53 protein-coding genes (2 of these 53 cut by a window edge) are annotated in these 56,628 nt (G+C 58.1%); 36 read left to right on the forward strand and 17 right to left on the reverse strand.

Annotated elements, in window-relative coordinates:
* The 5 genes from JXR15_RS16105 to trxC all read left to right on the forward strand — a co-directional run.
* Positions 1 to 741: the 3' portion of an ABC transporter permease gene (locus tag JXR15_RS16105; RefSeq protein WP_422054219.1), read on the forward strand. It extends 132 nt beyond the left edge of the window; 741 of the gene's 873 nt are visible here — the last part of the coding sequence; its start codon lies off the left edge, out of view; its stop codon occupies positions 739 to 741.
* Entirely contained in the window at positions 741 to 1,586 is an 846-nt protein-coding gene (locus JXR15_RS16110; protein WP_422054220.1) for an ABC transporter permease, read from the forward strand. Before JXR15_RS16105 ends, JXR15_RS16110 begins: the two co-directional genes overlap by 1 nt.
* Positions 1,583 to 2,104 carry a DUF1993 family protein gene (locus JXR15_RS16115; RefSeq protein WP_422054221.1) on the forward strand — a complete coding sequence of 174 codons (522 nt, stop codon included), beginning with the start codon at positions 1,583 to 1,585 and terminating at the stop codon, positions 2,102 to 2,104. Before JXR15_RS16110 ends, JXR15_RS16115 begins: the two co-directional genes overlap by 4 nt.
* Before the next feature lie 40 nt (positions 2,105 to 2,144).
* On the forward strand, positions 2,145 to 3,134 hold the full coding sequence (locus JXR15_RS16120; RefSeq protein WP_422054222.1) for an ABC transporter substrate-binding protein: 990 nt from the start codon (positions 2,145 to 2,147) through the stop codon (positions 3,132 to 3,134).
* A 120-nt stretch (positions 3,135 to 3,254) separates the two neighbouring features.
* Positions 3,255 to 3,686 (forward strand): thioredoxin TrxC, encoded by a 432-nt coding sequence (trxC, locus tag JXR15_RS16125; protein ID WP_422054223.1) that lies wholly within the window; start codon positions 3,255 to 3,257, stop codon positions 3,684 to 3,686.
* Here the strand turns inward: trxC and JXR15_RS16130 are convergent.
* Positions 3,670 to 4,827, reverse strand: a complete 1,158-nt coding sequence (locus JXR15_RS16130) for an NAD(P)/FAD-dependent oxidoreductase (protein WP_422054224.1) — start codon at positions 4,825 to 4,827, stop codon at positions 3,670 to 3,672. The genes trxC and JXR15_RS16130 overlap by 17 nt on opposite strands.
* 87 nt (positions 4,828 to 4,914) lie before the next feature.
* On the opposite strand from JXR15_RS16130, the gene JXR15_RS16135 reads away from it, so the two are divergent.
* A complete protein-coding gene (locus tag JXR15_RS16135) occupies positions 4,915 to 5,322 on the forward strand; it encodes an acyl-CoA thioesterase (RefSeq protein ID WP_422054225.1) in 408 nt (135 codons plus the stop codon).
* Positions 5,323 to 5,467: 145 nt separating this feature from the next.
* Complete coding sequence (locus JXR15_RS16140; RefSeq protein WP_422054226.1) at positions 5,468 to 5,833, forward strand: BrnA antitoxin family protein; 366 nt, start codon at positions 5,468 to 5,470, stop codon at positions 5,831 to 5,833.
* A 64-nt stretch (positions 5,834 to 5,897) separates the two neighbouring features.
* Here JXR15_RS16140 and JXR15_RS16145 read toward each other — a convergent pair whose 3' ends face one another.
* On the reverse strand, positions 5,898 to 6,113 hold the full coding sequence (locus JXR15_RS16145; RefSeq protein WP_422054227.1) for a hypothetical protein: 216 nt from the start codon (positions 6,111 to 6,113) through the stop codon (positions 5,898 to 5,900).
* A 181-nt stretch (positions 6,114 to 6,294) separates the two neighbouring features.
* Here JXR15_RS16145 and JXR15_RS16150 point away from each other — a divergent pair, with 181 nt between their 5' ends.
* Positions 6,295 to 7,146 (forward strand): hypothetical protein, encoded by an 852-nt coding sequence (locus JXR15_RS16150; protein ID WP_422054228.1) that lies wholly within the window; start codon positions 6,295 to 6,297, stop codon positions 7,144 to 7,146.
* Between the two features lie 4 nt (positions 7,147 to 7,150).
* Positions 7,151 to 8,026: a glycosyltransferase family 2 protein gene (locus JXR15_RS16155; RefSeq protein WP_422054229.1), complete on the forward strand. Its 876-nt coding sequence runs from the start codon at positions 7,151 to 7,153 to the stop codon at positions 8,024 to 8,026.
* A 233-nt stretch (positions 8,027 to 8,259) separates the two neighbouring features.
* Here JXR15_RS16155 and ettA read toward each other — a convergent pair whose 3' ends face one another.
* Positions 8,260 to 9,915 (reverse strand): energy-dependent translational throttle protein EttA, encoded by a 1,656-nt coding sequence (gene ettA, locus JXR15_RS16160; RefSeq protein WP_422054230.1) that lies wholly within the window; start codon positions 9,913 to 9,915, stop codon positions 8,260 to 8,262.
* 430 nt (positions 9,916 to 10,345) lie between these two features.
* On the opposite strand from ettA, the gene JXR15_RS16165 reads away from it, so the two are divergent.
* Positions 10,346 to 10,558, forward strand: a complete 213-nt coding sequence (locus JXR15_RS16165; RefSeq protein WP_422054231.1) for a hypothetical protein — start codon at positions 10,346 to 10,348, stop codon at positions 10,556 to 10,558.
* A gap of 2 nt (positions 10,559 to 10,560) precedes the next feature.
* Positions 10,561 to 10,827, forward strand: coding sequence for a hypothetical protein (locus JXR15_RS16170; protein WP_422054232.1), 267 nt, complete (start codon positions 10,561 to 10,563; stop codon positions 10,825 to 10,827).
* A gap of 56 nt (positions 10,828 to 10,883) precedes the next feature.
* Here the strand turns inward: JXR15_RS16170 and JXR15_RS16175 are convergent, their stop codons facing one another.
* Positions 10,884 to 11,498 (reverse strand): hypothetical protein, encoded by a 615-nt coding sequence (locus tag JXR15_RS16175; RefSeq protein ID WP_422054295.1) that lies wholly within the window; start codon positions 11,496 to 11,498, stop codon positions 10,884 to 10,886.
* Between JXR15_RS16175 and JXR15_RS16180 the strand changes: the two genes are divergently transcribed.
* From JXR15_RS16180 to JXR15_RS16190, 3 genes are all read left to right on the forward strand, one after another.
* Entirely contained in the window at positions 11,426 to 12,031 is a 606-nt protein-coding gene (locus JXR15_RS16180) for a nicotinate-nucleotide adenylyltransferase (RefSeq protein ID WP_422054233.1), read from the forward strand. The genes JXR15_RS16175 and JXR15_RS16180 overlap by 73 nt on opposite strands.
* A gap of 316 nt (positions 12,032 to 12,347) precedes the next feature.
* The gene (locus JXR15_RS16185) at positions 12,348 to 14,078 is read left to right on the forward strand and encodes a methyl-accepting chemotaxis protein (protein WP_422054234.1); all 1,731 of its coding nucleotides are present in this window, start codon (positions 12,348 to 12,350) and stop codon (positions 14,076 to 14,078) included.
* A 157-nt stretch (positions 14,079 to 14,235) separates the two neighbouring features.
* The gene (locus JXR15_RS16190; RefSeq protein ID WP_422054235.1) at positions 14,236 to 14,361 is read left to right on the forward strand and encodes a hypothetical protein; all 126 of its coding nucleotides are present in this window, start codon (positions 14,236 to 14,238) and stop codon (positions 14,359 to 14,361) included.
* A 15-nt stretch (positions 14,362 to 14,376) separates the two neighbouring features.
* Here the strand turns inward: JXR15_RS16190 and JXR15_RS16195 are convergent, their stop codons facing one another.
* The gene (locus JXR15_RS16195; protein ID WP_422054236.1) at positions 14,377 to 15,165 is read right to left on the reverse strand and encodes a family 16 glycosylhydrolase; all 789 of its coding nucleotides are present in this window, start codon (positions 15,163 to 15,165) and stop codon (positions 14,377 to 14,379) included.
* A 152-nt stretch (positions 15,166 to 15,317) separates the two neighbouring features.
* Positions 15,318 to 15,851 carry an OmpA family protein gene (locus JXR15_RS16200; protein WP_422054237.1) on the reverse strand — a complete coding sequence of 178 codons (534 nt, stop codon included), beginning with the start codon at positions 15,849 to 15,851 and terminating at the stop codon, positions 15,318 to 15,320.
* Positions 15,852 to 16,007: 156 nt separating this feature from the next.
* On the opposite strand from JXR15_RS16200, the gene JXR15_RS16205 reads away from it, so the two are divergent.
* The 5 genes from JXR15_RS16205 to JXR15_RS16225 all read left to right on the forward strand — a co-directional run bounded on the left by JXR15_RS16205 (position 16,008) and on the right by JXR15_RS16225 (position 22,667).
* On the forward strand, positions 16,008 to 17,147 hold the full coding sequence (locus JXR15_RS16205; protein WP_422054238.1) for an acyltransferase family protein: 1,140 nt from the start codon (positions 16,008 to 16,010) through the stop codon (positions 17,145 to 17,147).
* A gap of 27 nt (positions 17,148 to 17,174) precedes the next feature.
* Positions 17,175 to 18,686, forward strand: coding sequence for a sugar phosphate nucleotidyltransferase (locus JXR15_RS16210; RefSeq protein WP_422054239.1), 1,512 nt, complete (start codon positions 17,175 to 17,177; stop codon positions 18,684 to 18,686).
* 203 nt (positions 18,687 to 18,889) lie between these two features.
* Entirely contained in the window at positions 18,890 to 19,480 is a 591-nt protein-coding gene (locus JXR15_RS16215; RefSeq protein ID WP_422054240.1) for a hypothetical protein, read from the forward strand.
* Between the two features lie 30 nt (positions 19,481 to 19,510).
* Positions 19,511 to 21,355 carry a glycosyltransferase gene (locus tag JXR15_RS16220; protein WP_422054241.1) on the forward strand — a complete coding sequence of 615 codons (1,845 nt, stop codon included), beginning with the start codon at positions 19,511 to 19,513 and terminating at the stop codon, positions 21,353 to 21,355.
* The gene (locus tag JXR15_RS16225) at positions 21,345 to 22,667 is read left to right on the forward strand and encodes a DUF3131 domain-containing protein (protein WP_422054242.1); all 1,323 of its coding nucleotides are present in this window, start codon (positions 21,345 to 21,347) and stop codon (positions 22,665 to 22,667) included. The genes JXR15_RS16220 and JXR15_RS16225 overlap by 11 nt, the downstream gene beginning before the upstream one ends.
* A gap of 103 nt (positions 22,668 to 22,770) precedes the next feature.
* Here the strand turns inward: JXR15_RS16225 and JXR15_RS16230 are convergent, their stop codons facing one another.
* Positions 22,771 to 23,943 (reverse strand): hypothetical protein, encoded by a 1,173-nt coding sequence (locus JXR15_RS16230; protein WP_422054243.1) that lies wholly within the window; start codon positions 23,941 to 23,943, stop codon positions 22,771 to 22,773.
* Positions 23,924 to 25,897 (reverse strand): ATP-binding cassette domain-containing protein, encoded by a 1,974-nt coding sequence (locus JXR15_RS16235; protein WP_422054244.1) that lies wholly within the window; start codon positions 25,895 to 25,897, stop codon positions 23,924 to 23,926. The genes JXR15_RS16230 and JXR15_RS16235 overlap by 20 nt, the downstream gene beginning before the upstream one ends.
* 184 nt (positions 25,898 to 26,081) lie before the next feature.
* Between JXR15_RS16235 and JXR15_RS16240 the strand changes: the two genes are divergently transcribed.
* The 5 genes from JXR15_RS16240 to modC all read left to right on the forward strand — a co-directional run bounded on the left by JXR15_RS16240 (position 26,082) and on the right by modC (position 32,097).
* A complete protein-coding gene (locus JXR15_RS16240; protein ID WP_422054245.1) occupies positions 26,082 to 27,770 on the forward strand; it encodes a DUF3131 domain-containing protein in 1,689 nt (562 codons plus the stop codon).
* A gap of 11 nt (positions 27,771 to 27,781) precedes the next feature.
* Positions 27,782 to 29,356: a hypothetical protein gene (locus JXR15_RS16245; RefSeq protein ID WP_422054246.1), complete on the forward strand. Its 1,575-nt coding sequence runs from the start codon at positions 27,782 to 27,784 to the stop codon at positions 29,354 to 29,356.
* 187 nt (positions 29,357 to 29,543) lie between these two features.
* Positions 29,544 to 30,323, forward strand: coding sequence for a molybdate ABC transporter substrate-binding protein (gene modA, locus JXR15_RS16250; RefSeq protein WP_422054247.1), 780 nt, complete (start codon positions 29,544 to 29,546; stop codon positions 30,321 to 30,323).
* Positions 30,320 to 31,015 (forward strand): molybdate ABC transporter permease subunit, encoded by a 696-nt coding sequence (gene modB, locus JXR15_RS16255; RefSeq protein ID WP_422054248.1) that lies wholly within the window; start codon positions 30,320 to 30,322, stop codon positions 31,013 to 31,015. Before modA ends, modB begins: the two co-directional genes overlap by 4 nt.
* The gene (gene modC / locus JXR15_RS16260) at positions 31,012 to 32,097 is read left to right on the forward strand and encodes a molybdenum ABC transporter ATP-binding protein (RefSeq protein WP_422054249.1); all 1,086 of its coding nucleotides are present in this window, start codon (positions 31,012 to 31,014) and stop codon (positions 32,095 to 32,097) included. The genes modB and modC overlap by 4 nt, the downstream gene beginning before the upstream one ends.
* Positions 32,098 to 32,241: 144 nt before the next feature.
* On the opposite strand, the gene JXR15_RS16265 is transcribed toward modC, so the two are convergent.
* The gene (locus JXR15_RS16265; protein ID WP_422054250.1) at positions 32,242 to 32,661 is read right to left on the reverse strand and encodes a DUF1489 family protein; all 420 of its coding nucleotides are present in this window, start codon (positions 32,659 to 32,661) and stop codon (positions 32,242 to 32,244) included.
* Positions 32,662 to 32,853: 192 nt separating this feature from the next.
* On the opposite strand from JXR15_RS16265, the gene JXR15_RS16270 reads away from it, so the two are divergent.
* Entirely contained in the window at positions 32,854 to 35,136 is a 2,283-nt protein-coding gene (locus JXR15_RS16270; RefSeq protein ID WP_422054251.1) for an adenosylcobalamin-dependent ribonucleoside-diphosphate reductase, read from the forward strand.
* A gap of 1,260 nt (positions 35,137 to 36,396) precedes the next feature.
* Here the strand turns inward: JXR15_RS16270 and JXR15_RS16275 are convergent.
* On the reverse strand, positions 36,397 to 37,062 hold the full coding sequence (locus JXR15_RS16275; protein WP_422054252.1) for a L,D-transpeptidase: 666 nt from the start codon (positions 37,060 to 37,062) through the stop codon (positions 36,397 to 36,399).
* 325 nt (positions 37,063 to 37,387) lie between these two features.
* Here JXR15_RS16275 and JXR15_RS16280 point away from each other — a divergent pair, with 325 nt between their 5' ends.
* The 5 genes from JXR15_RS16280 to JXR15_RS16300 all read left to right on the forward strand — a co-directional run bounded on the left by JXR15_RS16280 (position 37,388) and on the right by JXR15_RS16300 (position 41,515).
* Entirely contained in the window at positions 37,388 to 38,059 is a 672-nt protein-coding gene (locus tag JXR15_RS16280; RefSeq protein ID WP_422054253.1) for an FCD domain-containing protein, read from the forward strand.
* Positions 38,060 to 38,082: 23 nt separating this feature from the next.
* Positions 38,083 to 39,096 carry an ABC transporter substrate-binding protein gene (locus tag JXR15_RS16285; RefSeq protein WP_422054254.1) on the forward strand — a complete coding sequence of 338 codons (1,014 nt, stop codon included), beginning with the start codon at positions 38,083 to 38,085 and terminating at the stop codon, positions 39,094 to 39,096.
* Between the two features lie 58 nt (positions 39,097 to 39,154).
* Positions 39,155 to 39,922, forward strand: coding sequence for an ABC transporter ATP-binding protein (locus JXR15_RS16290; protein ID WP_422054255.1), 768 nt, complete (start codon positions 39,155 to 39,157; stop codon positions 39,920 to 39,922).
* Positions 39,915 to 40,712: an ABC transporter permease gene (locus tag JXR15_RS16295; RefSeq protein WP_422054256.1), complete on the forward strand. Its 798-nt coding sequence runs from the start codon at positions 39,915 to 39,917 to the stop codon at positions 40,710 to 40,712. Before JXR15_RS16290 ends, JXR15_RS16295 begins: the two co-directional genes overlap by 8 nt.
* Positions 40,713 to 40,825: 113 nt before the next feature.
* Entirely contained in the window at positions 40,826 to 41,515 is a 690-nt protein-coding gene (locus tag JXR15_RS16300; RefSeq protein ID WP_422054257.1) for a GntR family transcriptional regulator, read from the forward strand.
* 2 nt (positions 41,516 to 41,517) lie between these two features.
* On the opposite strand, the gene JXR15_RS16305 is transcribed toward JXR15_RS16300, so the two are convergent.
* Positions 41,518 to 42,882 (reverse strand): formimidoylglutamate deiminase, encoded by a 1,365-nt coding sequence (locus JXR15_RS16305; RefSeq protein ID WP_422054258.1) that lies wholly within the window; start codon positions 42,880 to 42,882, stop codon positions 41,518 to 41,520.
* A gap of 77 nt (positions 42,883 to 42,959) precedes the next feature.
* On the opposite strand from JXR15_RS16305, the gene hutI reads away from it, so the two are divergent.
* The 5 genes from hutI (at position 42,960) to JXR15_RS16330 (ending at position 48,754) form a co-directional block, all read left to right on the forward strand.
* On the forward strand, positions 42,960 to 44,153 hold the full coding sequence (hutI, locus tag JXR15_RS16310) for an imidazolonepropionase (RefSeq protein ID WP_422054259.1): 1,194 nt from the start codon (positions 42,960 to 42,962) through the stop codon (positions 44,151 to 44,153).
* A complete protein-coding gene (hutH, locus tag JXR15_RS16315; RefSeq protein WP_422054260.1) occupies positions 44,150 to 45,688 on the forward strand; it encodes a histidine ammonia-lyase in 1,539 nt (512 codons plus the stop codon). The genes hutI and hutH overlap by 4 nt, the downstream gene beginning before the upstream one ends.
* A complete protein-coding gene (hutG, locus tag JXR15_RS16320; RefSeq protein WP_422054293.1) occupies positions 45,685 to 46,488 on the forward strand; it encodes an N-formylglutamate deformylase in 804 nt (267 codons plus the stop codon). The genes hutH and hutG overlap by 4 nt, the downstream gene beginning before the upstream one ends.
* 11 nt (positions 46,489 to 46,499) lie before the next feature.
* Positions 46,500 to 48,173: a urocanate hydratase gene (hutU, locus tag JXR15_RS16325; RefSeq protein ID WP_422054261.1), complete on the forward strand. Its 1,674-nt coding sequence runs from the start codon at positions 46,500 to 46,502 to the stop codon at positions 48,171 to 48,173.
* Between the two features lie 161 nt (positions 48,174 to 48,334).
* Entirely contained in the window at positions 48,335 to 48,754 is a 420-nt protein-coding gene (locus JXR15_RS16330; protein ID WP_422054262.1) for a globin family protein, read from the forward strand.
* A 55-nt stretch (positions 48,755 to 48,809) separates the two neighbouring features.
* On the opposite strand, the gene adh is transcribed toward JXR15_RS16330, so the two are convergent.
* The 4 genes from adh to JXR15_RS16350 form a co-directional block, all read right to left on the reverse strand.
* A complete protein-coding gene (gene adh, locus JXR15_RS16335; protein WP_422054263.1) occupies positions 48,810 to 50,333 on the reverse strand; it encodes an aldehyde dehydrogenase in 1,524 nt (507 codons plus the stop codon).
* 128 nt (positions 50,334 to 50,461) lie between these two features.
* Positions 50,462 to 51,418 (reverse strand): GAF domain-containing protein, encoded by a 957-nt coding sequence (locus tag JXR15_RS16340; protein ID WP_422054264.1) that lies wholly within the window; start codon positions 51,416 to 51,418, stop codon positions 50,462 to 50,464.
* A 192-nt stretch (positions 51,419 to 51,610) separates the two neighbouring features.
* On the reverse strand, positions 51,611 to 53,125 hold the full coding sequence (locus JXR15_RS16345) for an aldehyde dehydrogenase (NADP(+)) (protein WP_422054265.1): 1,515 nt from the start codon (positions 53,123 to 53,125) through the stop codon (positions 51,611 to 51,613).
* A 91-nt stretch (positions 53,126 to 53,216) separates the two neighbouring features.
* On the reverse strand, positions 53,217 to 53,894 hold the full coding sequence (locus JXR15_RS16350) for a GntR family transcriptional regulator (RefSeq protein ID WP_422054266.1): 678 nt from the start codon (positions 53,892 to 53,894) through the stop codon (positions 53,217 to 53,219).
* A gap of 157 nt (positions 53,895 to 54,051) precedes the next feature.
* Here JXR15_RS16350 and JXR15_RS16355 point away from each other — a divergent pair, with 157 nt between their 5' ends.
* Positions 54,052 to 55,065 carry an Ldh family oxidoreductase gene (locus JXR15_RS16355; RefSeq protein WP_422054267.1) on the forward strand — a complete coding sequence of 338 codons (1,014 nt, stop codon included), beginning with the start codon at positions 54,052 to 54,054 and terminating at the stop codon, positions 55,063 to 55,065.
* Between the two features lie 17 nt (positions 55,066 to 55,082).
* On the opposite strand, the gene JXR15_RS16360 is transcribed toward JXR15_RS16355, so the two are convergent.
* Together JXR15_RS16360 and JXR15_RS16365 are read right to left on the reverse strand one after the other, a co-directional pair.
* Entirely contained in the window at positions 55,083 to 56,108 is a 1,026-nt protein-coding gene (locus JXR15_RS16360; protein ID WP_422054268.1) for a trans-3-hydroxy-L-proline dehydratase, read from the reverse strand.
* Between the two features lie 11 nt (positions 56,109 to 56,119).
* Positions 56,120 to 56,628 carry the 3' portion of a cis-3-hydroxy-L-proline dehydratase gene (locus tag JXR15_RS16365; protein WP_422054269.1) on the reverse strand. 595 nt of this gene lie beyond the right edge of the window, so the window shows 509 of its 1,104 coding nt (coding positions 596-1,104); its start codon lies beyond the right edge, outside the window; its stop codon occupies positions 56,120 to 56,122.

Raw genomic sequence — 56,628 nt, forward strand, 5'->3', positions numbered from 1 at the left:
GAGATGGTGGCGGACACGATGAGCCAGAAAAAACCCAAGCTTCCAGCCCCGCATCAGGTGGGCACGGAAATTTGGAAGACCACCGGCGAAATGGTCGCCAAAGGCCGTGCGTTTTCCAAGCGCAGTCTGATTTATCACAGCTGGATCACGCTCTCAGCAACGCTTCTGGGCTTTGCTATGGGCACGGCGCTGGGCGTCTCGCTGTCGGTGGGGATTGTGTACAACCGCACCATGGACATGAGCGTCATGCCCTGGGTGATTGCCAGCCAGACCATTCCGATCCTGGCGATTGCGCCGATGATCATTGTGGTTCTGAACGCCATTGGCATTTCCGGCCTACTGCCCAAAGCGGTGATTTCCATGTACCTCAGCTTCTTTCCGGTGGTTGTCGGCATGGTGAAAGGCCTGCGCAGCCCAGACCATATGATGGTCGATCAGATGAAAACTTGGAGCGCCAGCAAAGGGCAGGAGTTCTGGAAACTGCGCTTGCCAAGCTCGATGCCGTTCCTGTTTCCCTCGTTGAAGGTGGCCATGGCGGCCTCGCTGGTGGGGGCCATTGTCGGTGAATTGCCGACAGGGGCTGTGGCCGGATTGGGCGCACGGTTGCTGGCCGGGAGTTACTATGGGCAGACGATCCAGATCTGGAGCGCGTTGATCACCGCGGCGGCCCTTGCGGCGGCATTGGTGGCGATCATTGGTGTGATCCAGAAAGTGGTTCTCAAGCGGATGGGGATGGCGTGATGGGTTGGATTGTTTTTGGACTTGTTGCGTGGCTGGTTGGCTGGCGGGTGAACTCTTACCTGTCCCATCGTCCGCGGACGCAGTTTAGCGCGCTGGCGGTGCCGGTGATCTTTGGTCTGACCATTGTGGTTCTTTGGGAATGTGTGGTTCGTGGGTTTGAGATCAACCCAGTGCTTCTGCCTGCGCCCACGGCGATTGCGCTGAAGTTTGCCACGTCGATCCCGACGCTGTGGGAAGACTTTGTGCAGACGGTGATCAAAGGCGCGATGTCGGGGTACATTCTGGGCTGTGGTGCGGCCTTCCTGACCGCGCTGGTGATTGACCGCTTTCCGTTCTTGCAGCGGGGCCTGCTGCCGGTGGGCAACTTTGTCGCCGCGCTGCCGATTATTGGCATGGCACCGATCATGGTGATGTGGTTTGGCTTTGACTGGCAATCCAAAGCGGCTGTGGTTGTTGTCATGGTGTTCTTCCCGATGTTGGTGAACACTGTGGAAGGCCTGCAAGCGACGGATCATATGCAGCGTGATCTGATGCGGACATATGCGTCCAGCTATGGACAGACGCTGATGAAACTGCGATTGCCTGCGGCGATGCCGTTTATCTTCAACGGGTTGAAGATTTCCACCACACTGGCCTTGATTGGCGCGATCGTTGCTGAATTTTTTGGCAGTCCGATCAAAGGCATGGGCTTCCGGATCTCGACAGAGGTCGGGCGGCTTGCGCTGGATATGGTTTGGGCGGAGATTGTGGTCGCAGCCTTGGCAGGCTCGCTGTTTTACGGCGGTGTGGCCTTGCTTGAGAAGTCTGTGACCTTCTGGCATCCCTCACAGAGGAAATCGCGATGAGCGACACGTCTTTCCACTCTTACGTGCGTGTGTTTGAGCACTATCTGGAGCGCATCGCGCACCTGATTGCACAGGCCAAGCCGGAAGCGTTGGAAGGGCGGTTGACGCCGGAGAGTTTCACGGCGCTGGAAAATTTTGCGATTGCGCAGGGCTATGTGTTGCGCAGTTTGTTCCCGCTTATTGGGCGGGAGGTGCCGGAGTTGGCAGAGGCCAGTTCGGTGGCCGATGTAAGCGCGCGCGGGACGTTTGTGCAGACGCAGATTGCGGCACTGACGCCAGCGGATTTTGCGGGGGCGGAGACCCGCGCAGTGACCCATGTGGCCGGCGAAGCCACGCTTACCCAGCCGGCTTGCGACTTCTTCACCCTTTACGGGATGCCAAATTTCTTTTTTCATCTGAATATGGGATACGCGATCCTGCGGGCGCAGGGTGTGGCCATTGGCAAAGGTGATTTTGACGGTTTTCATAGCTACCCCAAGGGGTTCAGCTTTGTAACAAACACCGCAGAGACGGTGTGACAACTATAAATAGCTAAAACCAACAAGGAGATAAGCCAAAATGAAAACGATGATTAAAGCTCTGACCGCAGCGGCGCTGGGCGTTGCCGCCAGCGTGGCACAAGCTGCGGATGATGTGACCTTGCAGCTCAAGTGGGTCACGCAGGCACAGTTTGCGGGTTACTATGTAGCACAGGACAAAGGCTTTTACGCTGAAGAAGACCTGAACGTGACCATCAAGCCGGGTGGTCCGGATATTGCGCCCGCGCAGGTGATTGCCGGTGGTGGAGCCGATGTGGTGCTGGACTGGATGCCGTCTGCTTTGGCGTCCCGTGAAAAAGGCCTAGCGCTGGTGAACATTGCGCAGCCATTTAAAGCCTCTGGAATGATGCTGACCTGCCGCAAAGACGCAGGTGTGTCCTCGCCAGAAGACTTTGCAGGCAAAACACTGGGCGTTTGGTTCTTTGGCAACGAGTACCCGTTCCTGAGCTGGATGAACAAGCTGGGTCTGGCAACAGACGGCTCTGACGGTGGTGTGACCGTGCTGAAGCAGGGTTTCAACGTGGACCCAATCCTGCAGGGGCAGGCCGCCTGTGTGTCGACCATGACTTACAACGAATACTGGCAGATTATTGACGCGGGTCTGAGCCCGGATGATCTGGTGGTGTTCAAATATGAAGACCAGGGTGTGGCGACGCTGGAAGACGGTATGTACGTCATGGAAGAGAAGCTGGCCGATCCAGCGTTTGAAGACAAAATGGTGCGCTTCGTGCGCGCGTCCATGAAAGGCTGGAAATGGGCTGAAGAGAACCCGGAAGAAGCGGCGCTGATCGTGCTGGACAACGATGCCTCCGGTGCGCAGACCGAAGAGCACCAGGTGCGCATGATGAGCGAGATTGCCAAGCTGACCGCAGGCAGCAATGGCGCGCTGGATGTGGCGGACTTTGACCGCACTGTGGACAGCCTGATGTCTGGTGGGTCTGATCCTGTGATCACCAAGAAGCCAGAGGGTGCGTGGACCCACGCGATCACCGATAAAGCGCTGAACTAAGAGACGTTTCAAATATTGGGAAAGGCCGGGTTTCGCCCGGCCTTTTTCTTTTGGGGCAGGGTTCTAATTCCGGTGCGTGTCACATATATCGATTGCGGAATGTGACGGCGGAGATTTCTCATGAGCGGCAAGAAGCTGACCTGTTTTGACTGTGGCCAGGTGAACCGTGTGCCTTTTGATAAGCTGGGCGCGGGGCCGAAGTGTGGCACCTGCGGCAAAGGCTTGATGAGTGGCAAGGTGGCAGAGGTTGATCTCGCCACCTTTGAAAAGGCGTTGCGCACGGATGATGTGCCGCTGGTGGTGGATTTCTGGGCGCCGTGGTGTGGGCCGTGTCGCCAGATGGCGCCGCAATATCAGGCAGCGGCACAAGAGGTCAAAGGCGCGGTGCGTTTGGTGAAGCTCAACACCGAGGCGCATAAAAACGCAGGCGCAAAGTATCGCATTCGTGGCATTCCCACGATGGCGGCCTTTGCTAATGGCAAAGAGCGCGCACGGCAGTCCGGTGCGATGCCCAAGGCGGCGATTGTGAAATGGGTTAAGGCGTCCGTCTGATTGCGTTGAGCAGGTAGCGGGGCAGGCGGGCCAGCACGCGACGGGCCAGTTCGGGATATTCCACTTCGCCGGCCAGAAGCCGCATGTACATCATGCGCACGGTGCCGGAGCGGCGGAAGGTGCCGATAAAGGCTTTTTGCCAACGGGGCGCAAAGATGATGCGGCGCAGGTTGCGGGCGATGCGCAGGTTGCGGTGCATGTCTTTGAGGCCGGATTTGTAGAGTTCTATGGCGGCGTGGGGCGCGTAGGCATTGAGTGCGTCACAGGCGGCCTGCGCGGCGAGCTGCCCGCTTTTCATCGCAAAGGCAATGCCTTCGCCCGTGATCGGGTCCACCAGCCCAGCAGCGTCGCCCGCAAGCAGGATATGGGCGCGGCCCGGGGTGGGGCGGAAGTCGCCAAACGGCAGGTGGTGGCCTTTGATTTTCACCGCTTCAGAGGGCAGGCCCAACGTGTGCATGTAGCGCTGCATGTGGTCCTTCATATCCGGGTTTGGCGCCCGCAGACCGCCGACGCCAACCGTGGTGGAACCTTGCTTTGGGAAGGACCAGCCATAGCCCCAGGTTGCGGCAGCAAAGTCGATGCGCAGGAGCTGCTCCGCCGGGTCCTGTGCCGACAGAGGTACCTCGACTTCCAGACCAAAGCCAATGGTTTTGGTGTCAAAGGGTTTGCCAAAAAGCTGCTTGGCGACAATTGAATTCACCCCGTCCGCGCCGATGATCACAGCTGCGGTCAAGCTGGAGCCGTTGCGCAATTTTACTGCGGTTTCAGTGAGTTCTGCGATGGCCTGTCCGGTGAAGTCTTCGACGCCTGCGTCAAGCGCATGGGCAAACATCGCGGCATCGAGATCCAGCCGCATGGTCAGATGCAGAGGCGGGATGTCAGAGAGCACAGCCAGTTCGCGCCCTTCATGCCAGAACGCAATTTCCTCGCGCGTGACGGCATGGGCGAGGTCGACGTCCTGACCAAAAATCTCGTGGTAGTAGGTCCGGCTGCGCTCGGTAAACAGCCCGCCGCAGAGTTTGTTGCGCGGAAAACTTGCCTTGTCGATCAGCGCCACGGAACGGCCCTGTTTGGCGGCCCAAGTGGCCGCAGCGCTGCCTGCGGGGCCTGCGCCAATTACAATGATGTCAAACTGGGTCATGCGCGTGTCCTTCTGGGGCGGGTTTCTACCAGCTTTTCGCGGCGGCGCCAGAGGGTTAGGGTGGGGAAAGCCAAGAAAGGAAGCGCCATGAGTGACGAGAAACAACCAGACGGAGAAGCAACCCTGCGGGTGCTGGCGATGCCGTCAGATGTGAACATCAATGGCGACATCTTTGGTGGCTGGGTGTTGAGCCAGATGGATATTGCCAGCGGCATCATTGCCGCTCAACGCGCCAAGGGGCGGGTGACCACGGTGGCGGTGGACGCGATGCAGTTTATCAGGCCTGTGCAGGTGGGCGATGTGCTCTGTGTCTGGGCCTGGGTGGAGCGCGTGGGGCGCAGCTCTATGGGCGTGAAAATCGAGGCCTGGGCGGTGCGGCACCGGCGGGGTGTTTCGGAGAAGGTGACCGAGGCGGTGTTCACCTATGTGGCGATTGATGAGGATGGCAAACCGCGGGCAGTACCGGAAGAAGACGCGGCCTGGCCACCGCGCTAATTGAGGCGGATTAGCACGTCGGTATTTCGTCTGTATCGCGGCTGTTTTGCGGAGGCGCCTATTTTGGCCTGCGCAACGGCGGCGGGCGGCGGGGTTTTGTGGGGTTAACCTCTGATGGGCATGGTGTGCTCTGAGGAGGCGCAGGATGTCTGAGGATCAGAGCGAGAGCGTGCCGCTGTTTCAGCGGGCTAGCAAAGGCACGAAAGCGCAGCGCATGGCGCGGGAGGCGTTGGGGCGCAACCTGTTGGTGTTGACGTCAGAGACCTGGGTTACCGAGGCGTTGCGGGAGGCGGTGCCGGAGGCGTGGCACACGCTGGAGCAGGATCTGGATGTGGCGGAGCCGAAGGAGAAGGTGACGCTGTATCTGGATCGCTCGGTGGCGAAGTTTTATCGCGCAATGGGGCAGGGCTATCAGGCCCGCATCAATCGTTTGCTGGCGACCTGGGCGCAGATGAAGATTGCGGAAGAGGTGCAACTGGATGCGCATTTGGCGGCGCGGTTGCGCGATTAGGGGGCCTTGCCCCCGTCCCTGCAGGGCAGGGCCTCCCCCAGGATATTTCCAGACTGTGAAAGCGTTAGGCTTTGTAGAGGTCAAACTCGTCTTGCTCGGCAAAACGGCCTCGCAGGGCGGTGAGCGTGAGGCCAATGAGGCCCGCGCTGAGCGGGAAGCCAAGGGAGAAGCTCAGGTAGGTGGTGAGGGCGGTCCAGACCGAGGCGTCCTGAAACATCATCTGAATGCCACCAAGCAGGATGCCTGCGATGCTGCCAGCAAAGATGAGGATGAGGGCCATGTCTGCGTCTCCGGTTGATGTCGTTAACCATTACTAGGGTGAAATGGGGCGCAAATGTGGCACGGAAAGGGCTTTGCTGTGGGTGGTGGCTAAAACCCTTTGGACTATTTTGTGATTTTCGCTCAAAAGTGGGAGGTTGACCCTTGCTTGGATCTTCTGGAGAAAGGGTTTGGAGCACTAAGTGACTTCAGCTATGTCTTTCCCAAGAGTTTCTGATTTGAAAGAAACATTTATGAAGACAATGATTTATCAGTATTGGTCAGGTGTGCGCCCAGAGTACTCCTATGCCAGTGAGGTGCTGTTTAGAGATTATGCCAAGGCAGTTGGTGCAGACTATTTTTTTGCCGATGACGTTTATCCCTTAAGGGCGATGCATAAGCGCTATTTTGGGGCGCTGCGACCCATCCTGGACCCTAGTTTTCATGAATACGACGCGGTTCTATTTGTAGATATGGACGTCATTCCCAAAGCCGCGCCAGTAGCGAACATTTTTGACGAACTGTCAGGGGATATCATGTTGACTGAGGAACCCAAGCAGCCCGTGCTGCGCGAGGACATGAAAGGCAACATCAATGGTCGAAACGATCAACGCTGGGCGCGCATAAGTGAAGAGCTGTGGCGGACCAAAGTGGCGCGGGATGACGTGAACCGACCCAAGGTCTTTAATTCCGGTGTGGTCCTTTATTCCCAGGAGGGACTGCGTGTGCTGAAGCGCGTTTTGCCTCCGGTTTTGGCCTACCAAGTCTCCATGCGCTTGGCTGGATTGCCGCGGTTCTATCGTTTGGATCAAAACTATCTAAACACGTTCATCGGTAAAAAAGGTGTGGACTTCAGGACGCTTGATGGACGCTGGAATGCGCAAATCACGATGGTGCAAACATCGGACGGAACTCCTTGTCTTATTGACGAGCGCGACGAGCGCAGCCAGTTTTTTCACTTGCAACACGGCCCAACAAAGCCGGATATGACACGCGAAGAGGCGGCTTCGGTTGCCGTGGGGGCCTTCGACTTTTCCCAAGCGAGCGAAACATAGTCCGGTGTTATTCTCGATTGTTATTCCGACATATCAACGGGCGCAGGCGGTGAAAAAAGCGGTGTCTGCTGTCTTGCCGGACGTCGGCGAGACCGGTGAAGTGATCGTTGTGGAGGACCGTGGCGATGGCGCACGAAACAGTCTAGGTGCGGACATAGATAAAGGCCTTGTCCGTTATCTGCGCAATACACATGACGTTTGTGGGGCTGCAGCGGCTAGAAACATGGGTGTCCAGGCTGCCGTAGGCAAATTTGTGTTGTTCTTAGACGATGACGACTTGATCGCTCCTGGATATTTGGCGCAGCTGATCACTCTGTGGCAGGCAGAGGATGTGGAATGGGGCTTTGGGCTGCAGGTGGTCGGAAATGAGATCGTCGCGCGGCGTGATGTTTTGGGGCGTTCATTAAAACATGGTTTCTTGGAGCCTCGGGTAGGGTTTCGGCAGCGCTTGTGTGCGGCAAGTGCGGGTTTGTTTGTTCGGCGCGATCTTTTTCAATCATTGAATGGGTTTGCGATTGGGCGTCACGTTGACGAAGATACGGACTTGTGTTGCCGCTTGCTTGCGGCACGAAAGAGACCCTATTTTTTAGATCAGCCGGCGGTTTTGCTGAGCCGTGAAGACAACGTTGAACGCCTTACAAATTCTGTTGAAAAAGATGGGGTGTTTCGCTGCTATGAGGCGACATTTCACGACAATATCGATGCATGCAAAGACCTGCCTTTTGCCGCAACCTATTTGTCGACTCGCGCAGTGAGGCAAGCGCTGAAATCAAACAATGTGGACCGGAGTGATGCAATTATTGCGCGCACGCCTGGAGTGTTTCTGCGTCTCGGTTTGCGGGTGAAGGTGGCTTTAGATCGCAGGAAAAAACGCCGCTAACCTGAGAAACGGGCCGGTTTTAATCAGTCGGGGCTCATCGGCAATCAGGCAGTTTGCATGAGCGCAATTGAGGCCACCTCAGTGCGGCGCGTGGCGCTTGTAAACTGTCTCAGGCGCGAGGTCACCAAATGGACAATTTTGCTTGGGAAGATCGCTGGAGCGACAGCATTGGGCGCGTCGTGTTGTATGGGTTTCAAAAAAGGTAAGGGCCGCCAGCGGCGGCCCCAATGCATTCAGCGCGTAAACTTCTTATGCTTGAGCCGCTTAGGCTCCAATGCATCAGCCCCCAAACGGCGTTTTTTGTCTTCTTCGTAGTCCTCAAAGTTGCCTTCGAACCATTCCACATGGGCGTCGCCTTCAAAGGCGAGCATGTGGGTACAGATGCGGTCGAGGAAGAAGCGGTCGTGGGAGATGACCACGGCGCAGCCTGCAAAATCCACCAGGGCGTCTTCCAGCGCGCGGAGGGTTTCCACGTCCAAGTCGTTGGTCGGCTCATCGAGCAGCAAGACGTTGCCGCCTTCTTTCAACAGGCGCGCCATGTGCACGCGGTTGCGTTCACCGCCCGACAGCAGGTTCAGCGGTTTCTGTTGATCGCCACCTTTGAAGTTAAACGACGAGCAGTAGGCGCGGGAGTTCACCTGGGCGTCGCCCAGCTCGATGATTTCGGAGCCGCCGGAGATGGCCTCCCAGACGGTGTCTTTGTCGTTCAGGTCGTCGCGAGACTGGTCAACGTAGGAGAGCTTCACGGTGTCGCCGTATTCCACGGTGCCTTCGTCGGGCTGTTCCTGACCGGTGAGCATTTTGAAGAGCGTGGATTTACCGGCGCCGTTGGGGCCGATCACGCCGACAATGCCACCCGGAGGCAGGGAGAACTCGAGGTTTTCGATCAGCTGCTTGTCGCCATAGTGCTTGGACAGGCCGTTGACCTCGATGACTTTGGAACCCAGGCGCGGGCCGTTTGGAATGACGATCTGTGCGCGGCCAACTTTTTCACGCTCCGACTGGTTCGCCATCTCGTTATAGGCGGAGATACGCGCTTTGGATTTGGCCTGACGGGCTTTTTGACCCTGACGCATCCATTCGAGTTCGCGCTCCAGCGTTTTCTGCTTGGATTTGTCCTCGCGGGCTTCCTGCTCCAGACGTTTGGCTTTCTGCTCCAGCCATGCGGAGTAGTTGCCCTCGTATGGGATGCCCTTGCCGCGGTCGAGCTCGAGGATCCAGCTGGTGATGTCGTCGAGGAAGTAGCGGTCGTGGGTGACGCAGAGGATGGTGCCTTTGTAGTCGATCAGGTGCTGTTGCAGCCAGGCGATGGTTTCCGCGTCAAGGTGGTTGGTTGGTTCGTCGAGCAGCAGCATGTCGGGCGCTTCGAGCAGCAGTTTGCAGAGCGCGACACGGCGGGCCTCACCGCCGGAGAGGTCTTCGATGCGGGCGTCATCGGGCGGGCAGCGCAAGGCTTCCATGGAGATGTCGACCTGGCTGTCCAGATCCCAGAGGTTCTGGGCGTCGATGTCATCCTGCAGCTTGGCCATTTCCTCAGCGGTTTCATCGCTGTAGTTCATCGCCAGTTCGTTGTAGCGGTCCAGAATGGCCTTTTTTGCGGCTACACCAAGCATGACGTTTTCGCGCACGGAGAGGCTTTCGTCGAGCTTTGGTTCCTGTGGCAGGTAGCCAACGCGCGCGCCTTCAGCCGCCCAGGCCTCGCCGGTGAAATCTTTGTCCAGACCGGCCATGATTTTCATCAGGGTGGATTTACCGGCGCCGTTGACGCCGACAACGCCGATTTTCACGCCCGGAAGGAAGGACAGGTGGATGTTTTCAAAGCACTTTTTGCCGCCGGGGTAGGTCTTGGAGACACCCTGCATGTGGTAGACGTACTGATATGAGGCCATTTGGACGACTCCGTTCGCCAGAATTCACGTTGGGAGGTGTGATAGCGGAGGGCGGGGGCGGGGGCAATGGAGGTTGGTGTTTCGGATGTCAGCTTGCTCCAAACCACTCGCACGCCTTGAGGGCGTGTGTGTCACTTGCTTTTGACGTGATCCAAAACAACTACCACAAACAGCAGAGACGCACCCAATGCGATGGGTTCCCATGTCATGCCTGTATTAATGCCGAACTTCAATAATACGAAGTTGGAGGCCTGCGCGACAACGGCTGCTACAAGAAAGAAATTTCTCCAGAATGTTTTTGATGGTTTCAAGTCTGTTTGCCTGAAGTGTTGGGACGTTGGGCTATGCTTTTCAATACTTGTAAAGACTAGCCACGCGCGGGCAAAAAGGCAATGAACCGCGCGATCACGGGGAAGGAACTTGCGATGCGTTGGATGGCGGTTTTGGCGATGATGTGGGCTGTATTGCGATCAGTGCGTTGTCCAACAATTACTCGCCCGCCGATTTGGCGGGAGGTGTGATCCGCTGTTTTGAAGCCGGTCGGGACGATCGCGCCTTTGAGTTGGTGGTGGTGATGCAACTGCGCGCGGCGTTCGATACGTTGCGGGTGAGGACACCACCGTACATCAGGCTGGGCAGGTGATGATGTTGGAAATTCAGTATGCCATTGGTGACGCGTTTGGTCCGCGCATGCAGGAGGCGGTAGCTCGGTTTGGCGACAGCGGCAGCGCCAAACACTCCCCCTTATGTACGCAGATGGCAGACTTTGGACCGCCGACGCATTCGCCGCGCTACATGGTGCAGCATGGGATGACGGCGTTTACCGGACGCGAGGGCGACGGAGTGTTGGATGACTTTGACCTAGTGGAAAGCTGGGAGGTGCTTTTGGAAGAGTATCTTCAATTTGGGTAATGGCGGGCACTGACAGGCAGCTGGTCGCCAATGGCCTGCTTCCTGTCAGCTTGGGGTTAGTTGTACTCTTGAACAAACTGAATGTTGCCATTTAGGCCATAGAGCATTTCTGTCAGTACGCGACCATCCGGCATCAACTCGTGTTCCAAAGTGACACTTTTGGCGCCAGCATATCGCTGTGCAGGTCCACCACTGCACGTTGTTTTGAATTTCTGGAGCAGATTTCCGCGTTTATTGCGTGGTTTGCCGATCAGAGCGATGTTTCCGACATTTCCAGCACAGTTCTTTCGGACAAACGTTTGAATTTCACGAAGTGAAAAACCGTCGACCAACAAAGTGCCTTCCACTGTAGGAGTCTTTTTCTTGATGCGGTAACTGACATATTTGTCGGCCGCCGCAGCTGGGATCGCGCCACATAGGCACAGTGCCGTTACTGTCAAAAAAAGTTTCTTCATGATTTGACTTTCGTGAGTTTCCGAGAATTCGTGTATTTCCTTTATCGCTATGCGTGCAAGTTTTGATTGCAAAGTTTGGGAGTGCGGTGACGTCGTAATCGGGCTGATCTTGACCTTGCCCTCACAAAAGCCCACTAAACCCCGTGCCTTACGGATTGCCATATGTTGCGCGCGGCCAGCGGATTGGGCTGCTTGGGGGATCGTTTGATCCGCCACACGTAGGGCATGTGCATATCACCAAAGAGGCGTTCAAACGCTTTGCTCTGGATCAGGTCTGGTGGCTGGTCAGCCCGGGCAATCCGCTGAAGGATCGCGGGCCGACCAAGTTGGCGCGGCGCATGGCGGCGGCGCGGGAGATCATGGACCATCCGCGCGTGCATATCAGTGATTTTGAGAGCCATGTGGGTACGCGCTTCACCGCAGAGACCATTGCGGTGTTGCAGGACACGTGCCCGCAGGCGCGGTTTGTTTGGCTGATGGGCGCGGACAATCTGGCGCAGTTTCATCGCTGGAAAGACTGGCAGGATATTATGGCACGGGTGCCCGTGGGGGTACTGGCGCGGCCGGGGGACCGGATCGAGGCGCGCACTGCCAAGGCGGCGCAGGTGTTTCGGCGGGCGCAATTACATCCGCGCAACAGTCGCGCGCTGAGTCGTAAGGATGCCCCGGTCTGGGCCTTTGTGAACGTGCCAATGCAAGATATTAGCTCCACGCAGTTGCGAAAAAACGGCGCTTGGCCAAAGGGTTAAATCCCAAGTGCTTCACCTGTGAATTTCTGTCGCACCCCGTAAGTCTCTATTAACTCCACAGGTCTAGTTTGACCGAAGAACTAAAGGCGTCTCTGCGTCTTTTGGGTAGCCGAATTTGCGGTTTCCACGTCAAAGCACAGAGACACACACAGAGGTAACGGTTTCTCATCCGGCGCAGCGTCGGCTGGGGGGATAAGGCTTCCGGTCTGCGCAATTGGCAGAGCGGGAGCGCGTAACAGATTGAAACTGCGCCAAAAAGCTGGCGCCTAATCAGGCCCCACCACAGGATGTGGCGACGGTCTGGCCGGAGCGAATAATGACTGGTGAAAAGAAGCGGTCTTTGGGGCTGTCGATCATGGGGCGGCTGTTGTTGCCTATCGTGGCCTGTATTTTGGTGGCCTTCATTGCCACCACGGTGTTTTGGGTGACCAAGCAGAGCAATACGCTGATCAAGGCGTTTGAGAGCGAATTGGCGCTGTCACAGACCTTTGTGGCGCCACCGGTGGCCGCCGCCGTGTGGGATTTCAACACCGATGGCGCTGCGGGCGCAATCGCTGGCGTGACCCAAATGGAAAACGCTTTGTTTGCCAAAGTGTTCGTGGACGGTGAGCTGTTTGCCAAAGTGGCGGTAGAAGGCGCGGATGAGACCGGCTGGGAAGACGGCGTTGCCGAGATCCTGGCGATGGACGCTGCTGAGGCGCGGTTTGAGGCCAACCATGTGGCTTACGTGAAATTCCCGATCCATCACACCGATGGCACGGTGGTCGCGGAAATGGTCATGGGGTTTTATGACGGTGTGATCGCTGCGGTGGTCAATCAGCTTTATATGCAGTCGTTGATTGCTGTGGCTGTCATTTGCCTGGTGATGTCGGCAATTGTGTATTTCTCCGCCGCCGGTGTGACCCGGCCGCTGGCGCGGATTGTAGCGCGCATTACGGCTTTGCGGGAGGGTGACACAGCCAGTGGGGTGCCGTCCACCGAGCGCAAGGACGAGTTGGGCCGCCTGGCGCGGGCCGTTCGGGAGTTTGTGGAGACCATCAAAGCCAACAAATCGATGGAAGACCAGGCCAAGGCGGCCGCGCGTGAGCAGTCTGAAGTTGTGAATGAGCTGGCGGACGGGTTGAACCATCTTGCGCAGGGGCAGTTGAGCCACCGCATCACCGCCGAATTCAGCAGCGATTATGAAATGCTGCGGGCGGACTTTAACAAGACCGCTGAGGCGCTGGATGATGTAATTGGCCGTGTGCTGGGCACAATTTCGCAGATCGAAGGTGAGACCGGCGAGATGGCGGAGGGCACACAAAACCTGGCGAAGCGCACCGAAGCACAGGCCGCTACGCTTGAAGAGACTGCCGCCGCGATTGGCTCGATCACCGATGGGGTGCAAACGGCGTCTGATCAAACCAAGTCGGTTGAGAACACCGTGGATGCAACCAAGTCGGAAGCGTTGCGCGGTGGCGAGATTGTGAAATCTGCTGTGGAAGCGATGCAGGACATCAAAGACAGCGCTGGCAAGATCAGCGAGATCAACCGCGTGATTGAGGATATTTCCTTCCAGACCAATCTGCTGGCGTTGAATGCCGGGGTTGAGGCGGCGCGGGCTGGCGACAGCGGACGCGGCTTTGCGGTTGTGGCCTCTGAAGTGCGCTCATTGGCGCTGAGATCCGCGACAAGTGCACATGAAATCAAAGAGTTGATTGATACCTCCTCTGATCAGGTCGAGGTGGGCGTGGACCTGGTTGATCAGGCCGGCAAGGCGATCGAAGGCATCATCACCAAAATCCAGGACGTGAGCCGGTTGGCGGTGCAGATTGCAGACAGCTCCCGTGATCAGGCCACCGCGATCACCGAGATCAACTCCGGTGTGATGGATCTGGACCGGGTGACGCAACAAAACGCCAGCCTGGTGGACCGCTCCAGCGCGCAGGGGCGCGCCTTGCAGGAAGCGGCCCGCGAATTGGCGGAACTGGTTGGCAACTTCCGTCCATCTTCGGTCGGCGACACGTCCAGCGAGCATTCTGAAGCGGAATACCGTCAGTCAGCCTGACAAAACGGTGGCAAAGATTGAGAGGGGCCGGTGCGCAAAAAAGGCGCGCCGGCCTTTGTCGTTTTGACACTGTGAAATCGAACGTCCTTCACGAGGGCTTTACCGAATCCCATCAGGATGACTCTACCGGGGGGTGGTGTCAGAGAAAGGACTTGCGATGCAAAAACGCGCGATGATGTTTGTGACGCTGACCGTTTTGGCGGTCTCTGCGATGGCGGCAACCGGATCAGCCGAGAAAGGTTTTGCGGTTTCAGGCAGCCTTGGTTTTCTGAGCAGCCGTTAACAAAAGGAGCCCTAGTCAGGGCCTCTGACGGGGCGGTGTTTCGGTCTGTGACAGCCCTGCGGTGAGAGACTCCAGGGGGGAAAACCGCATGTCGCCGACATAGGCCTGAGCGGTTGTGTTGTCCGGTGTTAGGCCGGCCCAAGACTGCACGGTTTTGTCAACGGCCCAAAGGTTGGCAAAGAGAAACCCAGGTTCTTTGGGCAAGGCGGCGGCGTCCTTGGTCACCTCAAAAATCATGCGATCTTCGACAAACCAGCGCAACCGGTCCGGATGCCATTCAAACGCGTAGCGGCGCGGTTTGTCAGCGGCGTCAAATCCAAGAGCAACTTTATGGGCGGTAAGCTGGCCATCGACAAACCACGCAACTTGCATTTTTGTGGTGTCTTTTCCCAAAAACTCGATGTCGATCTCGTCATGCCGGGTGCCATAATGCGGGCCGGTGTAGGTAAAGAAACCTGTTACGAGACCGGGGCCTTTGGCCGGGTGCAAGATTGCTTCATAGCGACCATAGTGCGTGCGGGTTTCTCGGCGAATGGAGGCGCCCAGGAAGCGGTTTTCGGCGGCGGTTTGCGGGGTCAGGGAAAGATGCAGCCCGTGATCAAAGCGCAGATTGTCCCGGCTCCAGTCCGTGTCAAACGCGGGATGGCTGAAGGTGTAGTGCGCCACCTGCCAGCCACGGGCAGGCGGCTGATCAAACCGCTCTGAAAATCCGTTGATTGGATCTGCGGCACCAACGCTGCCCATGGTCAGAGCCATGGCCAAGCCAAGACGCAGACGGTGTCTGCCCTCGAGTATCCCACGCATCAGGCCCCCACCCGATTAAGGTTAATGGATCATGTCCTTAACTTTGAGGGCATCAGGGAGGGCAGGGGCGCAAGGCAAAACGCATGTGATGGTTAACGCGCGCTTTGGTTAATACCTATGGCAGGGTGGTCAAAAAAGGCGAGGTGGCCGGCTCAGGGGCAGGTCTTGGCCTGAATTTCTACGCGACGGTTGTGCACCGAGGTGCTTTCCAACCCGGCAAGAGGGCGCGCCTCCCCCTCAGAGTCCACCTCGCGAATGCGGGACGGGTCCTTGAGGCCTTCGCGCAGGGCCGCGGCCACAGCTTGCGCCCGTTTGAGCGCCAGAGCCTTGTTGGCGGCGTCGCCGCCACTGCTGTCAGAATGCCCTATCAAGCGCAGGCAAGCCGGTTGCAGCACGGAGGTGTCCAACACCGAGACCAGGACCGCGAGCTGCACTTGCGCGTCCGCACTGAGGCTGGCGCCGCCTTGTGTAAAGAAGATGTGGCTTTCCTGGATTTCGCCGGATAGCGCGTTGGGTGCGCTGTCTGATGCGGGTGTCAGGGACGCTTTACAGCGTGCAGGTGTGACCCCATATTGTCGCATCGCCTGGGCACAAAGGGCCGCATCGTCCAAGGCGAGGCTTGTGGTGGCTGGTCCAAAAAGAGCCAGAATCAAGATCCCCAAACCGGGCAGGCGACACATAAACATAACAACACTCCTAACCGCTTCAGGGTAAGAACAAACTCTTGCGAAGTGGTAAATGAGAGTAGAACAAAATAAAAACAAATGCGGCGTTGTTCACTTTTTGTTCATATTTGCCAGCGACACTGTTTGACGTTGTTTGTTTGGTAAATGGTGAACTGCATGGTTGCAGACGGTCCTGAGACGGGGCGGCAGATCTGGATTGACGCTTTGCGATTGTTTGCAGGCGTGTCCATGGTGGGGCTGCATGTGACGGCGGATGCTCACGGGCAACCGTTCCCGGATGCGGACCCGGCGGCGCGCTTGGCGCCTATGGTGCTACGCGCGCTGTTGTACACGGCGCGGACAGAACTTTTCTTGATGATTTCGATCCTGCTGTTGTTGATGGCGCTGGCTCGGCGCCCGCGCAGCTACGGTTCGGTTTTGCGCGAACAGGCCCGCAGGCTGCTGATTCCGTTTGTTTTTTGGACTGCGGTCTATGCGGTTTACAATCTCTTGAAAGCCCTTGCTTTTGGCTATGAAACGCAGGTTTTGGCCGCGCTAAGCTCACCGGTGACCTGGGGCGGGTATCTGCTGTTGGGGGATGTGAAATATCACATGCATTTTATCCCGACGCTGTTTGCTTTGCTGGTGTTTTTTCCGCTGTTCCGGCTGGCCGAGCACTGGCCACTTCTGGGGCTGACAGTGGTGCTTGGCTTGGTGCTGAAACAGGTCTTGGATCCGGTGATGTACAAGATGTTTTGGGGCACGGAGGCACTTGGCTACGTGGTGCGGGGCCTTAAGGTGGTGAGTTACCTTGGGTATGGCATGGCGACGGGCGCGGTGCTTGGGTTGTGGCGGCGCACCACGGTGGTGCAGCGAGAGACCTGGCTTGGACCCATCGTGGTGGTTGCGCTGGCGCTGTTCACACTCAAGTTCATGGCAACGGCAGAAGTGGTGGCAACAGGACGCTGGGTGTTTGACAACCCGTTTTCGTATTGGGCGGACTACTTGATGCCGGTGGCACTGCTGCTGCTGTGTTTAAGTCTGGCGCATAAGGCCTGGCCAGCGTGGATATCGCGTGCGTCCAAGTATGCCTTTGGGCTTTACCTGTGCCACCCGATTTTTCTCGACCTTGCAGAGATGGCCCTGGCGGGACGTACAGTTTCCCCCAGCCAATCCATTGCGCTTGAATTTCTGTGGACCCTGCCGATGACTGGGCTTTTTGTGGTGGCGCTGAGCCGCCATCGGATGACCGCCTGGACGGTGGGGCTTGGCCCGTTGCCGTATTTGCCTCTGCTGTGGAACGGGCAAAAAGCCTGAGCCCGCCTTTTGATCAAGGAGACCCATATGCTTACCAATTCAGAAGATGTCGGCATGATTTCAATCCTGAAGATCGCAACCACGCGGCTGACGTCGGCGGATTATGTCACGCTCAAATCGGCTGAAGCCCGTTGTTTGGCCCGCGGGCGCTCTGCGATGTTGGTGGATTTGAGCGCGGTGCGCCGCGTGGCCCGTTCCGGATTGGCCGCCTTGGTGGAGTTTCAAAGTGAGGCCCCGCCAGGCATGGCCGTGGGGTTTTATGGCGCCCGCGAGCGGGTAGAAAATGACATTGCCCGCTGCGCGCTGTCCTCACTGTTGACGCTGTTCAAATCGCGCAAAGATGCGCTTGTGGCCCCGCGCTTTCGCGCTCGGCAATTGGCCGGGGTGAAAGCGGTGCTCCTTGTGGCGGGCAGCGGCAGCCGGATGGCCCCGCTGAGCGCGCGCACGCCCAAGCCGCTTTTGGATTTTCTCGGGCGGCCGGTGCTGGACCATGTGATGCGGCATTTGTCCGGCTTTGGCATCCGCGATTTTATCCTGAACCCCGGTCATCTTGCGCCGCAGATTCACGCGCTTGTGCGCAGCTCCCCTTTGCGCAGCGTGCAGTTTCTCAATGAAGGGCAATGGCAAGGCGATCTGTGGCAAGCGGCCCCGCTTGGGTCGGCCAGCACCTTGCGCCAGTTGCACCATAATCATAACGCTTTTGATCAGGACTTTTTGGTTTTTTGCGGCGACGCGGTCACAGATATAGATGTGGCGGCCCTGATGGAGCAGCACCGGGCCAGCGGTGCGGATGTGACCATTGCCGCGCAAAACGTACCACCGGATCAAGTGCATAAATACGGGATCATTGACGCAGATCGCGCCGGACGTATCCGCCGTTTTGTCGAAAAGCCCAGCTTACCGCATGCCCCGTCGCGGCTGGCAAGCTGCGGGATCTATGTAGTGTCGCCGCGCGCGCTGTCTCATGTTGCATCGCGCCCGGCGCAAGACATCGCCCAGCATCTTTTGCCAGCGCTGCTCGCGGCGGGGCGGCATATGCAGGTGTATGACGCGGCCTTCAATTGGGTCGATATGGGATGCCCACAGGATTACTTTGCAGGTCTGTCACGGGGGCTGCGCGGCTTGATCCCTGGTGTAATGCCTCTTGGGCACTTGGTGCGCCGCCATGTGTGGGCGGCGGATGGCGCAGATGTCTCACCGCGCGCAGTGATTGTCGGGCCTGCCTTCATTGGGGCGGATGCGGTAGTCGAAGCGGGTGCAAAATTGGAGGGGCCAGTGGTGGTTGGTGCTGGTGCGCGGGTGTGTGGCCGCAGCTTGGTCCGCCGCTCTGTGATCGGCAACCACACAAGGATAGGCGCGGGTACATGGGTTGACGACATGATTGTCGCCCCGGAGTGGGCGCTGGATCATCGGTTTGCGCAGAGCCATTTGCAATCGCTGACCCCGCTGGAAGGGGTGGCGGCAGAGGCTGTTCTCCCCGAGGAGATACTGGCATCGCCGTTGATGGACATGCCAAAGCGCCGGGGAGGCACAGGATGACCGTTTGGTGGCGCCGCCTGTGGTGTTCTCTGCTGGGCGGGAGTTTTCTCATGCTTGGGACCGCACTGCAGGCTGACATGTCGGGGGCGGCGGTGTCTGTGCGGGACCGGTTCTGGATCTTGTGGGAACGTGTCGATTTTGTTGGGCACCATTGCCCAGGAGGAGCGCAATGTGAGACACGGCGCAGCTTCTCCAGCCGCCCGTTGGACACCAGCAACACCGGTTTTATTTATCGGCTCTTTGGCCTGCGTGATGGTGCCGGCCGGACAGGCTCTCTGCCGCGTGATCACCCCGATGCGCCAGTGATATGCCAGAAAAATCAGCCGGTCCTTGCGCTTAAATTTGACCCGCGTGCTCTGCCGCGATCGGAGAAAGGTGAGGTTTTGCGCGGCATCAGCCAGCTGCATCTAGATCTGACGACGCTAAAACCGCCGCCGGGATTTGATGCCAGGTTTGGAGCGCGCTTGCATAAGGCTTTTGTGGCGCGGTTAACCGAGGCGGGCCTTCAGGTGGTTCCCAAAGATCAGCTGCATCTGGTGCCAGGGCAACCAACGCTCAACCTGTATTTCTCGTTCTCCGATCCGGATGACCTGTGCAGATACGAGTATTCGGTTTTTGCAAGCCTGACCCAGGAGGTGCTGTTGACGCGAGATCTGCGGATCAAAGTGGCGGCCGGCGTTTGGTCTCATTCCACCGGGTCCACAGCCAAGGGTCATCAGGGGAGCGAAGCGGACGCCATACTGCGCGTGCTGGAGGCATTTATACGCGATCATCGGCAAGCAAATGCGCGCTGAAATGGAGAGGCAGCTGGAGAGTGAACCGCAATGAGCAAGCCCTATTTTGAGGCGTTTTCCCATCGCCAGCCGCCACATTTTGCGCCGATGAGTGCGCCGCGGCGGTGGGTTTGGCATTTTTTGGCCGGGGCCACGGTTGCGGCCGGAGCGGCCTATTTGCAGTGGCGCTGGACGGTGTCGTTGAATCCTGACGCTTTGGTGTTTTCTGTGTGTGTGGCGTTGGCGGAAACTTTATTTTTTGTCGGTACATTGTTGTTTTATTTTGACATTTGGGACGAGAGCGATACGGTCTCTCCCCCCCCAACAAATGCGAAAGTGGCCCTGGGCTCACCTGCGTCTGTCACAACCGTGGATGTTTTTGTGACCACATATGATGAGCCTATCAAGGTTGTGCGGCCGACTTTGCTGGCCGCTGCGGAGGTGAAAGTGCCCGACGGTGTGCGGGTCCGGGTGTGTCTGCTGGATGATGGCGACCGGAGTGAAATGGCGCTTGAAGCAGAGGGGCGTGGGATCAGCTATTTTGCGCGGCAAACCAACACCGGGTTCAAGGCGGGCAATCTGCGCCATGCCTTGTTACGAACCTCTGGGGATTTTGTGGTGATTTGCGACGCTGACACCCGACTGCTACCGACCTTTTTGCAAAACACATTGGGTTATTTTGCTGATCCCAAAGTTGCATGGGTGCAGACACCTCATTGGTTTTATGACCTGCCGCCCGGAAAAACCTGGCAATCTTGGATGGCTGACAATGCGCCACGCTGGGCATGGGCACCTGCCGGGATGACGGCCTATTTTGGCCGCCAGATCGCGTGGCTGGCCACATGGATCACCGGGCGCACAACGGTTGGGGCTGACCCTTTTCTGTCGGATCCCAGCGTGTTTTTTGATGTGATTCAACGCCGGCGAAATCGGAATGGGGCCTCGTTTTGTTGCGGCGCAGCCTCCATTCACCGGCGCGAAGCGGTGTTTGATGCGGCTTTGCGCGACAAGGCCCAAATGGTGCGGGCGCAAGCTGCCCAGTCCCGCCTAAGCTGGACAGACTGTTTGGCCGCGCCGCCATTACAGCCTTACCGGTTTCACGTGTCTGAGGACCTATACACCTCGATTTTGCTACACGCAGATCAAGAGACAGGTTGGAGGTCTGTGTACCATCCCCAGGTTGAGGCCCGCATGTTGTCGCCCTGGTCAATGGCAGCTTGGGCGGCGCAGCGGCTCAAATACGCCGGCGGCACGTTTGACATCGCGGTGTGGGACAATCCGGTGTTTCGGCGTGGGTTGAGTTGGCGGCAAAAACTGCACTATGGCGCGACGTTGTGGTCGTATTTCAGCGCGCTTTGGGCGCCGGTTTTGCTCTTGGCGCCGGTGGTGTCTCTGTTCACCGGATTGGCCCCGGTGACAGCTTATTCGATGGAGTTTTTCCAACGGTTTTTGCCTGTCGTTGTCTTGGGCGAGTTGGCCATGGTGGCTGCCTGCAAAGGGCATTCAATTGGCGCTGGGCGGGTGTTATCGGTGGTGGCGCTGCCTTTGCAATGGCGAGCGCTTTATTGCGTGATGCGGCGCCAGAAACCGCAGTTTGCCCCGACGCCCAAATTGCCCGGTGTCAATGAAACCTCGAGCCTGTGGCTGGTGTGGCCGCATTTGGTGTTGCTGGCGATTATGATAGCCGCAGCAAGTTGGGGAATTTGGCATACGTTGTTGCAAAGCCCCGGTTACAGCAACGCGTTGTTGTGGGTGAATATGTTCTGGCTTGTGGTCAATTTGCGTCTTGTGGCGCGGGCGTTGCACATGGCGCGCTGGCGCCCGCCTTCCCAACCGGAAGGGCAGCGCCCGGTCTTGTTTAAGTCCAAACAACTGGAGGTGTCTCATGGTGTTTAAGTCCCCACAGGTAGAGGGTATCAGTCGCTCCAATCGCGGCAGTGTGGCGTTTCTGGCAGGCTTGCTGTTGACTGCCGGCATCGCGGTCAATCAGGACACTTGGGGGCAGGTGATGCGCGACAGCAGCCTTGCGCAGCTGCCTCAAACGCAAGGGCTTGTGCCGCAAGCGGCACGGGGTATGACCGCGCAGGATTGGCAGTCGGCGGCAACCGCATGGAGCTATTTTGAGAGCCATTTTCGCGCTGAAACCGGCTTTGTGGACGCCATCCATGATCATCCCAGTGCAACACTTTGGGATCAAGGCAGTTACTTGCTTGCGCTGATCGCGGCGCAGGGGCTTGGCCTGATAGATGCCGAAGCCTTTGACCAACGCAGCACCGCCTTTTTAGGGGGGCTTGAGCGGTTGCCTTTGTTTGATGGGCAATTGCCCAACAAGGCGTATGACACGCGCAGTCTGGCAATGGTGGATTACGCAAACACGCCGGTGCCTGAGGGCATTGGCTGGTCTGCGCTGGACATTGCGCGATTGCTGATGGCACTGCGGGCGCTGGAAATGCGCGCGCCGTCTTATGGCCCGCAGATCAGGACGCTTCTGGGAGGCTGGGACTTGGCGGCGATGACGGCGGAGGGCCGGTTGTGGGGCAGCAGCCGGCATCAGGGGCAGACCCAATATCATCAAGAAGGGCGCATTGGATATGAGCAATACGGGGCGCGGGCGGCGGCGCTTTGGGGGTTGGACGTCCTGGATGCCAGCACCGCGCGGCCAATTTTGGCCTGGCAGGAGGTGTCCGGCGTACAGGTCGCCGCAGATCGGCGCCGGGCCAAAGACTTTGGTGCAATCACACCAGTGGTGAGTGAACCTTATCTGTTGCAAGCCTTTGAAACCGGGTTGAATGCGGAGGGACGTCTGCTTGCAAGCCGCGTTTATCAGGCACAAGAGGCGCGGGCGCGCCACACGGGCCAAGCCACAATGGTCAGTGAAGATCACATCGACCAGGCGCCACATTTTTTATACGGCAGCGTGTTTGGCAACGGTGTGGATTGGGCAGTGGTGGCCGAAGATGGCAGTGCTCATCCGGAGTTGCGCACGGTCAGCCTGAAGGCGGCCTTTGGCTGGGATGCGCTTTATGGAACCGACTACACGCAAACGGTTTTGGCGGAGATGGCGCCACTGGCGGGAGAGCAGGGGTGGTATGCGGGGCGCTACGAGGAAGATGGTCGGATAAATCTGGCATTGACCCTCAACACCAACGCGGTGGTGCTTGAAGCGTTGCATTACAAGTTAAAGGGACCGCTCTTGCGGGTGAACTGACCTCGCTTAGGCGCGGTTTCCGCCAAATGGTTCAAGCAAAAGGCTCCGGTGACCTCCGGAGCCTTTTGCTTGAGCGGTCCAGGTGCCCTCTCACATTTTACACTTAGAAAGATTGCAATAATCGCTCCGTTGCGCTTCCCAGAATATGGCCGAGCCGTTGCATTGGCAGCTCAACCTGCATGGTGGAGCGCGTGCCGGCCGGCAATGTGCGCAGCGCGGCTTGGGCTTGCGGTCCTGGATTGGACAGACGCACAAGCACCTCGCGTGCTGCGACGTCCCCGACATTGATCGATGAGATCGATTGCACGTGCGCCGGGAAGCGGTTGTGCGGGTGGGGGATGCCAGCCAGGGAGATATGAAGCGGGTCTCCTGATCGCAGGGCATCTGCTTCGGACATCGAGAGCACAAAACGGGCTTGGTAAGCTGCGGGGGATGCGTTGTGAATCTGGGCCAAAGTCACATCCCATGCGCGTGCCGCCGTGTCCGGCATGCGGCGCAGCCGTTCGATGCGCCCATCTTGCGGCGCGTAAAGCCAAGGGGCGGCGGCAATTTCTTCCAGTTCGATCACACGGGTTTGTAGCGCGGCAGTCTGTGCCTCCAGGGCGACAACCTGCGCCAGCCGGCCAGCTTCCTGAGTTTGGACAAGCTGGGCCAACTCAAATTCAACGTCGCGCACCAGGCTTTGCAGGGTTTCGCGCTCCAGAGCCGCGCGCAACATCAAAATATTACGTATCGCCGGCGGCGTGTTCTCCGCCCGCAAAACCAATTCACGCACCGCCAGCGCGGTTTCGCGTTGCAGGCTTTCGCGGCGATGCAGAAGCTGTTCGCGTGCCAAAAGCTCTTGGCGTTTGGTGTTTTGGCAGGCTTGCAGGGCTGTGTTGGCTTCTGGACTGCCAGGCGGAGAGGGCTGGCCGGCGGCCCGCCAGCAGGCAACCGCAGCCGAAGTGTTGGCGATGTCGCGGCGCAGATTATGTAGAAGCCGATGGAGGGCGGTTTGATCCAAGCGTGCGACTTTCTGCCCAGAAGTCACCTGATCGCCGTTGGTGATCAGCACCTCGGCCAGAGTGACATCGGCAGGTAAAACCACATCCACTGTCGGCGTTTGGCTTTCAAAAGCGCCGGATGCAACGCGGGCGGCGTTCACCGGAAACCGCGTGGCAAAGGCCCACGCACTGATTGTCAGAAGGGCGGTCGCAAGCACAGCCCACAACACCCACATTACCTGGAGTGGGTTGAGGCTGCGGGGCGGGCGCAGGTCAAGTTTGGGGCGAAACATCAGCAGGCCCTTTGCGTTTCTCCAGCAGCCGTGGATCGTAGGTTTTTATTGTCACTTCAAGGTGGCTTTGGCCATCATCGCCGCCGGTTTGCACATCCAGACTGTCACGCATGATTTTGGCCAGCGGGGACAGGCGCTCCCCCTCCACCGAGGTGTCCGCCGCCACACGGGCCTTTTGCATTGCGCCTGAGGACAAGGCCAGTCGCTGATCGATCATGCGCAATTGGCATTGACCCACAAAATGCTTGAACTCAAAGGAGATGTCATCTGAAGGTGCATCGCTGTCGGGGGGCGACTGGCAGGCCACCGCAAGCATTTCATTGGCAACCATACAGACCGCGCGGCGGTTGCCTTCGTCGCCGTCGCGCCGGAACTGGCTGCAGAGCCAGGCGTCCAACGCCTCCTCGTTGTCAAGCTCGCGGGTGGTGACAAAGCGGCTCCAGCCAGAAGAAAGGCGCGCCCGGATTTCGGCGGTGGAGGCAAATTCAATCACACGGCCGTTTTGCATCATCAACAGGCGGTCACAGCGTTCCAAAAGCTGGCGGTTTTCGGTGGCCAAAAGCGTGGTGTGCCCCAGTCGAGCTTCGGCGCGCAGGCGATCCCCTAGCGCCGCCAGAAGGCTTTCGCTGGCGCCGTCCTCAGGCCGGTCAATCAGAAACAATCCGGGACGCAAAGCCAGCGCTCGGGCCAACGAGAGCGCCTTTTGCTCGGTGCGGGACAGATGTCGCACGTCCGAGGCAGATAGGATGCGATCCACTGTGTCGGCGGTAAAGACCAGAGATTGTAAGGCTTTGCGGGCGCGATCCAATTGGGCCTCACCGCTGAAACAGGACAGGTTGGCCGCGCCGCCGCCGGGGACCGCCAGAGTTTCTGGCGGGACCAGAACGCTTTGGATTGGACGTTCTTCGCCGCTCCGGCCCCAAAGTGGGGTGCCTTGCATGGCCACGTAGCCTTCCACCTGAAGTGCGGTGAGATCGTGTGGGGCGTTTAAGGCCCCCAACAACAACGATTTTCCCGAGAAACTGTCACCGGACAGGCCGATCACCTCGCCGGGCTCCACTCGAAAGGACACGTCCGACAGCAAGGGCGTGCCTGTGTCCGTGCGTACCGAGAGATGATGCACCACCAGCGCAGTTTCGTCGCCTTCGGGATCAGCGGAATACGGCGGCGGCAAGCAGACAACCTCATTTGCGCGCCCCAAACGCTCCGGGTCGGCCACGGAGCGTTGCCGAAAATAGGCAAAGAACGCATCCACCGACCAATAGGTGACCAGTGCAATGGTGGCGATGGCCGCTGCATTTATAATCTCTAGGGCGGTAAGCCAGCTGGCCACCGCAAATCCGGCGATCAACCCGCCAAAAGCCAAAGATTTTTGCAAGGCTTCCAATAGGGCGCTGTCGCCTCGCGCGGCATTGGCGAGATCGATCGCGCGTTGATCGCGGCCGCTGAGAAAACTTGTGGCCTCTTGTGGTAGAAAGTCCCACATCGGCTCGCGACGGGTCCAGCGCGCGACCAGACCACAGAGCAGCCACGACAGCATGCCGCCCGCCACAAATGGCGCGACAATGAGCGGATGTAGAAAGCCAAACACCCCACCAGCCAGGACAGCCACAAGCGCTTGGCCGGTCACCGAGTTGCGCCGACGGATTTGACGGTACCCGGACAAAGCGCGGGCATGGCCAACTTCAAAAATCAGAATGCCTAAGATCGGTACGACGGCGCCAAACGCCAGCAACGGTGCAAGGATCAGCTGCCTGTCCTGGACCACCAGTTCGTAGAAAAATACCACAAACACGGCCACCGCAAGCAGGCAAATCCCGCCACCCAGGGAAAACAGGAAAGAGACCCCATGGGTCCACATCGGAATGGTACGGTCGCGAAACGGCAAAGGTCCGCAAGGCGGCGCACCGGTGGCGTCTATAGAGAGATCAGGCAGCACGCGATCATGAGACATAAAACAATTCCCGTTACACAAAGAACAAGGGAATGGTATCGTCACTCGGTTAAGATTGTGTTTTTGAATTTATTATTTGTTCTTATTTTGTCCAATTTTTGGTTATCGGAATTCTAATTCCTCTGGTTGCCAATTTTTAACCATTTTGCCGTTTCATAGTAGCGTTCCGTCTGGAGTGTGTTTGATGAAGAGTGCTGTTGGTTCCGGTAAGCGAGCGCCGCTGTTGGGCGTCCTGATGTTCTGTGGTGTTGTTCTCGGTATCTCCGGGGCGAGCTACGCCGTGGGCATCACGGCGCGGCGGGTATTTCTGGCGCAGGAAGAAGAGATCATCCCGATCATTGCCGGTGGGGCATTGGATGAAATTCCAGCGTTGATGCGGGGCAATCTGCCCAGTGTGACCAGCAGTATGGTGTTGGAGGAGCGGCCTCGGGAGAAGCCGCCGCGCATGTGTGAGATGGCCGCGGATTTCTTTGACGATCTGCCGCGCGGGGCAAACGTGCCCCATGGATATGACAAGCATAACGCCTACGTGCGCAAATACCGGAGCCGTCGTGGTTTTTTAAACGAGCGCGAGTTGCGCGCGGCCCAGGTGGCGTGGCACTACTTTGAGCAATTTACCCAGGAAAGCACCGGGCTTGCCAATTCGGTGGGTAATTATCCATCGACCACGTTGTGGGATACGGCGTCTTATATGGCAGGGTTGGTCAGCGCTTATGAATTGTGCCTTATCGAAAAACCGGAATTTGACCGGCGGATCACGCAGTTATTGACCACGATCAAAGGGCTCGATCTGTTCCGCAAAGAATTGCCCAACAAAGTGTATCACACCCAGACCGGTGCCAAGGTGGACTATACCAACAAGCCCGGGGAGATCGGGTTTTCAGCATTGGATATTGGGCGCTTTCTGGTGTGGATGCGGATTTACAAGAACCGGTATCCCTATTTGGCCAACACCATCGATTCCGTGCTGCTGAAATGGGATTTCCGCAACGTGATTGATGATGAGGGGCTGATGTTTGGCGCTTATGTCGACAAGGAAACCGACGAGACTGTTTATGCACAGGAAGGCCGGTTGGGCTATGAGGAATATGCCGCGAAAGGCTTTGCGCTTTGGGGATTCAGACCCCGCCTGGCGCATCGCGCAGAGCCGTTTTTGACAGCGTCGATATTTGGCATTCAGGTGCCTTATGACGGGCGCGACCCGCGGATTTTTCATTCCCAGAACTACGTGGTGACCGAAAGCTACCTACAAGACGGGTTGGAGCTTGGGTTTGACATGCCACATGACGACAGCAGCCCAGAGTGGGTGCACACCGATGGCTGGCGCGCCGAGTTTGCCGACCGGATTTATCAGGTGCAGGAAAACCGCTGGCGTCAGACCGGTTTTATGACGGCGCGCTCAGAGCACAACGTAAAAGGTCCGCCGTATTTCACCTATGACACGATTTTCTCAGACGGCTATCCGTGGAACACGGTGACGCCACGCGGGGACTATGTGCCGGATCACGCGGCGGTGGCCGGAAAGGCGGCGCTGGGCCTCTGGGCCTTGTGGGAGACTGATTACACCGATGTGCTTTATGAGGCGATGATTGAGCTCTATGACCCAGAAAACGGCATGTATGAGGGGCTCTATGAGCGTGGGCAAGGCCGGGTCAGCATTTTTACCGCCAACAACAATGGCATCATTCTCACCGCCTTATTGCACAAGGTGCAAGGCACAATTCTGACGCCGTACACCGGCGACACCGAAGTCTGGTACACCGCGTTTCGCGATCAGGACATCCGACTGCTGCGCAAATACCCGGACCCTCCCCAGAAAGACGATTGGCTTCCCGCTTTGCGTCATTCGGTACAAGAGAAGGCTGATTTCTAATGCGACACTCCATGCAAACCCTGTTTCTCTCCATGGCCGTCCTGACTGGTGGGTGGGCGCCGGCAATCGGGCAACCTGCAATCGCGCAGGACCGGAGTGCCGAAGCTTTTGCCTCCGAGAATGCGATTTTAGACACGGCCATTCCCTTTGCCATAGGTGCGCGGGAGGCGCGTCAGGCGCTGCGCGGGGCGTTTGGTTGGCCGAGTTTTCAAGAAGGCCTGGTGGAAGGGATGTATTTCCGCTTTGACCCGGACGGCTATGCCCGCTTTGCCCCAACGCCGCGGCTGGACGTCGATGTGTTTGAGGTCATTTGCCGTCCGCGCACCTATGCCTGTGCCGCCCGTAAAGACGGGTTGGAGGTGTTTCTGACAGATCGCGGCCAGTTGCAAATGCGGCTGGAAAACGCGCTGGCTGGCGACATGTTTTTCGTATCCGAGGGGGTGTCGGAAATTCAGGTGCCAGAGCGTATTCTACAACCGCTTGATGTGCAGCTGGAGCTCCTATTGGGCGCAGGTGGCGAGTTGAGCACGCGTCGCGGGGGCACGGAAGTATCTCGTGTTTCGCTCAAAGGGTTTTCTGCGGTAACCGCCTATTTGCGGTGGATCGCGGCCAGACAGGACTACGCGGTTTTGCCGCGCGGCTGGCCGGTGCCAAATGCAGAGACCGCCGGCGGGATGACCAAGCCTGCGGCCTGGAATTCCCCGATGCCGCAGCCTCAGGTTGTTGCGCCGGGCTATGGCACATCGATGGCACCTGGCATTGCCCCGCCGACATCCGCCGCGCCATTGACCTATCCGGGGCAAGCGCCTCAGTCGGGGATGGTGGCCGGGGGTGCCATGCCTTCTGTTCAGGCGCAACCGCTGGCAATCCCGCCGGTGCTGTCGGCCTACGGAGCTGCGCCAACGGATGTGTTGGATGCAGAGACATTGCGCAGAGAGCTGTCCGGGCTGAAAGATCTGATTGTGGAGGCACAGGACAATGGAACTGGGGCGTCAACGTCTCCTATCGAGTGGCGGGGTGCTGCGGACGTATTTTCCGGGCCTCCTTCTTCGATGGACCTTGCGTTGCTTCTTGAGACGTTGGAACGGCTGCAGACACAGGTAGCTGGCTTGCAATCCGAAGAGTCTGTGGCACCTAGGCCATCAATCGGAATGGCAGTGCTGCCACAAGGCGGGCAAGGCTATGTGACGAGCAAGAGCGCGAATGGTTCCAGCTTGTCGGCGCAGGACCAAACTGGCGAACGGTTGGCCTATTTGGTCAAGCATCTGGGATTTGACGCGCAAACCGCTGTTGCGATCTTGCAGGCCTCCCCCGACGCGGCGCCTGGCGTGCAACATTCGGGCATGGTGCCCGGTGGGGCTCTGGTGAGCGAAATTGCTTTGCAACAGCCGGGTGTTCTTTATGAAAATGCGATGGTGGACCAAATCCTAGCGGTACTGGAGGCTGAGATGGCAGGCGCCGAAGCGCAAGCCCCAATTCAGGAAGTGCCGCGTGAGGAGTACCAGCTGTTGTCGCGGTATTTTGCGTCGGTTGGGGTGCCCGCACTGCTGCCGGAGTCACAGTCTCGACAGGCGCAGCAGCCGTGATCTGTTTGGGCGGGGAGTTTGGCGATTTGGGCGAGGACCTGGCCCGTATATAGGGCTGTTTCTCAATCCAAACAGGATGCTGGGTCTCAGTTGCTGGTGGTTGCAGGCCCAAAGCCCCTTGCGCAGGTTGCGCTTCATTCGCTAGGCCTATGCAGATGTCCAAAATGGTCACTGCCAATCGGGTTCCATGCTGAAGTCTTCCTTTTCTGCGCTTTGTCTTGCTGCTGGAGTTTTTCTGGCCACCGCACCCTCCGTGACAGCGGAGCAGGTCACTGTCTTTGCCGCAGCCAGCCTGCAGGAGGCTTTGTCAGATGTGATTGCAGGCTATGAAGCCGAAAGTGGTCATGAGGTGACCGCGTCCTTTGCCGGATCATCCGCGCTGGCGCGGCAAATTGAGTTCGGCGCGCCAGCCGATGTGATAATGTTGGCAAATGTCAAATGGGTGGCGCACCTTGACGCCAAGGGTCTGCTTGAGCCGGAGCGCAAAAAAATATTTTTGGGCAATAGTCTATCTGTTATTGTTCCCGCACGTGACGTGACTGAATATGCCACAGGTGACCGCGCGGAATTGTCTCAAATTTTAAAGGCCGGCCGTGTTGCGATGGCACTTGTTGAAGCGGTTCCCGCTGGGATGTACGGCAAAGAGGCACTGCAATCTCTTGGTTTATGGGATGCTGTCCGACCCAATGTTGTGGAAACCGATAACGTGCGCGCGGCACTGGCGCTGGTGGCGTTGGGGGAGGTCGCGGCCGGAATTGTTTACGCAACCGACGCAATGGTCGACGATCGGGTTCGGATCGTGGCGCAGTTTCCGCCGAGCAGCCATAGCGACATCACCTATCCGGCGGCCATCGTCGCAGGGCAAGATCGTCCGGAAGTGGTTGAATTTATGACCTATCTTGACAGTGAAGTGGCGCGGGCGGCTTTTGTCGATCGTGGGTTCCTTGTTGTGGAGGGCGCGCGATGAGCGATTGGCTGGGACCGCAGGAATGGGCCGCGGTTGGCCTGTCTCTAAAAGTGGCTTTCTGGGCGATGATGGGGGCGGTTGGACCGGGCATTCTGGTGGCTTACGCTCTCGCACGTTGGGAGTTTGTAGGTAAGCAATTTGTTAATGTTTTGGTGCATTTGCCGCTTGTTCTTCCACCAGTGGCCACCGGGTATTTGTTGCTGGTGGCGTTTGGCACGCAAGGTTTGGTTGGTGGTGCGCTTAAGGAGATTGGCGTGGTTTTTGCCTTTCGTTGGACCGGGGCGGCGCTGGCCGCGGGGGTGATGGCCTTTCCACTTTTGGTGCGGTCCATTCGATTGTCGATCGAAGCGATTGATCCCAAGCTTGAGCAGGCGGCGGCAACGCTAGGGGCTTCGCGCATGCGCGTGTTTTTTACAATTACGTTGCCCTTGATGTTGCCCGGATTGTTGGCTGGAATGGTTCTGGCCTTTGCCAAGGCGATGGGCGAGTTTGGCGCGACCATCACGTTTGTCAGCAATATTCCCGGCCAAACCCGCACGTTGCCAAGTGCGATTTATGCGTTTTTGCAAGTCCCTGGTGGAGAGACGGCTGCGATGAGATTGGTGGTTGTAAGCATCATTGTGGCGGCAGGGGCGTTAATTCTGTCTGAAGTGCTCGCACGGCGGATCGCGGCAAAGGTGGGGCAGGTATGAGCGTGGAAGTGCAGATCCGCCAAGAGTTTCAAGGCTTTGACCTTGATGTGGGCTTTGAGGTGCCAGCGGGACTCACCGTCTTGTTTGGCAGTTCTGGGTCTGGAAAAACCAGTGTGATCAACGCGGTGGCGGGGTTGAGTAAACCGGCGCAGAGCCGGATTGTTGTGAATGGTGTGGTGTTGAGTGACAGCGCGGCTGGTGTTTGGGTGCCCACACATCAACGTGCCCTTGGCTATGTGTTTCAGGAAGGGCGGCTGTTCCCGCATATGAACGTGCGCAAAAACCTGTTGTATGGCAATGGGTTGGCCAACGGGCGGAGAGAGGTCGCCAGCTTTGAGCAGGTGGTGGACATTCTTGGGATCGGAGATCTGTTGGTCCGGCGGTCGTCGGAGTTGTCAGGTGGGGAAAAGCAGCGGGTGGCGATTGGGCGGGCGTTGTTGGCGCGGCCCAAAGTGATCCTGGCGGACGAGCCGTTGGCGGCGCTGGATGAGCCGAGAAAGGCGGAAATCCTGCCGTATTTTGAGCGGCTCCGGGACGAATTTTCTCTGCCAATTCTGTATGTTACCCATTCGATTGCCGAGGTGGCGCGGTTGGCGACAACTGTTGTTGCGCTCAAGGATGGCAAAGTGGATCGGGTGGGGCCGGCAGCAGAGGTGTTGTCGGATCCGAGCTTTACGCCGATGGGGCCGCGCGCAGTGGGCGCGGTTTTGGAGGCCAAGGTGGTCACGCACCATGAGGATGGATTGACCGAATTGGCCGCCAATGGCGTGGCGTTGATGTTGCCGCAGCTGTCACATTCTGTGGGGGATCAGGTGCGTGTGCGTGTGGCGGCACATGATGTGATCCTGTCAAGAGAGGCGCCTAAGGGGTTGTCCGCGCTCAATATTGTGGAAGGTCGAGTGCACTCTGTGCGGTCTGGAGGCGGACCAGGGGCGATTGTGTCGGTGGACACAAAAGCGGGGCGCATTTTGGCGCGGATCACGCGGCGCTCGGCTGCAGCGCTGGAGTTGTCAGAAGGCGTGACATGTTATGCGGTGATGAAATCCGTGTCCGTGGCGCCGCAAGATATTGGCACGCGGTAAGAGGCGGTTTGTCGACGCGTTAACCGGTCAAAAGGTGGCGAAAGTCACGTCGGTATTTTGTCTGTATCACGGCTGTTTCGCGGAGGTGCGTTTTGCAAAGGGCAGGGTGTGCGCAACAGTTAACGCACCGCCTGTTGCATCGCGTCAGAGCACGCCAATCTCGGCCAGCGCGCGGTTCAACTCGTCCGGCAAGACATCATCATTGGCGCGGTTGGCTGGCAGATCAGCAGGCGCGTCTTCGGGCTTCAGGTAACGCCAGCCTTGAAAGGGACGTTTGAGCGCGGCTTGTGTCAGATGCACCTCTGGTTCCAAAACGATGGCACAGCGGCGGATGCCGTCTTCGCCGATAACCTCGTCGAGTCGCAGAATGCGTTGACGGCACTGGATGCTGCCCTTGATGACCCAATAGATTGAGCCGCCGTTGAGGATTTCAGCCTCACGTTTTGGCCACATGCGTGTGACGTGACGGGGTAGCCCATCGGGAAATCGTGCTTTATGAGCGGCTTGCCAGGCGGCAAGGGATTCCGGGCTCTCTGAACCAACTGACAATTTCACAAGATGCATGGTTTTACCCACAATTTTTCCACAGGATTATGCACGGAAGTCACATTATATAGTGGAGTCATTAACCTTCAACCGCAAAATAATGTGGTTCCTTCGCGGAAATTTCCATATTAGGCCGTTGTCAGATGACGCAGATTTGATATAGATTAAAAAACCCTAAACTCACGCGCAGCACAACCAAGGAATCCATCGATGAGCCGTTTCGCCGCCCCCATCGCAGAGCAAATCTGGGACATGAAATACCGTTTCAAAGAGGCGGACGGTACGCCGATTGATCAGTCGGTGGAAGACAGTTGGCGCCGCATTGCGCGCGATCTGGCCAAAGTGGAAAAAGACCCGGCCAAGTGGGAAGAGAAATTCTACGGCGCGCTGGAGGACTTTAAATACCTGCCAGCCGGTCGGATCACCGCCGGGGCGGGCACCGCGCGCAACGTGACATTGTTCAACTGCTTTGTGATGGGCACAGTGCCGGACAGCATGTCTGGCATTTTTGACATGTTAAAAGAAGCGGCGCTGACCATGCAGCAGGGTGGCGGCATTGGTTATGACTTCTCCACCATTCGTCCGCGCGGCGCGGATGTTATGGGTGTGGCGGCGGATGCCTCTGGCCCGTTGAGCTTTATGGATGTGTGGGATGCGATGTGCCGCACCATCATGTCCGCCGGTTCGCGCCGAGGCGCGATGATGGCGACAATGCGCTGTGACCACCCGGATGTGGAAGACTTCATCACCGCAAAATCAGATCCAGCCCGCCTGCGCATGTTCAACATGTCCGTGCTGGTGACCGATGACTTTATGGAAGCGGTGAAAGCGGATGGTCCGTGGGAGCTGAAGTTTGGCGACCGAGTTTATCACACTGTGGATGCGCGCGATCTGTGGAATAAGATCATGCAGGGCACCTATGATTATGCTGAGCCGGGCGTGATTTTCATCGACCGCATCAACCAGCGCAATAACTTGAGCTATGTTGAGCAGATTGCCGCAACCAACCCATGTGGGGAGCAGCCATTGCCGCCATATGGCGCATGCTTGCTTGGCTCGATCAACTTGGCCCGTTTGGTGACCGACCCGTTTGAAAAAGCGGCGGAGCTTAATGAAGAGGCTCTGACCGATCTGGTGGCAACCGCCGTGCGGATGATGGACAACGTTGTCGACGCGTCCAAGTTCCCGCTTGAGGCACAGGCGCAGGAAGCGCAAGCCAAACGTCGGATTGGCCTTGGCGTGACCGGTCTTGCGGATGCTCTGCTGATGTTGGGCCTGCAATATGGCACCGAAGAAGCGGCCTTGCAGACAGAAGCCTGGATGAAGGCCATCGCGCGCGCGTCTTACCTGGCGTCTGTTGATCTGGCAAAAGAGAAGGGGGCCTTCCCGCTCTTTGACAAAGAGAAATACATCAACGGTGGTCTGGTTCAGGACATGGATCAGGACGTGAAAGACGCGATTGCCAAACACGGCATTCGCAACGCGCTTTTGACCTCCATTGCGCCAACCGGCACCATCAGCCTCTATGCGGGCAACGTGAGCTCGGGCATCGAGCCGGTGTTTGCTTATGCCTACACCCGGAAGGTTCTGCAGAAAGACGGCTCCCGTACCGAAGAGGAAGTTGTTGATTACGCTGTGCAAATGTGGCGTGACAAGTTTGGCGACAAAGAGCTGCCGAGCTATTTTGTAAATGCGCAGACCTTGGCTCCCGCGGCCCACGTGCGCATGCAGGCAGCGGCACAGAAATGGATCGACAGCTCGATCTCCAAAACCATCAACTGCCCGGAAGACATCGACTTTGAAAGCTTCAAAGATGTGTACATGCAGGCTTGGGACACCGGCTGTAAGGGCTGCACCACCTACCGTCCAAACGATGTGACCGGCTCGGTTCTGACCGTGTCCGAGAGCAGCGAACAGGCGCCGGGTGAACAGCCAGCCGATCACGTGGCTGACTCTGGTGAAGTGATCTACATGTCCGAGCCGCTGGAGCGTCCGCAGAGCCTTGAAGGCGCGACCTACAAACTGAAGTGGCCAGACAGCGAGCACGCGATTTACCTGACCGTGAATGATGTGATCATCAACGGTCATCGTCGTCCGTTTGAAGTGTTTATCAACTCCAAGAACATGGAGCATTACGCCTGGACATTGGCGCTGACCCGGATGATTTCCGCGGTGTTCCGTCGCGGCGGTGATGTGTCCTTTGTGGTTGAAGAGCTCAAAGCGGTGTTTGATCCGCGTGGTGGCGCCTGGATGGAAGGCAAATACATCCCATCCATTCTGGCGGCGATTGGCGGTGTTTTGGAGCGTCACATGATTGCGATTGGCTTCATCGAAGGTGAGGGCATGGGCCTGAAATCTGATCCACAAGCTGAGGTGATGGCTGTGGGCGGCGCGCCACGTGGCAAGCCGTGCCCAAGCTGTGGCGAGTTTGGTTTGCAGATGGTGGAAGGCTGCATGACCTGCAACAGCTGTGGTCATAGCAAGTGTGGCTGATGTGAGCTGAGAAGCGTTTGCGTGGCGTGTCACACGACATGATCTAAACGTCTCAATAGGTCATTTTGTCCTTCAAATAAAGAAAACGGCCTCGGATCCAATCCAAGGCCGTTTGATTTCAGGCTGGGGGTGGCTAACTTAGATGGTGCTGGACCCAAGGTGCCACGGGTTCGATAGGTGGTAACAAAGCGGTAGTTCGCTGTGGGCGTCCGAAGCTACTAACCTGCGCAGAGAAATCGACATTCAGAAACTGATCAAATGAAGCGTTTCCTGCGACTATACTTGCTGCGCTTTTGGCAGTGCGCTTGCTTTTTCAAGCCTTGGCCAGAGTTCGGGGCGAAGATCTAGCAAGTCTTCTAGACAAGTTCCCAATTGACGGCTCTTTTCATACGCCAGGCGACAATGAGAAAAGAACTCCATCATCTCGACTAGCTTGTTATCACGTCGCTCTACTTCAAAGACCGCAGATAATGTTTTAGCAGTGAAAAAAGAGCTCCGCCTTCCAAAGCCTCAGGTTTTCGCCGCAAGACACGACTGGTCAACTGCCAATGTGAACGGCGGACCATTGCCTTGCTGGTCACTGGGACGCACTGCATCGCCAAACGACCCCACGGTGCATTGGGCAATCGCTCGCCAGCCGCGGAGGTCATCGTGCCTATGCAACCCAGGCCAATCATACACTAATAGACAAATTGGACCACTCAGGTGGGGCGGATCAGTTTGCCGGTCGGGCTTCTGAAGCGCCGGCAGATGTTTCATCTGCTTGCGACATCTGGGCCTTAACGTGTTGTGGGCTTCGGTTTGGGGGCAGACCAACGGGTATGTGACCGGAGTTTTCGAAAATAAGTGGCACCAGCTTCATGGGCTGTGCCAGAGTTGTATCGATAAAGACCTGCCGGCGCTGTTAAGGCATTGTCGTTGGTACGGATTGATGCCTACGTGCACATAATGAAAAAGTAGTTTGGGAGAAAACCATGTCGAAGAGTGTCTGCGGAGCCATTTGCGGTGTCTTATTTCTTGCGGGATGCACAGGTGTTGGCGGTACAAACTCGGACGGTCATCTCACCAATCTTTCCGACAATTTGGTTGCACTGGCTGCGCCAAACCAAGATCTCAGCACAGTTCGGATCAATCCTGTTGATGGGTGTTATGAGTATCGGCACGTGGGGCCGGTTGAAACAACCTACCTGCCTCTGCGGGCACATGCCGGGAACCCGCTGTGCTCGCGTCCTCCGGAATAGCGACGGCAGCCGAAAGCACCTATGCGCTGGACGTGACCGCAGTCTCCGGCGGGTGCAGGTGGGCCGTCGATCCGGTGGCAACATGCTCGTATAGGTCGTTGATGTGGGGCATGACCATCCGAACACAGCCTGAGCTTGCCCGTCCGCCAATCGACCGAGGGGAAGGCGATCCGTGAATTCTCAGATAGGTATCGCGATTGCCGACGTATAGGTAAAACGCACGGGATCCCAATGGGTTGGAGGGGCCGCCATTCATACCGTTTTCGTGTTGTTTGTAGACATTTGGTTCGCGTTTGATCATCTGCGCGGTTGGAGTCCAGGTCGGCCATTTGGTTTTGCGGCGGATTGTATAGGTGCCTGGCTCATAAAGATTGCCTTTGGCAATGGCGACGCCGTATCGCATCGCGGTCCCGTCATTTTGAATGTGATATAGATAACGGGCAACGGCGTCGACGTGGATGTCGCCAGGGGTGAGGCCATCGTTGGCTTGAACTATTTGGGGCAGAAATCTGCTGTGTAGACCCCACGGGTTGGTGGTCGCTGGATCATAGTTTGCGGGGGTCACGTGACGGTCCCAGCTGGCCCATTTCGAGCGATCGGACACCGGGGCGGCCATAGCAGCAGGGGCCAATGGTGCTGAGAACAAGGCGGCAGAGGTGATCAGGAAGTGTCGGCGGGTCAGCATGTCAAATGTCCCTAAGAAGAATTCAGAGTCGCAGTCTAGTGGGTAATATACTGCCTCAGAAGTCAATTTTTTGTGTGGCAACGCTATGAGGTGGTGCTGGCGCGAAGCGCAAGAGGCAGAGCTGTATTGGCGATGCGACGTTGCTGATCGGTGCTGCCCGATTGGGCCCGCTCCAGCAAAGTGTTTGTCCAAACTGCCCGGATTTGGGCTCCGGTCACGGTTCAAAATCCAAGCGGGCATGCGTCAGTACTTCGCAACAATCTCCTTGACACAAAGCTCCCATTGATCTCAAAAATGTCCAACATTTTTAGTTTTGGGCGACAAAATGATCCTCCGGCGTGACACACAGGAAGATGACACAGTCATCGCGATGCTCGCGGCAGCATTGCGGCGTGACATCTCTTTTGGGACGTTGCTGCCGGATCAAAAGCTCAAGCTGCAAAGTTTGCGTGCGCGGTACGGCGGATCAAACCACTCCATGCGTGAAACCCTGCGTGTTCTCACCGCGGAAGGATTGGTGGAGGCGACGTCGCAGCGTGGGTTTCGAGTAGCCTCTGCCACCGAGGACGATGTGCGCGACATTCTGATGGTGCGCACGGAAATTGAGAAGCTGGCCATTGGGCTGGCCATCGACCTTGGGGATGTGGCTTGGGAAGGGCGCGTCATTGCTGCACATCATGCCCTGCGAAAAGCAGAAACACGTGTGATCGAGGTTTCAGATGATTTGGCCGCGCTTGAATGGGACGAGGCTTGCCGTGCTTTTTCTTACGCCTTGATTGACGCGTGCGGTAGCCCGCGGCTGATTGATCTGCAACGCAAATTATACAACCAAAGCCGACGCTTTCTCTTGGCGTTGCTAAGAGAAAACCAACTGGACTTTGACCGCCGTTGCACGCGTCAGAAGGCGCTTGTCGATGCGGTTTTGGCCAGAGACAGCGCCGCCGCACAGGCGGCTTTGGCTGAAGATATCAAATCGGAATTACAACCGGACATCTGAAAAAAGATCATTGGGAGGATAATGTGATCAAATTTACTCGCCGTAAGGCCCTGGCCCTGATGGGCGGCACTGTTGCAGCAAGTGGCCTGGCCGCGCCGGCACTGGCCATGAACAAGAAAATCAAAGTGGGTGCGCTGCGCTTCACATCCCACTCCGGCAACTTTGTGGCCTTTGAACGCGGCTACTTTACCGAGGCAGGTCTGGACGTGGAGTTCGAATTTTTCCAGGCGGCTCAGCCCATGGCCGTGGCAATTGCCAGCGGGGACATTGATTACGCCGTGACCGCGATTTCCGGTGGTTTGATCAGCCTGGCTGACAAGGGCGCCATCAAGGTGATTGGCGGCGCGTTGCAAGAAGAGGCGGGCATCGATGGTCAGAAATATCTGATTTCGGATGCGTCTTACCAGGCAGGTGTTCAGAGCTTGAAAGACCTCAATGGTAAGAAATACGCCATCACGCAGGCCGGATCGTCTTTCCACTATATGGGCGCCAAGATGGCAGCTGCCGAAGGCATCGATTTGAACTTTACGCCGCTGCAAAAAGTGGGCGCCATCATTGGTGCGATGAAGTCCGGTCAGGTGGATGGCTGGTCGATTGTGCCCCATATTGCCAAACCGCTGGCCAAGGCGGGCGCGTGGCACATTGCTGGTAACGTGGCGGATTACATCCCGGATTATCAGGTCACCACTGTGTTCACCTCCGCCAACAACGCCGCCAATGAGCGTGGCCAGACCGAGAGCTTCCTGGCGGGCTTCTCCAAAGGTGTGAATGACTACTCTGCGGCGATGATCGATGGCACCGCCGATCAGGACGAAATGGTCGATCTGATCCACAAATATGTCTACACGGATCGCGAGCGGGCCAAGGCCGCAGGCTCTATCATCAATGGCACGATGCGCATCAGCTCCGGTGCCGCATTGAACCTGGCCTCTGTTCAGGATCAGCTGAGCTGGTTCCAATCTGAGAGTCTGGTGGGCAAGGACATCACGCTCGACACGCTTGTGGACAGCTCTTACGTGAAAACAATCGGCGGCTAAAACCGCTCTCTGGTGGGGCAGCACAGGCTGCCCCACTGCAGACTATTTGAGGCAGACAATGGACATCAGGCTTGAGGGCATTGGCCATTCTTACGATGATTTTGAGGTGATGCGTGACATCACCCTCGACATCCCCAACCAACAAATCATCTGTATCGTTGGCCCTTCGGGCTGCGGGAAATCTACGTTGTTGCGGTTCATTGGTGGACTGGAGCGCCCGCAATGCGGCCAGGTGCTGCAAGTTGGGGACGCGCCCAAAGACTGTCTCAATCCACTGACCTATATTTTTCAGGACTTTGCGCTGCTGCCATGGCGCACGGTCAAAGGTAACATCTCGCTTGTGTTGGAAGATCACGGTATTCGTGGGGCTGCTGCCCGCGAGATCATCGAGGACGTGCTTGCGCGCACCAAACTCACCGATTTTGCCAAGGCGCTTCCCAAACAGTTGTCTGGCGGTATGAAGCAACGGGTGGCCATTGCGCGCGCTCTGGCGGTGAAGCCTGCGGTGATGTTGATGGACGAGCCTTTGTCAGCGCTGGACAGCCAAACCCGCGAGCTATTGATGGATGATCTGGTGAATCTCTGGTCTCGACAACCGTTCACCGCCGTCTATGTCACGCATAATTTGGCTGAAGCCGTGCGCCTTGGGCATAAAGTTGTTGTGTTGTCGCGCCGTCCTGGCCAAATCCGTGAGATTGTCGAGATCGACAAACCTTTGGCAGAGCGCGCCTTTGGTGATGCTGATTTGGACGCCTATCAGAAACGCTTGTGGAACCTGATGCGCGATGAAGCCCGCGCCGCAGATGAGGAACTGATCCATGTCTGAGACTTCCAAACGCACGGTTGCCTTCCGCGGCGGAGGATTTGCCCCCAAACCCCAGGCCTGGATTGGCGTGATGGTGTTTGTGGTGCTGATCCTGGTGGCGGAATGGGGCACACGATCGGGCTGGATTTCGGCGCTCACGCTGCCCAAGCCCTCTGATGTTTTGGAGACCTTCCGGCAACTCTATGCCAGCGGACTTTTGTTCCAGCACCTCGGCCCTTCGTTGGCCCGTCTTGTTGTTGGGGCCACCCTTGGTGTCAGTATCGGCATCTCAGTTGGGGTGTTGATTGGACTGTTTTCCTATGTGCGCTCGGGACTTGTCCCGCTGATTGCCGCGATCTTCCCAATTCCCAAAATAGCACTCTTGCCGTTGTTTGTGATCTGGTTTGGGATTGGTGAAGGGTCAAAATATGCGCTCATCGCCTTTGGCACATTTACCCCAACAGTGGTCGCCACCTACGGGGCCGTCGACAATGTGGACCGGACCCTGATCCGAATGGGCCAGAGCTTTGGCCTGTCCTGGTGGTCCATTGTGCGTAAGATCATATTGCCCGGAGCCTTGCCTGGTATCCTGTCGGGCCTGCGCATCAGCTTGTCGATTGCGATTATCCTGCTGGTCGCAGCAGAGATGTTGGGCGCGCAATACGGGATTGGTGCCTATATCCTGGAGGCCGGTTCGCTGTACGATCTTGAACGGTTGTTTGCGGGCGTGGTGATCCTGTCGCTGATGGGGGTGATCGTGAACGCCATCATCAGCTTCATTGAACGGCGCATGTTGGGGTGGCGATCGTAGGGGCATGTTGGCCATGAAGATGTCAGGTGGTCGCTTCAGTAAGGAATAAATCGGGTTTATTCTTTTTAAGTACAGACTAAAGTGGACATCCCACACGATGAGGATGTGCCTGCATGAAAACCGCCTTTCGCGATGTGAAGGAAGAAATCCGGCGCCGGATTGTGCAAGGCGTTTGGGGGCCGGATGATCTGTTGCCCAATGAAGTGGATTTGGCTGCTGAATTTGGTTGCGCCCGTGCCACGGTCAACCGGGCGATGCGCGAGCTGGCAGACGAGGGGTTGGTGGAGCGCAAACGCAAAGCGGGCACACGGGTTTTGCCGTCGCCGGTGCGTCAGGCGCGGTTTCACATTCCAATTGTACGCAAAGAGATCGAGGGGCGAGGCGCCCAGTATCGCTATGCGCTGGTGAACCGCGAAATCATCGACACGCCAGATTGGTTGCGGGCGCGGTTGGGGTTGGAGGCAGGCGGGAAGGTGTTACATCTGACCTGCATGCACTACGGCGATAGCAGCCCGTATCAGTTTGAAGACCGGTGGATCAACCTGACAGCCTTGCCACAGGCGGCAGAGGCGGATTTTGGCACGGTTGGGCCAAATGAGTGGCTGATTGCCGAGGTGCCGTATTCCGATGCGGAGATCAGTTTTTCAGCGCTGACTGCGGAAGCGGAGATCGCCAAACATCTCGGCTGTGCCGAAGGCGATCCGCTGTTTCTGGCGGAGCGGTCGACCTGGTTTGAAACCCGCGCGATCACCTATGTGCGTTTGGTGTTTCAGCGCGGGTATCGGATGACCACGCGGTATTAAACTCATAGCCCGTCGCGCAGCGGTTTGACGGCTTTGCGGTAGTCGGCTGTGATCTTTTCGCCGTGGATGTGGCGGCCGTGCTGTACCATATGACGACCGGCAGACCAGACGTCCGTAATCATGCGGTTGTCGCCGGTGAACACAAAGCTGTCCAGCAGGGTGTCGCCTTGAACACCAGTGAGGTCGAGATGGCCTGTGTCGAGTGCCAATAAGTCTGCCCAGGCGCCAACTTCCAGCTTGCCGGAACCGCGTCCGGCGGCTTGGGCACCACCTGTGCAGATCGCGTCAAACAGGCGGTGGCCGGTTGACAGGTCTGCTGTGGCAAGGGCGGCGCGGGTATGATCACGCAGGCGCTGGCTGGTGTCGAGTTGGCGCAGCTCTTCGGCCATTGAAATACGGATGTTGCTGTCAGACCCTATCGAGATGCGACCGCCGTTGTTCATCCAGCGTACCGCATCAAAAATACCATCCCCGAGAGACGCCTCTGTGAGCGGGCAGAGCCCTGCGACAGCGCCGGTTTTGGCCAGAGCTTCGGTTTCGTGCGGCAGCATTTGCGTTAGGTGGATCAGGCACCAACGGCCGTCAATCGGCAGGTTGTCCAGCGCCCATTCCACCGGGCGGGCGTGCCAGTTGGCTTGCACTTCCTCGACTTCAGGGATTTGCTCAGCGAGGTGCAGGTGCACCGGGCCATCAGGCACCAGTGCGGCGGCGTTTTGCAGATCTTCTTGCGACACGGCCCGCAGGGAGTGCGGTGCAACACCAAGTTTGGCATCGTTTGGCAAGGCTTTGAGGGCTGCGCGGGCGTCTTCTACAAGGCGGGCAAACTGCTGTGCATCATTGCCAAAGCGAATTTGTCCGGGGCCGAGGGGGCGTTGGTCGCAACCGCCAAACTGGTAGTGCACCGGCAAAAGTGTCAGGCCAATGCCGCTGATCTCTGCGGCGGCGGCAATACGTTCAGCCATTTCACCCAAATGGGCATACGGCACGCCGCCGGGCTGATGATGCAGGTAATGGAACTCCACGTTGGTGGCAAAACCCGCTTCCAGCATTTCCATCTGAACCAGCGCAGCGATGGCCTGCACTTGGTCCGGGGTGAGGGCGTCCAGAAAGCGGAACATGAGCTGTCGCCAGGTCCAGAAGCTGTCCGTGGCATGTTTGCCGCGCCGTTCGGTGAGGCCCGCCATGGCCCGTTGAAAGGCGTGGCTGTGGCTGTTGGCGGGGGCAGGAAATAGGGCGCCGACCTTGTGGCCGTCAGGATTCTGATTGGCCTGCACATCCGCAATCCGTCCGTCCGCGCCGATTTCCAGCCGGACATCTTTTGCCCAGCCCTCTGCGGTCAGTGCTTGTTCTGCCCAAATGATGCTCATGACGGATCCCCGCTTGACGGATTAATATGTGCAGACATAATGCAAATTAATCTGACTTCGACAAGGGATTCGTCGACATGCTGCTGACAAATGCCACGCTGGCCACCATGGTTGAGGGTGCGCCTTATGGGATGATTGAAAACGGGGCGATTGCACTTGAGGGTGACAAGATTGCCTGGGCTGGTCCGCAGGTTGATCTGCCTGAGACCTATGCGGGTGCTTCGACGCAGGATTTGGGTGGGCGGCTGGTGACGCCGGCGCTGATTGATTGTCACACACATATTGTGGCGGGCGGCAATCGGGCACGTGAGTTTGAGATGCGGTTGCATGGCGCAAGCTATGAAGAGATCGCGCGGGCAGGGGGCGGGATTGTCTCGACAGTGAAAGCCACGCGGGCGGCGTCTGAAGACGCGTTGCTGGCGGGTGCACTGCCGAAGGTCGACGCGTTGATTGCTGAAGGCACTACGCTCATTGAGGTCAAATCGGGCTACGGCTTGGACTTGGACACGGAACTGAAGATGTTGCGTGTGGCGCGTCGGATCGAAGCTGTGCGCCCGATCCGGGTCATGACAACCTTCCTTGGGGCCCATGCGGTGCCGCCGGAGTTTGCCGGACAAGACGACGCCTACATTGACACAGTGTGCCTTCCGGCGCTGCAGGCCGCGCGTGAGGAGGGGCTGGTGGATGCGGTGGATGGATTTTGCGAGGGGATCGCGTTTCAACCAGCACAGATCGCACGCGTGTTTGATGTGGCGCGTAAATTGGGGCTGCCGGTCAAGTTACACGCGGAGCAGCTGTCCAATCTTGGTGGGGCCAAATTGGCCGCCAGTTATGGCGCGCTGAGCGCGGACCACATTGAGTATCTTGATGAGGATGGAGTGGCGGCCATGGCTGCGGCGGGCACCGCCGCGGTGATCCTGCCCGGGGCGTTTTATACGTTGCGGGAGACGCAAATGCCGCCAATTGAGGCGTTGCGCAAACATGGCGTGCCAATGGCGCTGGCGACGGATGCCAATCCCGGCTCCTCGCCGCTGACCTCGCTTCTGTTGACGATGAACATGGGCTGTACGCTGTTTCGCATGACGCCCGAGGAGGCTTTGGCCGGGGTCACTCGCAATGCAGCGCTGGCGCTTGGCGCTACGGATTGCGGCACAATTGAAGAGAACAAACTGGCCGATTTGGCCGTGTGGGATGTCAGCCACCCGGCTGAACTTGCTTATCGCATCGGGTTCAACCCGTTGCATCAACGTATCTTTGGAGGTCGCGCATGAGTGTGTTGGAACTCACCCCTGGCGTTGTGACGCTGGAACAGCTGGCGGATGTCTATTGGAATGAGCGTGCCGTGGCGCTTGATCCGGTGTGTAAGCCGGCTGTGGAGGATGCGGCAAAGCGGATTGATGCGGCAGCGGCTGGAGATGAGGCGGTTTACGGTGTGAACACCGGGTTTGGCAAACTGGCCAGCCTGAAGATCGCACCGGAAGACACGGCCACGTTGCAGCGCAATCTGATCTTGAGCCATTGCTGTGGGGTTGGAGAAGCGGTGCCGCGTCGGATGGCGCGGTTGATGATGACCCTCAAGCTGCTGAGTTTTGGGCGTGGGGCCAGCGGGGTGCGTTGGGACTATGTCACGCTGCTACAGGACATGCTGGCCAAAGGTGTGACGCCGGTGATCCCGGCGCAGGGTTCCGTGGGTGCGTCAGGGGATCTGGCGCCACTCTCGCATATGACTGCAGTGGTGATTGGCGAAGGCGAAGCGGAATACGCGGGGGAAGTCTTGCCCGGAGCGGAGGCGCTGGCGAAAGCCGGGCTCACGCCCATTCAGCTTGGCCCCAAAGAAGGCTTGGCCTTTATCAACGGCACGCAGTTTTCCACGGCGTTTGCGTTGGCCGGGCTGTTTGAGGCTTGGCAGTCGGCACAAAATGCGCTGGTGATTTCCGCCATGTCGACCGACGCGATCATGGGGTCAACTGCGCCGCTGCAGCCAGAAATCCATCAGCTGCGCGGTCAGCGGGGGCAGATCGAAACGGCGGCGGCCATGCGGGCAATCTTGGCTGGCAGCGAAATCCGCGAAAGCCACCGGGATGACGACAGCCGTGTGCAGGACCCGTATTGTATTCGGTGTCAGCCGCAGGTGACAGGCGCCGCGATGGATGTGATCCGACAGGCAGCCGCGACGCTGGAGATCGAGGCCAACGCGGCGACCGACAACCCACTGGTGCTGACAGAGGCGGGATTGATTGTCTCTGGCGGCAATTTCCATGCGGAGCCAGTTGGGTTCGCTGCGGATATGATTGCCTTGGCGGTGTCCGAGGTTGGCGCCATTGCCCAGCGGCGCATCGCCTTGATGGTGGACCCAACCCTGAGCCATGACCTGCCGCCGTTTTTGACACCGGAGCCGGGGTTGAATTCTGGCCTAATGATTGCGGAAGTCACAACAGCAGCGTTGATGAGTGAAAACAAGCACTTGGCCAATCCGTGTGTGACGGATTCAACGCCGACCTCTGCCAATCAGGAGGATCATGTGTCGATGGCGGCCCATGGTGCACGGCGGTTGATCCAGATGGTCACCAACTTGAACCGTATCTTGGGAGTGGAACTGCTTTGTGCTGCGCAGGGCATTGAATTCCGCGCGCCTTTGGTGACGTCCGATCCATTGCAAGCCGTGTTGGCACGCTTGCGGCAGGACGTGGCCACGCTTGGTGCGGACCGGTATATGGCACCAGATTTGGAGGCAGCGGCGAAGTTGGTTTCGGCAGGTGCGCTGACCAAGGCTTGCGGCACATGTCTGCCAGAGCTGAACGCATGAACATCGTTGATGTGATCCAAGGCGACAGCCCGATAGTGCTCGGACAACCCCATGGCGGCACCTTTGTGCCCGACGACATATTTGCGCGGCTTAATGCCAATGGGCAGGCGTTGGCGGACACGGACTGGCATATCACACAGCTCCACGACGGATTGCTGGATGGTGCGACGGTGGTGACATCGAACGTGCACCGCTATGTGATCGACGCCAACCGCGATCCTGCCGGCGTGTCCCTTTATCCAGGGCAGAACACCACAACGCTGGTGCCGGTCACTGACTTTGACGGGCAAGCGATTTGGCGTGACGGGCAAGCGCCATCCGAGGATGAGATCGCAAGCCGTTGTGATGCGTTTCACGCGCCTTATCATGCTGCACTGGCAGAAGAGATTGCCCGTGTGAAAGCCCGCCATGGCGTGGCGATCTTGTATGATTGCCACTCGATCCGCTCCACCATTCCCTTCCTTTTTGAGGGAGAACTGCCCGCGTTTTCTGTGGGCACCAATTCTGGCGCAACCTGTGACGACAGGATTGAGACCGTGGTGCGCAAAATTGCCTCTGTTGCCGATGGTTTTGATGCCGTCACCAACGGTCGGTTCAAAGGCGGTTGGACCACGCGTCACTATGGCCAGCCGGACCGCAACGAACATGCCATCCAGATGGAGCTAGCACAACGCACCTACATGCGCGAAGCGGCGCCCTGGACCTACTTGCCTGAGCGTGCCTCGGCACTACGGCCCCATCTAAAAATCATTCTTCAGACCCTCAATGAACTCGCCTTGTCTGGCGTGCTGACCCGATAAGGAGATTTGCCATGACCGATCCACGCAAGAACACCCGTGATGTTTTTCCGCCTACCGGCACTGAGCTGAATGCCAAAAGCTGGATGACCGAGGCACCGTTGCGGATGATGATGAACAACCTGCATCCAGATGTGGCCGAGAACCCGCATGAACTGGTGGTGTATGGCGGTATTGGCCGTGCGGCGCGCACCTGGAAAGACTTTGACCTGATCGTCGACACGTTGAAGGATCTAGAGGGCGACGAGACCCTCATTGTGCAATCCGGCAAGCCTGTGGCGGTTGTCAGAACCCACGCGGATGCACCGCGTGTGTTGATTGCCAACTCCAATCTGGTACCGCATTGGGCCAACTGGGATCACTTCAACGAGCTCGATAAAAAAGGCCTGATGATGTATGGTCAGATGACCGCCGGGTCGTGGATTTACATTGGCACGCAAGGCATTGTGCAGGGCACCTACGAGACCTTTGCTGAGGCGGGACGTCAGCATTACGGTGGTGACTTGACCGGCAAATGGGTGCTGACAGGTGGTCTTGGCGGCATGGGCGGAGCGCAGCCTTTGGCGGCGGTGATGGCCGGGGCCTGTTGTTTGGCGGTGGAATGTGACGAGACCCGCGCCGACTTCCGTCTGCGTACGCGCTATGTCGATGAGAAGACAGACAGCCTTGATGAGGCGCTCGAAATGATCGACCGTTGGACCAAGGCGGGCGAGGCCAAATCTGTGGCGCTGATTGCCAACGCGGCTGACATTTTCCCGGAAATCCACAAGCGGGGCATTCGGCCGGATATCGTGACTGACCAAACCTCGGCGCATGATCCGGTTAACGGCTATCTGCCACAGGGGTGGACCGTGGCGGAGTGGCGAGCAAAAGCGGAAACGGCGCCAAAAGAGGTGGAAAAGGCCGCACGCGCAAGCATGACGGTGCAGGTTGAAGCCATGGTGGCCTTCCACGAGGATGGCGTGCCGACGGTCGACTACGGCAACAACATCCGCCAGATGGCGTTGGAAGAAGGATTGGAAAACGCCTTTGCCTTCCCGGGCTTTGTGCCTGCTTATATTCGTCCGCTGTTCTGCAAGGGTGTCGGCCCGTTCCGTTGGGCAGCGTTGTCCGGGGATCCGGAAGATATCTACAAGACTGATGAGGCCATGAAGAAGCTGTTCCCGGAGAACACGCATCTGCACAACTGGCTCGACATGGCGCGGGATCGGATCGCGTTTCAGGGCCTGCCAGCGCGGATTTGCTGGATTGGTTTGGGGGATCGCCATCGCGCTGGGCTGATGTTCAACGAGATGGTGGCGTCTGGTGAGTTGAAGGCGCCGGTGGTGATTGGGCGCGATCATCTGGACAGCGGCTCGGTGGCCTCGCCAAATCGCGAAACTGAGGCGATGAAAGACGGCTCCGATGCGGTGTCGGATTGGCCGTTGCTCAATGCGCTGATTAACACGGCCTCTGGCGCCACCTGGGTGAGCCTGCATCATGGCGGTGGGGTTGGTATGGGATTTAGCCAGCACTCCGGTGTGGTGATTTGCGCGGATGGCACGCCTGAAGCCGAGAAAAGACTAGAGCGGGTTTTGTGGAATGATCCGGCGTCAGGCGTTTGGCGGCATGCGGATGCGGGCTATGAGAGTGCCGCAGATTGTGCCCGTGCGCATGGATTGCGGTTGCCGGGTATTTTGGGGGCGTAAGCGGCGCGGACATGGCCATTTTGGATTTGAGTGAGGGGCTTTGTGATTTGTGGATCGTGAAGCCGCCTCCGCCAAAATTGGAACCGCAATTCAAATTTCCCATCGTGTAATCAAGCATCTGGTGTAGGCTGGGCCTATTACACTTGTGAAGGATGCGCCGTATGACCCCGGAACAGATCGCTTTGGTGCAAGGCAGTTTTCGGCAGGTGACGCCCATGGCGGCCCGCATTGCAGATCTGTTTTATGGGCGGTTGTTTGAGCTGGCGCCGGAGGTGCGGCCCCTGTTTTCTGACGATTTAGCAGAGCAGAAGAAAAAGCTGATGCAGATGCTGGGGCTGGCTGTCACGGGGCTCAATAGTCCGGAGACGTTGCTTCCAGCGGTGGTTGGCTTGGGGGAGCGACACAGAGAGTACGACGTTTCTCCCGAACATTACGCTTCTGTTGGCGAAGCCTTGATTTGGGCGCTGGGTCAAGGGCTCGGTGAGGCGTTCACAGACGAGGTGGCCATGGCTTGGGCGGCAGTTTACGGCACGCTTGCCGATGTGATGATTGGCGCAAGTTCCAGCGCAGCCCGGGCATAAAAAAGCCCCCGCCACAGCTGCGGCGGGGGAAGTTTCCTCACGGGGTAGGATAATCCTAGAAGAAACCCAACTTGTTTGGGTTGTAGCTCATCAGGATGTTCTTGGTCTGCTGGTAGTGGTCCAGCATCATCTTGTGGTTTTCGCGGCCAATACCGGACTGCTTGTACCCGCCAAATGCAGCGTGGGCTGGGTAGGCGTGGTAATTGTTCACCCAAACACGGCCAGCCTCAATCGCGCGGCCAAAGCGGTAGCAGGTGTTGGCGTCACGCGACCAGACACCTGCGCCGAGGCCGTACATGGTGTCATTGGCAATCTCGAGCGCTTCTTCTTCGGTTTTGAAGGTGGTCACGGAGACAACCGGGCCAAAGATTTCTTCCTGGAAGACGCGCATCTTGTTGTGGCCCTTCAGGATGGTTGGCTGAATGTAGTTGCCACCCGCCAGTTCACCGTTGAATTTGGCCGCTGCGCCACCGGTCAGAACTTCGGCACCTTCTTCCACACCGATGGTCAGGTAAGAGAGGATTTTCTCTTGCTGTTCCACAGAGGCCTGTGCGCCAACCATGGTTTCAGGGTTACGTGGGTCACCCTGTTTGATGGCCTGAACGCGGGCGATGGCACGTTTGATGAACTCTTCGTAGATGTCTTCCTGGATCAGGGCACGGGACGGGCAGGTGCAGACTTCGCCTTGGTTGAAGGCAAATAGCACAAAGCCTTCGACCGCTTTGTCTAGGAAGGCGTCATCTTTGGCCATGACATCAGAGAAGAAGATGTTTGGCGATTTGCCGCCCAGTTCCAGCGTGACCGGGATCAGGTTGTCGGTGGCCGCTTCCATGATCTTTTTGCCGGTGGCGGTGGAGCCGGTGAAGGCGATCTTTGCGATACGCTTGGAGCTTGCCAGTGGGGCACCCACTTCGGCACCGTAGCCGTTTACGATGTTCAGAACACCAGCTGGCAGGAACTCGGACATGATTTCCGCAAGGATCATGATTGCGGCTGGGGTTTGCTCAGCTGGTTTCAGCACGATGCAGTTACCTGCGGCCAGAGCAGGGGCCAGTTTCCAAGCGGCCATCAGGATGGAGAAGTTCCATGGGATGATCTGACCAACAACGCCCAGAGGCTCGTGGAAGTGATACGCCACGGTGTCCGCGTCAATCTCGGACATGTTGCCTTCCTGACCACGCAGCACGCCTGCGAAGTAGCGGAAGTGGTCAGCGGAAAGCGGAATGTCAGCCGCCATGGTTTCGCGGATTGGCTTACCGTTGTCCCAGGTCTCTGCTTGCGCGAGGCGCTCAAGGTTTGCGTCAATGGCGTCAGCCACTTTCAACAGCAGGTTGGAGCGCTCAGCCGCGGAGGTTTTTCCCCAAGCGTCTTTGGCGGCGTGCGCGGCGTCCAGCGCTTTTTCGATGTCGGCGGCGTCGGAACGGGCAACTTCGCAGACTTTCTCGCCGGTGATCGGGGTGACGTTGTCAAAGTAGCGGCCGTTGACCGGTGCAACAAATTCGCCGCCGATGAAATTGTCGTAGCGATCTGCAAAAGGCGAGACGTAGGTGCCAGTCTCGGTGTGGGTCATGTCGTTCATAGTGGTCCTCCTCTAGGTCCGATCTCCTCCGATCGGATTGCAGGGAGGATGGCGTGTGCGGAGGCGCGCGTCAGGGAGGGGGCAAACGGTTGTGCAAACGAGGTGTCTCAGGGGTGAGACACATGGGGTCACGTTTCGTTAAGGCCGAGGCGTTTCATGCGGCGATAGAGCGTGGCGCGGCCAATGCCGAGTTGGCGCGCGGCCTGGCTGATGTTGCCGTCTGCGCGGGCGATGGCGCGAACTACGGCGGCGCGCTCGGCTTTTTCAAATCCGGTGGGGCCGTCTTCTCGCCCCAAGATGTCTGCGGCTGGGCGCGGCGTCAGCGCGGCGCTGCTTTCCATGCCAAAGACGCGGCGGGCCTCGCGGGTGGCGCCCACCACCAGATCATCGCTGTCGATGGCAAGCAGGGTGGCTGCCTCGGCGTCTTCACTTTCAGCGACCACAATGCGGGCGGTAGGGTAAGTGGCGCGGAAGTGGGCTTCCTCGATGGCACGGGCGGTTTGGGCGACCTGTGCAGCGATCAAACGGTTGAAGGCTTCTGTTTGGTCGGCGCGGGCGGAAGAAACGTCAAGCGCTGCGACAATGGAACCATCGCTGCCGTAGATAGGCGCGTCGATGCAGCTCATGCCGGTGTTGCAGGCAAAGAAGTGTTCGTCGCGGTGGATGATCAAGCGGCGGCCTTCGGTGAGGCAGGTGCCAATGCCATTGGTGCCTTCCTGTGCTTCGCTCCAGTCGGCACCATTGCACAGGCCCCAGTGATCAAAAGTAGGGGCGTCCGCGTCGCTGAGCCGTTGATCCAGGATCACACCTTTGGCGTCTGACAGAAACACACCGCAGCCGGATTGGCCAACAAGGGCATAAAGCGCGTCCAGACGTGGCGCGGCGACGGTCATAAATGTGTCGAGAGATGTGCGGCGGTGTTTGAGGCAGTCTTGGGTGACGCGGGCGACGTCGCGTTTTGAGGCAGGGTCCAACCCGTGTTTATGGGCAGAGCGGTGCCAGCTTGCGGCGAGGCGGGAATGTGCGGCAGCAGAGGGAGAAAAAGCAGCGTCCAGAACGCGGTCAACATGGGAAATGGGGCGCATGAGCGTCGCTCCGAATAGGTACTAAACTGAGGGTTGGCTTTAATTGGCTGCGGGTCTTGACGGGAAGCTACTAGAAAGCGGGCAAAAGGCAACTGCGACCAAAGACGCGGGCCTCTATAAGAAAACGGCGACATCCTGGTGAGATGCCGCCGATGGGGAGGTGTCTTTGGGATAGGCCCGGTTGGCCGGGCCTTAGGTTTGTGTGGTTGGATCCAGCGCTGCGGGCAGGTTTTGGTAGCACACCGGACGCAGGAAGCGGCGGATGGATAGAGTACCTACAGAGGTGGCACCGAAGTTGGTGGAAGCCGGGTATGGGCCGCCGTGTACCATGGTGTCGCTGACTTCAACGCCGGTTGGGAAACCGTTGGCCAGAATACGGCCAGCCTTACGTTCCAGAATGGGCAGCAGGCTTTGCGCGGCTTCGGTGTCTGCGTCGTCCATGTGCAGGGTGCAGGTGAGCTGTCCCTGAAGCTGTTTGGCGACGGCACGCATCTCTTCGAGGTTTTCCGCAACCAGTATCACGCCAAGCGGACCAAAGACTTCCTCGCCAAGGACCTCATTGGCGAGCCAGTTCTGTGCGGTGGTTTGGTAGAGATAAGGCGTGGCACCGCGAAGGTCGCAGCTGGTTTTCAGAAGTTCCTGCACACCGGTGGTCTCGGCCACAAGCGTTTGACCTTTGCGGTAGGCAGCGGCGATGCCGTCGGTGAGCATGGTTTGCTCTGGCTGATCAGTGAGTGCGGCGGTGGCTTCTTGTGCGAAGGTTTCAGCATCTTTGCCAGCCAGAACGACGGCGATGCCGGGGTTGGTGCAGAATTGGCCCGCACCCATGGTCAGGGAGCCTGCCCAGCCAGTTGCCAGATCCGCATGGCGATTGGCCAGCGCGGTCTCAAAGATGAACATCGGGTTCACGGAGCCCAACTCGCCAAAGAAGGGGATTGGTTCCGGGCGGGCGGCGCATTGGTCAAACAGGGCACGGCCACCGGCGAGGGAGCCGGTGAAGCCCACCGCTTTGATCAGCGGGTGTTGCACCAAAGCTGAGCCAACAGCGCGGTTGCCACCCTGGATCAGGCTGAAGACGCCGGGATGAATGCCGCAAGATTTGATTGCCGCGTGGATAGCTTCGGCGATGATTTCGCCGGTGCCGGGGTGGGCGGAGTGTCCTTTGACTACAACGGGGCAGCCTGCGGCCAATGCGGCGGCGGTGTCGCCACCTGCAGTGGAGAAGGCCAGCGGGAAGTTGGAAGCGCCGAACACTGCCACGGGGCCGATCGGACGCTGCATCATTTTGAGCTCAGGGCGTGGCATGGGGGCGCGGTCCGGCAGGGCGGGATCGTGGCGCAGGTCGAGGTAGTCGTCTTTGAGGATGTGCTCGGCAAACAGGCGCAATTGACCGGTGGTGCGGCCACGCTCACCTTGCAGGCGGGCTTCGGGCAGGCCGGTTTCCTGCGTGCCAATTTGCGTGATCGCTTCGGCACGGGCTTCGATTTCATCCGCGATGGCGTTCAGGAAAGCGGCGCGATCGGCGCGGGAGGAGTAGCCAAAGCTCCAGAACGCGTCTTCTGCCGCTTGCACAGCGGCGTCGACGTTGTCGACGGTGCCGACGGAGAAATCATGCGCTGGGCCATGCGCAGGCTCGGAGGGGAATTTGGTATCGCCAGACACCCAGGTGCCAGCAATGAGGTGGTTGCCGTGAGGGACAAAAGTCATGTGGGACTCGCTGTTTGAAAAATTCAGTTGTGGATATTGTATCCAATTTGATTGAGCGTGCAAGTCCGTTCCGACAAAAAACGGCTTCGTCTCAGGTTTCGATGGCGCGTTTGGCTTCGATCAGCTCGAGCAGCTCGGTTTTTGTGCGTTCGATGTGTGCTGCCAGGAGCTCGCAGGCGGCGTCAGTGTTACGCTCACGCGCCAGTTTGAGCAGATTGCGGTGCTCTTCCTTGGCCGGCTCGCGCTGTTCCATCACACTCAGATGCAGGCGCACATAGCGGTCAGATTGGATGTTGATACGGTCGAGAATATCTTTGGTCAGGCTACGTCCAGCGGATGCATAAAGTGCGCTGTGGTACTCGTGGTTCAACGTGCCCCATCGCGCCACATCGTCCTCGTCATACGAAGTTTCCATTTGCTGTAAGATGTTCTCACACTTGTCAAAGTCGGCAAGCGACATCTGTGGAATAGCGCGGCGGAAGAGGTCGGTTTCGATCAGAATGCGCAGGTCAAAAATTTCACCGATCTCAGCAATTGAGTGCTTGGTGACCGTGCCGCCCCGGTTGTTGGCCCATTGGATCAGACCTTCGGCATTAAGGCGCTTGAGCGCCTCACGGATCGGCATGCGGGAGACGTCGTATTCTTCAGCCAAGGCTTCCTGACGGATCGGCTCGCCTTCAGACATGTCGCCGCTGAGGATACGCTCGCGCAGATCGTTGGCGATCATCTCAGGCAGACTCTGTTTGGTAACCGCGCGCTTTCCAGCCATGCCGTATCCCTCGTTCTAAGGTGTGTTTTGGATACAACTACCGGCTGGATGCTGATTTTCCAACAAGATTTGCAGGCGGATTGTGGATTTGCGACTTGAGAATGGAGGTCAGTCTATTGTATCCAATATCCACGCAGTCAAATTTGGAGACATTGGTATGACGGAATTGGTTCAGTTGCCGCTGGACGAGGTGCGTGCGCTTTCGGCACAGACACTGTCAGACGTGGGCTATGGCCCGCGCCATGCCGCGGCGATTTCCGAGATGCTTTATCAGTGCCAGCGTGACGATTGTCAGTCTCACGGGTTGTTTCGCCTGTTCATGTGTCATCAGACGATGAAGGCAGGGAAGATCGACGGGCATGCCTTGCCACATATTGATCCGTCGGATGGCGCCATTGTGCGGGTGGATGCGCGGGATGCGATGTCCATTCTGGCCGTGAACGAGGCAATGCCCTTGTTGATCGAGAAGGCCCGCAAGTTTGGCATGGCGGCCATGGCGGTGAACAACTGTTTTCACTTTTCCGCCCTTTGGCCAGAGGTCGAACTTTTGTCCGAAGAAGGGCTGGCTGGGCTGTCGATGGTGCCGAGCCACTCCTGGGTCGCGCCTGCGGGTGGCAAACGTGGGACATTGGGGACCAATCCACTGGCGTTTTCCTGGCCGCGTATGGGCAACCCATTTACGTTCGATTTTGCCACCAGCGGGTTTGCGCGGGGGGAGATTGAGCTGTACCTGCGGGCTGGCAAGCCGTTGCCAGAAGGTGTGGCGGTGGATGCGGACGGCAAACCGACAACCGACCCGCAAGCGGCGTTGGATGGCGCGATGTTGACATTTGGTGGCTATAAAGGCTCTGCACTGTCAATCATGATTGAGCTGATGGCAGGGCCGTTGATTGATGATCTGACCAGTGCGGAAAGCATGGCGTTTGCCGAAGGGCAGGGCGGCGCGCCGTATCATGGGCAGATTATTCTTGCGTTTGACCCGTATCGCCTGAGCGGTAGGCGTGTGGCGGAAAATGATGCGCGGGCGGAGCGGTTGTTTGCGGATATTCTGGATCAGGGCGCGCGTTTGCCGTCACAACGGCGGTTTGAAGCGCGGGCGCGTAATACCGCGCGCGGATATGTTGAGGTGCCAAAGGCGCTTCTGGAGGATTTGAAGAAACTGGGCGGCTAAGGCCCGCCCAGCCTGTTTCAAGCGCCCCAGGTGTCGCTGAGACGGTAGCCTGTGGGCCAGGGATCGTCCGGGTCCAACATGTGTTGATGGATGCCGGTCACCCAGCCACGGCCGGAGATTTCCGGCACGATTGCGGGGCGGTCGCCCACGGTTGTGCTTTCTACGATGCGACCAGAGAAGCGGGAACCAATGATGGACACCGCTTCGAAGGTTTCATTGGGTTTCATCTGTCCTTTGGCAGCCATGAGCGCCATGCGGGCTGACACGGCCGTACCCGTGGGGGAGCGATCCACTTTGCCCGGTTGGATCGCGACGGCGGATTTGCCCGTGAGGCTGGTCTCTGTGCGAGAGAGGGGACCGCAGAACGCGCAGAAAGAGATGTGGTCCCAATCCGGATTTTCCGGATGAGTGAAACCAAGCTGGTCATTGGCGGCATTGGTGATGGCGACGCCCAGGCGTGCGATGTCTTTGGCTTCATGTTCCACAATGTCAAAGCCGAGCGCCGCCGCGTCGACAACCACAAAACTGTCGCCGCCGTAGGCCGTGTCCACCGTGATCGTGCCGTGTCCCGGCACCTCAAGCTGCACGCCAATTTTGTCAGCAAAGCTGGGCAGGTTTTGCACAAAGATGCGCTGTGCCTTGCCGTCTTTGCATTCGGCGCGGACTTTTACCAAACCGCCGGGGGCCTCCAGTGTCATATGGGTTTCTGGTTCCTGCATCGGGATGATGCCGCCGTCCAGAAGCACGGTGGACACGCAAATCGAGTTGGAACCGGACATCGGGGGCGTGTCTTCGGGCTCCATAATGATCCAGGCGGCGTCGGCCTCCGGATGTTTGGGCGGCACCAGTAGGTTCACGTGGCGGAAGACACCGCCACGAGGTTCGTTCAATACAAAATTCCGCAGGGTTTGGTCTTTGGCTATGAAGCTGCGTTGCTCCCAAATGGTGTCGCCCGGTGGCGGGGTCACACCACCGACAATCACGTCACCCACTTCGCCTTCGGCATGGGCGGAGATCACGTGTATGGTTTTGCTGCTGCGCATTATCTGGTCCTTCAGCGATATGTGGCGACGGGCTCGCCGAGAGCGTCAAACACAGGTGTGATGCCAAGGCCGCGCGTGTCCGGTGCGGTCATGCGGCCATTTTTGCGCTTCGGTGCGCCCTCGGCGATGGTGACTGTGCCGTAAGAGTTGAAGTCTGTCGCGGAGAAAGTGAATTCTGCAGGCGTCGATCGGGCCAAATGAGCAATGGCTGCGGTGGTGATGTCGCCGCCCCAGGTGTCCTCAATCGTCATAGGGATGCCATGCGCGACGCAGAGGTCCCGCATCTGCCGGGCTTTAGTCAGACCGCCAACCTTGGAGATTTTGAGGTTGATGGCGTCCATAGCGTCCTCCGCGATGCCTTTCACAAGGGTGTTGGGCGTGTCTATGACCTCGTCCATCACAAAGGGCAGAGAGGTGCGGCGGCGGATTGAGACGCTTTCCTCATAGGTCAGGCAGGGCTGTTCAATGTAAACGTCGAGATCGGACACGGCGTTCACAACCCGGGCAGCTTCGTGGCGGG

The organism is Shimia sp. (genome assembly GCF_049116215.1).
GTDB lineage: Bacteria > Pseudomonadota > Alphaproteobacteria > Rhodobacterales > Rhodobacteraceae > Shimia.

Excerpts from the sequence above, each read along its gene's own strand:
- JXR15_RS16110 (WP_422054220.1), top strand. The coding sequence starts at position 741 with ATGGGTTGGATTGTTTTTGGACTTGTTGCGTGGCTGGTTGGCTGGCGG.
- JXR15_RS16115 (WP_422054221.1), top strand. The coding sequence starts at position 1,583 with ATGAGCGACACGTCTTTCCACTCTTACGTGCGTGTGTTTGAGCACTAT.
- JXR15_RS16120 (WP_422054222.1), top strand. The coding sequence starts at position 2,145 with ATGAAAACGATGATTAAAGCTCTGACCGCAGCGGCGCTGGGCGTTGCC.
- trxC (WP_422054223.1), top strand. The coding sequence starts at position 3,255 with ATGAGCGGCAAGAAGCTGACCTGTTTTGACTGTGGCCAGGTGAACCGT.
- JXR15_RS16130 (WP_422054224.1), bottom strand. The coding sequence starts at position 4,827 with ATGACCCAGTTTGACATCATTGTAATTGGCGCAGGCCCCGCAGGCAGC.
- JXR15_RS16135 (WP_422054225.1), top strand. The coding sequence starts at position 4,915 with ATGAGTGACGAGAAACAACCAGACGGAGAAGCAACCCTGCGGGTGCTG.
- JXR15_RS16140 (WP_422054226.1), top strand. The coding sequence starts at position 5,468 with ATGTCTGAGGATCAGAGCGAGAGCGTGCCGCTGTTTCAGCGGGCTAGC.
- JXR15_RS16145 (WP_422054227.1), bottom strand. The coding sequence starts at position 6,113 with ATGGCCCTCATCCTCATCTTTGCTGGCAGCATCGCAGGCATCCTGCTT.
- ettA (WP_422054230.1), bottom strand. The coding sequence starts at position 9,915 with ATGGCCTCATATCAGTACGTCTACCACATGCAGGGTGTCTCCAAGACC.
- JXR15_RS16170 (WP_422054232.1), top strand. The coding sequence starts at position 10,561 with ATGTTGGAAATTCAGTATGCCATTGGTGACGCGTTTGGTCCGCGCATG.
- JXR15_RS16185 (WP_422054234.1), top strand. The coding sequence starts at position 12,348 with ATGACTGGTGAAAAGAAGCGGTCTTTGGGGCTGTCGATCATGGGGCGG.
- JXR15_RS16190 (WP_422054235.1), top strand. The coding sequence starts at position 14,236 with ATGCAAAAACGCGCGATGATGTTTGTGACGCTGACCGTTTTGGCGGTC.
- JXR15_RS16195 (WP_422054236.1), bottom strand. The coding sequence starts at position 15,165 with ATGCGTGGGATACTCGAGGGCAGACACCGTCTGCGTCTTGGCTTGGCC.
- JXR15_RS16200 (WP_422054237.1), bottom strand. The coding sequence starts at position 15,851 with ATGTTTATGTGTCGCCTGCCCGGTTTGGGGATCTTGATTCTGGCTCTT.
- JXR15_RS16205 (WP_422054238.1), top strand. The coding sequence starts at position 16,008 with ATGGTTGCAGACGGTCCTGAGACGGGGCGGCAGATCTGGATTGACGCT.
- JXR15_RS16210 (WP_422054239.1), top strand. The coding sequence starts at position 17,175 with ATGCTTACCAATTCAGAAGATGTCGGCATGATTTCAATCCTGAAGATC.
- JXR15_RS16220 (WP_422054241.1), top strand. The coding sequence starts at position 19,511 with ATGAGCAAGCCCTATTTTGAGGCGTTTTCCCATCGCCAGCCGCCACAT.
- JXR15_RS16225 (WP_422054242.1), top strand. The coding sequence starts at position 21,345 with ATGGTGTTTAAGTCCCCACAGGTAGAGGGTATCAGTCGCTCCAATCGC.
- JXR15_RS16230 (WP_422054243.1), bottom strand. The coding sequence starts at position 23,943 with ATGTTTCGCCCCAAACTTGACCTGCGCCCGCCCCGCAGCCTCAACCCA.
- JXR15_RS16235 (WP_422054244.1), bottom strand. The coding sequence starts at position 25,897 with ATGTCTCATGATCGCGTGCTGCCTGATCTCTCTATAGACGCCACCGGT.
- JXR15_RS16240 (WP_422054245.1), top strand. The coding sequence starts at position 26,082 with ATGAAGAGTGCTGTTGGTTCCGGTAAGCGAGCGCCGCTGTTGGGCGTC.
- JXR15_RS16245 (WP_422054246.1), top strand. The coding sequence starts at position 27,782 with ATGCAAACCCTGTTTCTCTCCATGGCCGTCCTGACTGGTGGGTGGGCG.
- modA (WP_422054247.1), top strand. The coding sequence starts at position 29,544 with ATGCTGAAGTCTTCCTTTTCTGCGCTTTGTCTTGCTGCTGGAGTTTTT.
- modB (WP_422054248.1), top strand. The coding sequence starts at position 30,320 with ATGAGCGATTGGCTGGGACCGCAGGAATGGGCCGCGGTTGGCCTGTCT.
- modC (WP_422054249.1), top strand. The coding sequence starts at position 31,012 with ATGAGCGTGGAAGTGCAGATCCGCCAAGAGTTTCAAGGCTTTGACCTT.
- JXR15_RS16265 (WP_422054250.1), bottom strand. The coding sequence starts at position 32,661 with ATGCATCTTGTGAAATTGTCAGTTGGTTCAGAGAGCCCGGAATCCCTT.
- JXR15_RS16270 (WP_422054251.1), top strand. The coding sequence starts at position 32,854 with ATGAGCCGTTTCGCCGCCCCCATCGCAGAGCAAATCTGGGACATGAAA.
- JXR15_RS16275 (WP_422054252.1), bottom strand. The coding sequence starts at position 37,062 with ATGCTGACCCGCCGACACTTCCTGATCACCTCTGCCGCCTTGTTCTCA.
- JXR15_RS16280 (WP_422054253.1), top strand. The coding sequence starts at position 37,388 with ATGATCCTCCGGCGTGACACACAGGAAGATGACACAGTCATCGCGATG.
- JXR15_RS16290 (WP_422054255.1), top strand. The coding sequence starts at position 39,155 with ATGGACATCAGGCTTGAGGGCATTGGCCATTCTTACGATGATTTTGAG.
- JXR15_RS16295 (WP_422054256.1), top strand. The coding sequence starts at position 39,915 with ATGTCTGAGACTTCCAAACGCACGGTTGCCTTCCGCGGCGGAGGATTT.
- JXR15_RS16300 (WP_422054257.1), top strand. The coding sequence starts at position 40,826 with ATGAAAACCGCCTTTCGCGATGTGAAGGAAGAAATCCGGCGCCGGATT.
- JXR15_RS16305 (WP_422054258.1), bottom strand. The coding sequence starts at position 42,882 with ATGAGCATCATTTGGGCAGAACAAGCACTGACCGCAGAGGGCTGGGCA.
- hutI (WP_422054259.1), top strand. The coding sequence starts at position 42,960 with ATGCTGCTGACAAATGCCACGCTGGCCACCATGGTTGAGGGTGCGCCT.
- hutH (WP_422054260.1), top strand. The coding sequence starts at position 44,150 with ATGAGTGTGTTGGAACTCACCCCTGGCGTTGTGACGCTGGAACAGCTG.
- hutG (WP_422054293.1), top strand. The coding sequence starts at position 45,685 with ATGAACATCGTTGATGTGATCCAAGGCGACAGCCCGATAGTGCTCGGA.
- hutU (WP_422054261.1), top strand. The coding sequence starts at position 46,500 with ATGACCGATCCACGCAAGAACACCCGTGATGTTTTTCCGCCTACCGGC.
- JXR15_RS16330 (WP_422054262.1), top strand. The coding sequence starts at position 48,335 with ATGACCCCGGAACAGATCGCTTTGGTGCAAGGCAGTTTTCGGCAGGTG.
- adh (WP_422054263.1), bottom strand. The coding sequence starts at position 50,333 with ATGAACGACATGACCCACACCGAGACTGGCACCTACGTCTCGCCTTTT.
- JXR15_RS16340 (WP_422054264.1), bottom strand. The coding sequence starts at position 51,418 with ATGCGCCCCATTTCCCATGTTGACCGCGTTCTGGACGCTGCTTTTTCT.
- JXR15_RS16345 (WP_422054265.1), bottom strand. The coding sequence starts at position 53,125 with ATGACTTTTGTCCCTCACGGCAACCACCTCATTGCTGGCACCTGGGTG.
- JXR15_RS16350 (WP_422054266.1), bottom strand. The coding sequence starts at position 53,894 with ATGGCTGGAAAGCGCGCGGTTACCAAACAGAGTCTGCCTGAGATGATC.
- JXR15_RS16355 (WP_422054267.1), top strand. The coding sequence starts at position 54,052 with ATGACGGAATTGGTTCAGTTGCCGCTGGACGAGGTGCGTGCGCTTTCG.
- JXR15_RS16360 (WP_422054268.1), bottom strand. The coding sequence starts at position 56,108 with ATGCGCAGCAGCAAAACCATACACGTGATCTCCGCCCATGCCGAAGGC.